The following is a 57671-nucleotide window of genomic DNA, read 5'->3' as shown; positions in this document are numbered from 1 at the left end:
ACAAGACGCCATTCAGCGACATCAGCTTGCCCAAGTGTTGGGGTTTGCCGATTGGGCGGCATTGTTAGCCAAACTTAATGAATACCGCCAAATGGTAAAAATACCTTTTGACGAGCTGGTCAGTGATCGTCAGCAGTCTGATGAACAATTGCAAGTGGATCATCAGCACAATTTATCTGAGCTTGAGCAAAAATTAAGCGCTGACAATAAAGACAAATTAAACCAGTTTTGGCAAAGTAAGCTCATCGCAGGGCTTAGTGAAGAAGCCAAGACTCGCTTAAATGCTGCCTATCCGATTCTAATCAATGGGTTGTTACATTCTGATTTAAGCGAAGATGCAATCAACGTGGCGCTACCTAGAATGTTGACACTGCTAGAGGCAGTAAGTCGTCGGTCAATTTATTTGGTCATGTTTGCCGAAAACCCAACGGCAGCCGCCAAATTGATTCCCATGTTGGCAGCAAGCCCTTGGATTGCGAGCGAATTGGTCAGTTATCCTGTTTTGCTGGATTCATTTATCCGTGAAAAATACCGTCATTTACCCGACAAGGCAGAACTTAGTGACATCTTGCGTCAGCAGTTGTTACGGGTAGAGCCTAATGATGAAGAAGGGCTACTCAACGCTTTTCGTTTTTTCAAAAAAACCCAAGTCTTGGCAGTGGCGGCAAGTGATGTGTTGGCGGATAGACCGTTAATGAAAGTCTCTGATTCACTCACCTTTATCGCTGAAGTGGTGCTTGAAAAAGCGTTGCAACGGGTATTTGGTGAATTGGTAAAAAAACATGGCTATCCTGTCAATGCCCAAGGCGAGCCTGTGAGTGAAGCGCATAATGGCTTTGCGATTATCGGTTATGGTAAGCTTGGCGGGCTTGAGATGAGTTATAGCTCAGATCTTGATCTTGTGTTTATTCATGACATTGATGAAGAAGCGATGACGCTCGGTGAAAAACCCATCAGCGGTATGAAGTTTGCCGCCCGCCTTGCACAAAAACTGATGAATTATTTGACCACCCAAACGCGCGATGGTCGTGTCTATGAGATTGACATGCGCCTGCGTCCTTCGGGTCAAGCGGGTATGATGGTGGTATCTACCCATGCGTTTGAACTTTACCAAATGCACAAAGCTTGGGCGTGGGAACACCAAGCGTTGGTTCGCGCTCGTGCCATTTGCGGCGATAGCCGGGTGATGACGCGATTTGACCAGATTCGTAAAGAAGTATTGTGTCTGCCGCGTGATAAAGATAGTGTCCGTATCGAAGTATCCACCATGCGGCATAAGATGCAAGACCATTTGGGCAGCAAACCGCACACCAAGCAGCAAGGCTTGTTTCATCTGAAACAAGATGCAGGCGGATTGGTTGATATTGAGTTTATTGCCCAGTTTGCTGTCTTGGCGTATGCCAATAGTTATCCTGCGTTGGCAGTTTGGAGTGACAATGTGCGTATCTTTGAAGCGCTTGCCAAAACGGGCATCATCGAGGCAGAAATATGCCAACAGCTAACGCATGCTTATCTTCGCATCCGCAGTATGACGCATCGCTTGGCTCTGGCAGAGCAGCCGATACTGGTAGATGAAGCCCAGTGGCATGATCTACGTAATTTTGTTGATGCGCAATGGCATCGTTTAATCGGGCAGCGTCCAGAATAGATGTAACCTCAATTTTTATTTCAAACAAAAACTTTTTATTTAAACAAAGCACTTTTAATTTCAAACAAAACACTAGGAGTAATCAATGGCAACAATTCCCAGCATGGCAGACCGTGATGGTTTTATCTGGATGGATGGCAATATGGTAGACTGGCGTGATGCCAAAATCCACGTATTAACCCATACACTCCACTACGGGATGGGCGTATTTGAGGGGGTTCGAGCCTATAAAACCCATGATGGACGCACGGCGATTTTTCGTCTAGAAGACCATACCCAGCGCCTGCTAAATTCAGCTAAAATTTTCCAGCTTGCTGTACCCTATTCGTATGAAGAAGTATTACAAGCACAAAAAGCCGTGGTACGTGAAAATAACCTTGAATCGGCATACCTTCGCCCATTGATTTGGGTCGGTTCTGAAAAATTGGGTATCGCTGCCAAAGATAATAGCATTCACACCATCGTTGCCGCTTGGGTTTGGGGCGCTTATCTGGGTGAAGAAGGCATGGCAAAAGGCATCCGGGTAAAAACCTCAAGTTTTACTCATCACCACCCAAACGTCACCATGTGTAAAGCCAAAGCCGTCAGCAACTACCCAGTATCTATCATGTCAAATCAAGAAGTTACCCGTCATGGCTATGATGAAGCGGTATTGATGGATACCCAAGGCTATGTTTGTCAAGGCTCAGGGGAAAACTTATTTTTGGTCAAAGATGGTGAACTGCATACTCCAGATTTGTCAGGGGGTGCATTGGATGGCATTACCCGTCGCACGGTGATACAGTTTGCACAGGACTTGGGCATCAAAGTGCATGAGCGTAGAATCACCCGTGATGAATTTTATATCGCGGACGAAATCTTTATGACAGGTACTGCTGCTGAGATTACCCCAATTCGTGAATATGATGACCATGTCATTGGTTGCGGTGCGCGTGGTGAAATCACCGAAAAACTGCAAAGTCTATTTTTTGATGTGGTGCAAGGCAAAAATGATAAATACGCGCACTGGCTCAGCTACGTGGATGAATAATCGGTAAAATTGTATATAAGTGAAAATAAGTAGATAAGTGAAAATAAAAGGATAGTTATGTTAAAATGACTATCCTTATTTTTTGAAAAATTATCGGTACTTTGGAAGTGACATGACAACATCGAGTGCAACCACCCCGCTTAAACAAATTATTTGTATCAAATGGGGCACCAAATATGGCGCAGATTACGTTAATAAACTCTATGGAATGGTAAGCCGTAATATCAACCCGCCGTTTCGCTTTGTCTGTTTTACCGACAATACCGATGGCATCCGTCCTGAAGTAGAATGTCAGGATTTGCCGCCCAGTGATATTGTGATGCCTACCAATACCCTTGGTAAATGGCCTAAGTCACGGCTTTGGAATGCACAGCTTGGCAATGTCACAGGAACGGTATTGTTTTTAGATCTTGATGTAGTCATAGTGGGTAGCCTTGACGACTTTTTTAGTTTTGGCGATGACGATCAGACGGTGTTATCTTATAACCCAAGTAACCCTTTAGAGAAGCTAGGTCAAACCTCGTGTTTTCGCTTTAAAGTCGGTAGTTTGGTTAGTTTGCTAGAAAAATTCCGTGCCGATCCACAAGGCGTGGCGGATAAATATCGCTTTGAGCAGCGTTTTGTCACTCGTAATGCCCCAGGCGGGGTTAAGCTTTTTCCCAAAGAGTGGGTGGTGCATTTTCGCCGCAAATGCCGGCAGCCATTTCCGCTAAATTATTTTATTCCGCCAAAACTGCCCCATGATGCACGCATTATTATTTTCCCTGGGGATTTGTATCCGCAAAATGCGATTGCAGGACAATACAATAAAAATTCTGCTGATAACGCTAAAGAACATTTAGGGCAATTATTCACCGCTGAAAAAATCAAAAAACCGATTTCGCATTTACGCCATTTTATTTTGCCGACTGATTGGGTGGCAACGCATTGGCGAGAATAGAGGATAAACTATGGCGAACTTAGACCAACCTATCAAAATCTTTATCGGCTGTGACCCTAATAACAGCGACCTTGAGCAGATGATGGTGCTAGATTATAGCTTGCACAAACATACCAGCGAGCCTGTCGAGATTATCTGGATGCAGTTAAGCCGTGACCCAAGCAGCGTATGGTATTCCAATCCGCAAACAGGCGAGGGCTGGCATACCGAAAAGTGGGCGACCCCGTTTTCGGGCTTTCGTTGGGCAATCCCTGAGTATTGTGGCTTTAGCGGACGGGCGATTTATATGGATGCCGATATGGTGGTGTTGGACGATATCGCTAAATTATGGCAGCACCCGATATCTGATGATGCGATTCTTGCGGCTAAAGGCGATGGTGATTTGATGCGACTGTGCACCTGCGTATGGGATTGCCAAAAAGCCAAGGATTATCTTGAGCCTGTCGCCCATCTACAAGCCGATCCTGAGAGCCATAGCAACATGATGGCAAAATTTAAAGCCAATCCGCAACTCATACAGCTCTACCAAGACAGCTTTAATTGTGTGGATGGCGAAGATTTAGCGATTGAGGATATTCGGATTTTGCATTATTCGGACATGGGAACGCAGTTTAGCCATAAATATTCCTTACCGCGCTTACAAGCCGAGGGCAAAACGCATTGGTTTGATGGGCAGATTTTGCCGCACCCTCGTCAAGATTTGGTTGAGCTTTTCGATACCTATTATCAAGAGGCAATACAAGCGGGCTATAGTATTGAAAACTATCGCACTACGCCGTTTGGCGAGTTTCCGAAAAAAAAGCATAAACGCTATAAGGGCAATGTCATTACTCGTACACCAAAGGTCTCAAGTTGGTTACAATCAATTTTTCAAAAATCTTAATTCTATATTTGGGTAAATAAGAGCGATATGACAATTTTAAGTTTAGCAGATGTAGAGCTTCACTCTTTTCATTGGGATAACTTTAACCCAGACATTCTCGCCAGTCACAAAAAGCTCATGGCATTTTATGGATTAAATGTACAGTACACTCAAGAAAATATTCCCCATGGTGAATGGCTTACCCGAGTGGTTAGTCAATCGACGAGAAAAGTTATCGGTATTATTGAGCCTGATGTGATACCCTTAACGCCTGATATAGTGTTACAAACTGCACAATATGTCTATGAGTATGATACCTTTGTGGGTTGTGCGCAAGTGTCGAACCACAAGCACCCAGCCAGCCACATATTTGCTTCACCCGCGTTCTTTTTTATCACGCCTCCTTGCTATGCGAAACTTGGAAAACCGTCATTTATGCCGACCCATCGAGCTGATGTGGCAGAAGAACTATCTTATAAAGCAGAAGAAATTGGCATTCGATATCGTACATTATACCCTACTTATTATGAAGCCTCACCCCCAAATGGCGTGTGGTTACTAGGTTCATATGGCTATTATGGGATTGGCACGGTATTTCATGACAGCGTGTATCATTTATTTCAAAGTCGAAATGCCAAAAATGTTGAATTATTTGTTAAACGGGTAGATGAAGTGATAAATCAAACTTTTAGTACCACAAATTTTCATTGTTCAACTAGCTTTAGTACTCCTGAGAAAATGGTAAAACCACCCAAAAAACGAGCATGGTATAAAAACTTTATCAGTAAGCTTAAAGGTAAATAGCTTGTCGGAAACGTAACTTATGCTAAAAAACTACGTCATTAATGTCGCCACCAACACTGAACGTCAAGCCCATATTCAGCAAGAGTTTGGCAAGAAAAACATACCTTTTACATTTTTTAAAGCAGTTACCCCGATTGATACGGACAGCGTTTATCAACAGTTAGGGTTGACAGCAGACACATCGCATTGTACCGCAGGTGAGATGGCGTGCTTATTAAGTCATGTCAGCTTATGGCAACGTTGTCTTGATGAAAACTTATATTATATAGGAATTTTTGAAGATGATATTATACTAGGTGAAAGTAGCCAAAAACTACTTACTCAAATTGACTGGCTAAAAAATCATCAGATGGATTTTGTAAAACTAGAAAAAACTAGTCGCAGAGCATATCTTGCTAAACCAAGTGAGTTTCTATATTCTAATACACATAGGGTGTATGAATTACGCTCTCGTCATATTAATGCCGCAGGATATATATTGTCAAAAGTTGGAGCCACACAATTATTGACATTTGTGCGAGGGTTATCACAGCTAGAAGCGATTGATATTTTATTATTTGATGTCAAAAAATATCCAAAAAACATTATTACCTATCAAATATTACCAGCTATTGTTATTCAAGCCAAAAAAATTGCTACCACTGCTAATCAAGCTTTGATATCTAGTGACTTAAGAAAAGAACGAGGAACTGAAATCAAGAAAGAAAAAACCAGTCTCTAACGTCTTAGTAATGAGATTCAACGTTGGGCAAAACCTTTATATATGACAAATATTACCTTTAGATAGATTACTTTATTGAATAATAGGTAATTAATACCAAAATAATCATTATGATTATACCAATTGCACGGTTTCTTTTACGAATAAGTTGCCGGCGCAGTTTCGGCTGTTCACGGCTGGCTTGGTATTGCTCAATATACACCTCACCGTCATAATCTTTATCAAAAATCTTAATGTAACCCGCATTGAGTGGTTCCACTTTGATTTTGCCTTTAAACTTTGCCATCGCACTGTCAAGACTATCTTGATCCACTTGTGTGCGTTTGCCGCCAACTTGCTCGGCAATCCATTGCTGAACAAGGGCGTGCGAGGCGTGCGTGTTGTTAAAATACAGCGTACTTGCCAAATAATCATGCGACATATTCGGCAAACCACGAGTGTAATAAAATGCCACATCGATGTCTTTTTCTGCCAATTCGTTAAAATAATTGAGCGGTTTTACCACGCCTGCATCAGCATCCAAATATAAAATGCCGTATTCAGGGAAATTTTGCAGACAGCGTAAAATAAAACCGGGCTTTAGTCGTGTATTTGCTTCCCAAAACCCTGCGTCCGCCACTTCCTCAAAATAATAATTGAGATGAAATTTATCCAACGTGCCTCTTAAGCGTAAGGCATGGTCGTGATAGTTGGGGGTAAAAAAACACACTACAATAAATTTATCGGGGCTGTTAAGCTGTTGGTAAGTCAATGACATAAAAAAACTCAGAAAATAGTGTTAATCAAAAAAGGGTAAATTTTTAAACAAATCTTTAGAAACTGACGAATGGTTATAAACCATTACGCCCTGCTGCTGATAAACCTTTGCCAATAAATCGAATGATGGCACAATACGGTTACAAATGGCAGGGGTAAGCTTACTGGGGGCAGAATTTTGTACATTTTCATAAAAACGGGGTTCGTGGGCGTTGATTAAATCAATCCCATACAAATGTATCTCGCTAAAGCGCAAATGATACGCCAATTGGGTCGCCACAAATGCCACCGTGCCTGCCTCGACAAAACCGTGACGGATATCCAAACTCACCCCAATCACAGTTTCGCCGTGTCCCTCAATCACAAACTCCGGATGGTTAGCAAAATCCATCAGCAGACGTTTATTATTTTTTCTAAAAAATTTCGCCAAAAAATGCTTTGAGGGTTGGCGAATCGGGCGTTCCACCGAATAAATCAGGCGTAAATGTTGAACGTATTTTTTAATCAAATTGCGGTCAGTATCTGCCAATTTTTCTAACACCGCTTGGGTGATATAAAGCGGACATTGCCCATGATAACGGTTTTGCAAAATTGCCAAATTATGGCGAATAAAACGGGGGTCGGTTATCACATAGGCAACGGGCTGTTGAAAATCGTATGTCTCCATCAATTCAATGCTGCCATTCACAAAGATACACGGTTGTTGGCTAATTTTATTTAAATTGGCTGAATGAATACTTGAGCCAGAGGCAAGAATATTTACCGATTTTTGTGGCGGTAGGGTGAGGTAAGTATTGTCAAATTCGCTATCGACAATAGCAATACTAATATTATTAGGTAGCTTGAATTGATTATTTGCCACGCGTTGCCCCCACGCACCAATCAGATTCATGATACTGTCGCATCAGAGCAAACGCCGTTTCACCCGCTTGCAAACGGTCAAAAACCGTTAGCAAAAAGTCGGCGGCAAATTTATCGACGTTAGCAAATTTTTCATACCGTTGTCGCATATTGTGCAAGGTGTCGTCCGTACCAAGTCGAAAATGACGCAATCCGTCATATAAGGCTAAATGTTTTTGCTGATAAGCCTGGACTTTATCGGGATTTGGTAAACTATTATCCGTTAGCAAATCCAGTTTTGTTTCATACACTTTTAAGGTATTGATTAAAGTTGGTATATTTAAAAAAATCGCTTGGCGAGTAGGATTGGGGCTAAAATCCACAAAGGTATCCGCTGAAGATACTAACCATCGCAAGGATAAGTTATGCCATAAAAAATCTTGTTCCGACTGCCAAAGCTGTTCAAACGCCTGAAAAACGTTTACGCTATCAAACTTTCGGCGTAACAATACAACCAATACCGCATGGTACAAGCACAGTAAAGGTTGCCCTAAAAATTCATGTTGTAAATTTGTAAAATGACTGTGCAAATCCTTAAACCGTTTCGGCTCACTCGCATTAACCGTAATCTCACTGTCAAAAATCTGCAAATCGGGCGTGATCAGCGTGTCTTTCATGGTCGCCAACGACAAATGCGTGAAATAGGCAAAAATCGGCTCTGCACCTAAGATTTTTTCACTTTTAAATAACAAAGTTGCTTTGCGTTTCCAGCCTGTGGGCTTTTTTATTGAGGAAACACTCATCGCCAATAATCCCTAATCCAGTTGGTTGGTAATACCTTACGATACCACTTACCGCTTTTACCCATGATGGCATCAGGCGGATTCACTTCACCATGAAAAATGACTATTTTAGCATTTTTGGGCAGAATAGGCGGTTTGACAAAACTTAAGGGAAATGGCTGCACACATTGGTATTTAAAGCTCACGCACCAAGACGCATCCCAATATTCAAGGTGATGATGCTCACGCAAATAATTGGATAGGTAAGCTTGCTCATGGCGTACTTGGCTACGAATCGTGTCAAAATTTTGCTCAAAATTTGATAACAAATTCGGATAAGTATGTTGTCCGACTTTAAAGCGATACACTGATGAATTACCCACCATACGCCACGGTTTTTTCCAATCACGGATAATCACCACACTGTCATCGTGCTGCGCTTGATACGTAAAAAAGCAATCAATATTATCGACAATCACAATATCAATATCCAAAAATAACGCCGTGCCTTTTAAATCATATAATTTAGGGCTAAAGGTGGTCAGTTTTTTCCAGCCACGTTCAGGAATATTACTGGGTAAATTGAGCTCAGGAATTGAGTAGCATTTGACGTTGGCATCTATCCCTGTGCTATCATCGGTCAAACATACCATTTGAAAGGGCAACGTCAAATGTCTGTTTACCATATTGTACAGGCGATTAACGTACTCAGCACCATATTTGGTGCCCCATTTCATACAAATAATGTAACGGTTTTCATCAGGCAGAGTAGGCGCTGAAGTGTAATTTGGTAAAGTCATAAGTCAATGATTATCATATTAAGTAAGTGAATTGATAATATCATGATTGCTAAGTTTTGGATAACGCTGGCGAACCGCTACTGCGATGGATGGCTCTGCATTATAAATAACCGGAAATCCTGGCACACGTTTAAAGCGCTTATAGCCCCACATATATTGACTGGGGAAACGGTCAATCATCCGCTCGATGGCGTGGTTCATCGCGGTTGTCGCTGTCACCATGTTTTTGTCATACAAGGCGGGGTCAGTTAACTCATCACAATAAATATCAAAGCCTTGTCCATCGTCACGGCGTACACAGGTCAAACCTACCAAGCTACATTTGGTTTTACTGGCTAATTTGCTAGCAAGGGTACTGGTCAATGTCGGAATACCAAAAAAAGGCACCACTTCACCGCCAGATGGGTCAGGGACATGGTCAGGCAATATGATACTAAAGCCGCCTGCTTTTAGGGTTTTAAAAATCGCTTTGACCCCAGTCGCATCGGTTGGTACCAAAGTTGCGTTTAGGCGCTGACGCCCTTGTAGCACAAACTGATTGGCTTGTTCACTTTTCACGGGTTTATACATGATGGTGGGTGCACCAAACTGGTTGAGCCACGCATTCATGATTTCCCATGTTCCCAAATGCGGTACAATTGCAAGCATGCCATTGGGATTTTGTAAGCCTTGCATCAAAACTTGTTGATGATGCACGGTATGAATTTGTTTGACCGACCATGCAGGTGGCATCGCCCAGCTTTTAGCCGATTCCACCATGTTTTTGCTTTGATTGGTAATATAGACTCTAGCAAGCTGGTCACGCTGGGTTTCGGTGAGTTCAGGATAGACAAGTCGTAAGTTAGTATCTACCGTTTTCATGATACTTTTGTCACGACGAAGTGAAATGATAAAGCTTGCGATATGTGCCAATAGATATAGCATCCACATTGGCACATATTTGAGGAGAGTAAAGGCATTCATCTAATTAAAGGTGTCAGCTTGATTAAGATTGTGGCGCTTTACTGTCTTTTTCGCGTATACGGATACCCAATTCACGCAGTTGTTTGCCATCCACAGGTGCAGGGGCTTCAGTAAGCGGACATTCAGCTGTTTTGGTTTTTGGGAAAGCGATGACGTCTCGAATCGATTGTGAGCCTGTCATTAGCATAATTAACCGGTCAAGACCGAATGCCAAACCACCGTGCGGGGGTGCACCGTATTTTAGCGCGTTAAGTAAGAATGAGAATTTCTCTTCGGCTTCAGCTTCAGAAATACCCAATGCTTCAAATACCGCTTTTTGCATCTCTAAGGTATTGATGCGCAGTGAACCACCACCGATTTCAGTACCATTTAATACCATGTCATAAGCGATAGACAGCGCGGTTTCTGGGTTGTTTTTCATCGCTTCAACCGTGCCTTTTGGCTTGGTGAAGGGGTGATGCACCGACGTCCATTTACCCCCCAGCCCATCACCACTGTCGGTTTCTTCAAACATCGGGAAATCCACGACCCAAAGCGGCGCCCATTCTTGGGTTAGCATATTTAGGTCTAGACCCAATTTGACACGCAGCGCACCCATGGCATCATTGACAACTTTGGCTTTATCCGCGCCAAAGAAGATGATATCACCGGTTTGCGCCTCGGTACGTTTAATCAGCTCGACTAATACCTCATCGGTCATGTTTTTGATAATCGGTGATTGTAGACCTGATTCTTTATCGACACCGTTGTTGATGTTGCTCGCATCGTTGACTTTGATATAAGCCAGACCTTTTGCGCCATAGATGCCGACAAATTTAGTATATTCGTCAATTTGTTTACGGGTAATTTCACTACCGTTTGGCACCCGAAGCGCCACCACACGACCTTTTGGGTCTTTAGCAGGGCCTGAAAATACTTTAAATTCCACAGACTGCATGATATCAGCCACGTCAATTAACTTCATAGGAATACGCAAGTCTGGTTTGTCAGACGCATAATCACGCATGGCTTCAGCGTAGGTCATACGCGGGAAGGTATCAAATTCAATGTTCATCATGGTTTTGAACAAGTCTTTGGTTAATCCTTCGGCAATGTTCATGATATCTTCATCACTTAAAAATGAGGTTTCGATATCGATTTGGGTAAATTCTGGCTGGCGGTCAGCACGTAAGTCTTCATCACGAAAACACTTAGCAATTTGATAATAACGGTCAAAACCCGCCACCATCAATAGCTGTTTAAATAGCTGAGGCGACTGTGGTAGGGCATAAAATTCACCGTTTGACACGCGGCTAGGCACCAAATAATCACGCGCGCCTTCTGGGGTGGCACGGGTCAAGATGGGGGTTTCTACATCCAAGAAACCTTGGTCATCTAGGTAACGGCGAATGGTCGAAGTAGCTTTGGCACGAAACTTCATACGCTCTTGCATCTCTGGACGGCGCATGTCTAAAAAGCGATATTTTAGGCGCAGTTCTTCAGAAACGTTGGTAAACTCATCATTGAGGGGAAATGGCGGTGTCTCAGAGGTGGCGATTGTTTCGATGTCTTTGGCCAATAACTCCACTTGACCGCTGGTCATGTTTTTGTTTTCAGTACCGGCATAACGCTGACGCACACGGCCGGTGATTTTGAGCACATATTCAGAACGCGCGCTATCTGCTGTAGCGAATGCTTCTGGGGTATCTGGGTCGATGACCACTTGCAGTAGGCCTTCACGGTCACGCATATCCAAGAAAATAACCCCACCGTGGTCACGGCGACGATGCACCCAACCGCAAATAGTGATGGTTTGGTCGTTTAAGTTTTCGGTGACAAGCCCGCAATAGTGTGTACGCATCATAATGAAGCAATCCCAATATTTTTCGTAATGTACGAAGTAGCAAAAATTTTTATAAACGAATATTATGCCTTGTTTACTCAAATTTCACAATATGAAACACGGTTTATCATGCATCTCCACTAGCCATGCCTGTCACAGACATTTCGCGAATATTGTGTGGATAAGCGATTGAAAACAGCAAAATAAACGCTATATAAAACCCATTGTGTCAATTTTTTCCTTAATTAGAGCCCTTAATTAGAGAGTTATTATGCTATTTCAAAACGCCAAACATCCGCTTGAAATGAAAGTCACCCATTTAAATAAAGTCAAAGCCCAGCGCAAACAACAATTACAATTGCAAATGGTGAATGATAAAGGGTTAACATCACTCATCAGCCGCGCATTGACAGACTTGACGAAAAAAGACAATCCCAAAAAAACCCCTTCAAAATTTGGTCTGTTCAAAAATAAACCCGCTAACAAAAATTGTTTTGTGCTGGATTTTCATGGCGATATAAAAGCCACTGAAGTACAGCAACTGCGTGAAGAAATCAGTACGCTATTGACGGTTGCGCAAGCTGAAGATGAAGTCATTGTGCGTCTTGAATCCTCAGGTGGCATGGTACACGCGTATGGTCTAGCGGCAGCGCAGTTGGCACGTATAAAAGAAGCAGGGCTACACTTAACGGTCTGTATTGATAAAGTCGCCGCCAGTGGTGGCTATATGATGGCGTGTGTGGCTGATAAAATTTTGGCGGCGCCATTTGCGGTGGTGGGCTCGATTGGTGTGGTGGCACAAGTGCCTAATTTTCATGATTTATTAGAAAAACATGACATCGATGTCGAAGTATTTACCGCAGGTAAATACAAACGCACGGTAACCGTGTTTGGTGAAAATACCGAAGAAGACAAACAAAAATTCCAGCAAGAACTGGAAGAAACGCACAAACTATTTAAAGACTTTGTGCGTAAATACCGTCCAAGTTTGGATGTTGAACAAGTGGCAACCGGTGAGCATTGGTACGGTGAAGATGCGATAACGCGCAATTTGGTCGATGCCCTGCAAACATCGGATAGTTATATTTTAGACAAGATGATAGATAGCGAATTGTATGCCATTCAATCTCGCCAAAAACCGACCATCGCGCAAAAGCTAGGCATCTCGCAAGCGGCACAAGCGGTGGTAGCGACAGCGATTGATAAACTACCAGATGCCTTGGCAAAGCTAGAAAGCGCTAAAATGCCGATGGTCAAAAAATAACCGTAAGATTAGATAATAAAAATCTGGGATAATAAAAACCTGTGATAAAAACCTGTGAGGCTTGGCAGGTTTTTAACTTTTTAATGGCGACACATTTGGGCGTATAACTATGAAACTATTTATGTTAAAAATCGGGGCGCGTCCCCAAGGACGACTCATTGAACAGCATGATGTGATGTTTGTGATTGCAAATAGCCTAAGTGAAACAATTGAGACTGTCAATCAGCACTGGCCGGCAGTCAAAAACAATTGGCACTTAGACGCATGGCGAGAAGTGAAGCGGGTGGGTAATTATCAAATTTTGTTGTCGACAGATAGCTTGTCAAAGGATGGATTGTCAAAAGATAACGCGCTGGCAGATAATATATTGACAGATGAAAGGGTAGATAACAAATTAGATAGTCAAGGCAAACAACTTTATTTTGTCAATTTAGGCGGTTATCTACCGGGTCAATTTGAAGAATTTCATTATAAAACACTTGTGATAGCCGAGACGCTAGGTAAAGCAACGGCGCAAGTTAAAAAAACGGCATTTTATCAAGATTATACATTTGATAATGTCGATACCGCCAAAAGCGGCGTGGCAACCAGTCATGTAGATGATAAGTATCAACTCGACTTGGATGATATTCACTGTGTGGCTGATTTACTGCCAAATGATGTGGCATTAACCATTCAGCCATTAACCGAGCCTGAAAAAAATCAGCTACCTGACGATGCGCTGCATATTGGTTATTTAAGTCTCAAGCAAATCAAAACCATGATTGACTAACCGGTGAAGCGTCTGATAGCGTATTTTGGCGCTGTCAATCATTGCCTTTCCTCGGCTTTGCCTTTATAGTAGGCTCATTTTCAACTCGCTTTTTTTAACCCCTTCTTTTTATCTACAAAAGCTTTGTATAACCAATGAAACAAGCCACCGCCCTTGATATCCTTAAAACTGGTAAAAATGTATTTTTAACAGGCTCAGCAGGGGCGGGCAAGACCTATACCATCAATCAGTATTTGCATTATCTGCGCGCAAGGGATGTGGCGGTCGCGGTGACGGCAAGCACAGGCATTGCTGCCACCCACATGAACGGCATGACCATTCACAGCTGGGCAGGCATCGGTATCAGTAATGAGTTAACTGCCAAAGACATCGCCCGAATCAAAAAACGCACGGTGGTTGCGGAGCGCATTGAGCGCACCAAAGTATTGGTGATTGATGAAATCTCGATGCTGCATCGACAGCAATTTGAGCTGATTAACCAAGTGCTACAAGCCATCAAAGAAAACACACTGCCGTTTGGTGGGATACAGCTATTGGTTGCCGGGGATTTTTTTCAGTTGCCACCGATTGGTGAGCCCCATGAGAGCAACCGTGATAAATTTGCCTTTATGGCGCAAGCTTGGCTGGATGCAGATTTTCAAATTTGCTATTTATCCGAGCAGCACCGTCAGAAAACTGACAAAACAGCGGTGGCAGGCAACACGTATTATGGCTTGGATTTGAATGCGATTTTAAATCAGATTCGTAGCCAGCAGTTTACCCCCCATATCATGCCTGCTTTGACTGCTACGGCTGAGCATGTGCTAGCCGACAACCGTACCCGACTGTTTACCCACAATGTCAACGTGCAAGCCATCAATGAGCAGGAACTTGGCAAACTTACCACAGCGGCGCATACTTTTCGCGCTTGGGGAGAAGGCGATGAAAAGCTGGTCGAGACGCTAAAAAAATCCGTACGCAATACCCCCGAACTCGTGCTCAAACTTGGCGCAAAAGTGATGTTTATCAAAAACAACACCGAGCTCAATGTGTCAAATGGTACCATGGGCAAGGTAGTTGATTTTGTTGCCACCACCCTAAATAAACAACCAAATAAACAAACAGACGATAGTCCATCAAAAAACAGCCCATCAGACAATCACCCATCTGAGCCGCTCGATGAACAAGCGCTGGCAGCAGATGCAAGTGCCTTGCTCGATGCCATCGAACAAGAACAACAAGCCGATATGGCAGACTTGCTGGATGAAGTCAATGGCGGTCAATCACAACAAACTCACCACACTGATGAGGATAGGGATGAGGATGATACCGCCGCGATAGACACAGCTGATGACAAACTGTCAGAGTTACTTTATCCCTTGGTTGAGCTCAATGACGGCCGCAAAGTCATCGCCGAATATGATTCATGGCGTATTGATGATGAAGACGGCGAAATACTGGCTGCCTATTATCACATCCCCTTGACGCTGGCGTGGGCGATTACCATTCACAAAAGCCAAGGCATGACGCTGGATGCGGCAGAAGTAGATTTGTCGAAAACCTTTGAAAAAGGGCAGGGCTATGTGGCTTTATCACGGTTAAAGCAGCTATCTGGACTACAATTACTGGGCGTCAATGAATTAAGCTTACAGCTTGATCCCTTAGCGCGTGGGGCTGATCAGAGATTTCAGGCGATCAGTGCAGAGCAAGAAGGTGAATTTTTGACACACAGTAAAAAACAGCTCAATGACCTTCATCGTGAATTTATCATTCAATGCCGGGGTACGCTGGATAAAGAAAAAATCGCCGCGTATGAAAATCGCGCCAAACAACAGCAAAAACTGATGGAAAAACGTCGCCATGCTGTACAGCAGCTGCAATCTTTGGCGGATGATGCGGCAGGCGTCATTACCCCCACGGTGCTTGAAACCAAAGCCCTGCTGGATGAAAGTTTGACCATCGCAGAAATTGCGCAAGCCCGTAATCTCGCCCAATCAACCGTGATGGGGCATATCGAGAAAATTGCTGAGCATTTCCCCCGCGCCAACATAGCGCATCTACGCCCTGAAGACGAATGGCTACAGCCGATTGACAAGGCGTATCAAAAAATAGCCAAACGCGATGACAAACGCGATAAAGATAACGATGGCAAAATCAAAATTCGCGCGATTGTCGAAGAATTAAGAAACGCCTATTCTTATAATGATGTCAAACTTGCCTTGTTGTTTTTAAAACCGCATGGCAATTGAGCACTTGTCTAGTAAGGAATATCCCTGATTGAATGCTTCCACCATCAAACCTTTTAACATTGCTATTAATGGCTTTGGTCGTATTGGGCGCAACGTGCTACGTGCTTATATCGAACGGTTTTGTCAAAATCCTTTACAATTACAGCCGTTAAATATCGTCGCCATCAATGATATTGCTGAGCCAGCAACCCTATTACATCTACTCAAATATGACAGTACCCACGGTCGATTATCGGCGGTCAGTGATATCCATATTGAATTAAAAACAGTAGATTTGGGGGAAAAACAACAGCATTTCTTGCTATTAAGCCAAGGAGAATTTCGGCAAAAAATTGCATTGATACAGCAGCCCATTGCCAGCAAATTACCTTGGCAAAAACTGGGTATCGACATGGTGCTTGAGAGCACGGGTCATTTTCGCAGCTATGAACAGGCGTCGCAGCATATTATCGCGGGCGCCAAGCAGGTGATGATTGGGGCTGCTCCGTTTGATCATGTAGATGCCAGTATCGTAGTGGGCGTCAATGACCATGAGCTTAGCCGTGATAAAAAGATTTTATCCAGCGTGTCGTGTACCACCCAAGCGCTCGTGCCTTTACTATATGTATTGCATCATGCCTATGGTATCGAATCAGCAATGATGACCGAAATCCATGCGGTGACCGCTGACCAAACTGTGCTTGACCAAGTCCACCGTGATTTGCGCCGTGCACGGGCTTCTGGGCATAACATTATCCCAACCACATCAAGTAGTATCGCTGCGGTCAATCGGGTGATGCCGCATATGGCAGGCAAGGTGAATGGGTATTCTATCCGCGTACCGACCATGGATGTCGCGGCAATTGATGTGACATTTACCTTTGACAAAGCCACGGATGTTCCCGCTATCAATCAGCTGTTACAACATGCCAGTGAACAAGATTTATCGGGTATCATGGATTACAGCGATGAGCCATTGGTGTCCAGTGACTTTATCCATGATGCGCATTCATTGGTGATTGATAGCTTACAGACCATGAGCGTGGGGCGGCAGTTTAAAGTGTTTGCTTGGTATGACAATGAATGGGGCTATGCCAATCGCATGCTTGATATTTGCCAAACCTTAGCGAGACTATAAAAAAATTATTAATTAAAAAAGGCGAAACCTAGTCAGTTTCGCCTTTTTTATGCCTAACAAAAATTAATGTCTAAAATGACGCATACCGGTAAACACCATCGCAATGCCATGTTCATCGGCTGCGGCGATGGTTTCGTCATCGCGCATGGAGCCACCGGGCTGGATAATCGCCTTAATCCCCACCGCTGCGGCATTGTCAATACCATCACGGAATGGGAAGAAGGCATCTGATGCCATCACCGCATCCACAGGCGATAGACCAGCGTGCTCAGCTTTAATCGCGGCAATACGGGCTGAGTTCACTCGGCTCATTTGACCTGCGCCCACCCCAATGGTACGCCCATCTTTAGCATACACAATCGCGTTGGATTTCACATATTTGGCGACTTGCCAAGTAAACAGCAAATCATCGAATTGTTGCTGAGTCGGCTGTACTTTTGTCACTACTTTTAAATCATCTAAAGTAACTAAGCCCAAATCTTGCGCTTGCACCAATAAACCCCCAGTGACGCGTTTGAAATCAAACTGGGCTTGGCGCTCACTTGGGTTTGGTAATTCACCGCAGACTAACACGCGCACATTTTTCTTGGCAGATGTGACATCGAGCACACCGTCGGCAACGCTTGGGGCGATGATGACTTCAACAAATTGCTGATCCACAATCGCTTTTGCTGTTTTGATATCTAATTCACGGTTAAAGGCGATAATACCGCCAAACGCAGATTCTGGGTCAGTGGCAAAGGCTTTTTGATAAGCATTGGTTAAGTCGGCATCCACGGCTACTCCACAAGGATTGGCGTGTTTAACAATGACACACGCAGGCATATCAAACGATTTCACGCATTCTAACGCTGCATCGGTATCTGCGATGTTATTGTAAGATAGTTCTTTACCTTGTAATTGCTTGGCAGTGGCAATACTGGCCTCTTTTTGACCATTTACCTGGGCTTTTTCGACATAAAAAGCGGCTTGTTGATGGGGGTTTTCACCATAGCGTAAGTCTTGCGTTTTATCCATTTGCACGTTAAAGGTACGCGGGAATTGGTCAGCCGATTCAAAGCTTTGCAGGCGATTGCCTAAAAAGTTGGCAATCATACCGTCATAATGTGCGGTATGCTCAAATGCTTTTACCGCTAAATCAAATCGGGTGGTATCACTGATACGACCGTTTGCTGTTAGTTCGCCCAAGATTGCTGCATAATCGTTGGGGCTTGTCACGATGCTGACATGGTCATGGTTTTTTGCCGCGGCACGCACCATGGTAGGTCCACCAATATCAATGTTTTCGATGGCGTCTTCTTTGGTGACATTCGGGTTAGCAACGGTTTGGGCAAATGGATATAAATTGACAACGACCATGTCAATGCGGTCGATGCCATGTTCTTGCATAATGGCATCATCAGTGCCGCGGCGACCTAAAATACCGCCATGAATTTTTGGATGCAGGGTTTTTACCCGACCATCCATCATCTCTGCAAAACCTGTGTATTCTGCGACCTCAGTCACTGCTAAGTCATGTTGTTTGAGTAGTTTGTAGGTGCCGCCCGTTGATAGCAGACGAAAACCGTGGGTGATTAGACCTTTGGCAAAATCCACAATACCCGATTTATCAGAAACAGAGAGCAATGCATAAGATTGATTCATAATTGACTCGACTCGTTGACAAAAAAACACTGGGGGCAGAAAAAACAAAAAGTCAGTTATGACGAACTGACTGATTGACTTTAATACCCCAACTCTATAAATCCCTAAATATGGGGATATCTTATCATAAAAAAGCGGGTATTTTTATCAATTATAATAATTGGTGGGTTTTGAGTTTTTTCCGCAATGTACCGCGGTTAAGTCCTAAAATCTCGGCGGTTTTGGTTTGATTGCCGCGGGTATGTTCAAGGACGACACTGATTAGCGGTTTTTCAAATTGTGACAACATAAGCTCATACAGCTGAGTCGGTTGTTGTTCTTTTAAATTATCGAAGTACTCTCGCACCACAAGCTCAATGTGATGAGCTAGGCTTGCGCTGGGTGAAGTTTGCGAGGAGGTATGGGTAGTGTATGGATTAGATGGGCTATCTGACATATTGGAATACTTGGCGCGATTTTGTAAAGCAACAGAATTGGGCATAACAGATTCTCAAACTAAATTTGCTGACAAATTTATTGAATGATTCGTTAGGTGATAGATTAAATAAAACTTAAATATCAAGACGAATAATAAAGTTATTAGTACTTATACTAAAACAATTATGAAAGCGATAGCAAGCTTAAGTTGTTTACAATATGTAAAATTGTGCGATAAATAGTGGGTACTATAGGCTTGGCACGTCAATATTGGAATGAAGCTAAAAAGAAGCTCAATTGAAATTAAGCTAAAACAATTTAATAAACTAGCTCAATATTAGCGGCTTGGACTTGGGTTTTTGGAAAATCAATCCGCAATTTGATGGGTTTTATTTGATGCGGCATCAAATAATTGTTACCGGCTTCCAAATAATGGCTAGGGGTGAGTAGGGTTTGCGCGAGTATGGTATTGCCACTGCGTAGTGAAACCTTAACACTCGGGTAGACAATATTATTATCCGTGGTATTGGTCAGAGTAAATACCAAGTCAGTTTTCCCCGCTTGTTTGGATGAATGGGCAAGCGCAAGCATCTGCACATCAATAAGCTCGGTATCAGCCAGAGGTAATTGACAGGCGGGTATTTTATGGCAAATAGTTGATAGCACGGGCGCGTTTGCTTTTGAAGTGATTAGGGTGTCGATGTTAAAAATAATATATTGCGCGGCTAACAAAAAGACTAATAGTAAGCTACCTAATCCCCAAATAATGCGCATATTAAAAATTTTTGCATTCGCCAATTGCTGCGAGGAAACTTGTTGCGACAAGCGTTCATCGATCTTTTGTTGATAGGCTAACAAATCTGCTTGTTGCTCACTACGAGTATCAATCGGAATTTGGTCAAAAATATCTGTGTTAAATACCCCATCCATGCTTCGCTTGGCGCCGGCTGTGTCGTCCGCTGCTTCGTTGTCATCCGCTTGTGCCATTAAACTTAGCAGCCAAGCCTGCTCATCGCCTAACGTCTCGTTATCTTGGGCGAGGTCTATCGCTTCAACGGCGTCCTCATCGCCAATCAATACCTTGGGATTGCTATTTTTGGCTATGGGTAGTTGGTCAAAATTGTCTATAATCTCTAAGTCATCTATGGTGCTGTTTGATTTAGCATAGGCTGATTTTGTATGAGATTGTGACAAGGGATAGGGTGAGATGGGTTTAACGGGTTCATCGACAATGAGATTGCCGGCTTCATCAATACCTGACTCATCGTCAAATAAAATCTCCTCAGATTTATCATCAATGAGCGCCGAGGACGTCTGATGGTTTGAACTTGAAAGTGGATTGTTGTTAGCAAATTTTTTTTGTTCTAGCTGTTCAGCGGCTGAGAAAATGGTTTTGCAATGGGAACAACGAACATACCCATGTCTAATGGCTAACTGTTCATCGTTGATTTTAAATGCATGTTGGCAGTTTGGGCATTTGGCATTGTACAAATTCATCGCAACATCACTTCCCTTTTAGCATTTTTAGTTTGCGTCTTTGATTTTTAATAATGTCGTGTGTTAAATCATTTAATGACGAATAAAAAATAAAGTCAACAAATTTTCTAGAATTTATATTCACTAGCCTGCTAGCTATGTTGTTAGGCTGTCACTAGGCTTCGACGGGGAAAAGAAAACCTTACCGCCTTGTAAGGCTTTTTATACGAATCGCGACTTGTTCTACGCGCGGCGAAAACCTGAAAGGCGATGCCAATGTTTATCTTCCTGCGCGCTAAAGGTAAATTCGCCATCCATCTCAAAATAAGGGTGATAGGCAGCTTTTACATCTTCTACTTGGTTTTCAATCAGACCTGCCAACACAATGCTACCTTGAGATTTCAATAATGTCGCAAAATAAGGGGCAAGGCTCATTAGCGGTTTGGCTAAAATATTTGCGGTAATCAAGTCCACGGGCAAAATAGCCTGCTCTTTACAATAGTCACTAAATTGCTCAGGTAAAAATGCTTGTAGTTTGTCAGCCACATGGTTGCGCTCGGCATTTTGATGGGTTGCTAAGACTGCTTGGGGGTCAATATCGACCGCATACACCTGTTTTGCGCCTAGTAAAAGCGCCGCAATGCCCAAAATACCTGAGCCGCACCCATAATCAATTACTACTTTATCTTGCAGGGGCTGTTCTGTCAGCCAATCAATACAAAGACGGGTCGTCGCATGGTAACCTGTGCCAAATGCCAAGCCTGGATCCATGATGATGTTAATCGCATTGGGGTTAGGGGGTGACATCCATTTGGGCACAATCCAAAGTCCATTGGCACATTCAATGGGATGGTAGTTCTTCATCCACTCACGTTCCCAATCTTTGTCATCCACTCGGCTGGTCCACACGCGCGTCGCCACCACATCATTGGCGATATCTTGACTCAAAGTCTCCAAATTACAATCACCATCAAATAGCCCAGTCACAATCACATCATCCCACAATGGCGATTCACCTGGCAATGGTTCAAATAGCGGTTGGTCACCCGCATCATCTAAACTGATACTGAGCGCATCGGCTTCTAGCATCAAGGTTTCCGCCAGTTCGGCTTGCGATTTTTCGCATTGAATATGTAATTGCTGCCAAGGCATAAAAAGTCCTTAAAAATAACAAATAAAATAATGAAAAAATAAAATAATGAAACAATAAAAGGCGAGCGCGCTGGCTTGGTAGTATAAACGCATTCAGCCAAAAATGCGATGTGACTCAAAAATGAAAACGCCCATGTTATTGCTTGGCGCACCCAAGCCAAAACACCTAAAGACAAGGGCAAATAAGAAGGTTTGCCTGTTATCGTCTCTAAAACATTTCTTTAACCGATTTTTCTAACCAAGACTGCGAGCGCGGCGCCGCATTGAGTGGTTGGTTAGTATGTGTCGGGTCGCCGCCATTATTGGGGTTATTAGGATTATTGGGGTTGGTCTGCGTATTCCGCGTATAGCCACCCTCATTTTGGTAGCGATTGGCTGCAGGTGGGTTATTGCCAATGGTATCTGCCTCGGTTTGTCTGCGCTCAATATTGTCATAGCGCTGTTGTTGGCTTTGTCCAAACTCACTCATTGCCTGTTGTTGCTGTGCCGCAAATCTTGCTTCTTGCTCACGTTGATAAATTTGCACCGCGCATTCACTACTATCTTGCGGTAGATTGTCAGTATCAACAGGTACATAGATGGCATTTGGACATTTTTCATTGGATAATTGTGATTTGCCGTTTTCCATCCATAGCCATTCGATATTGCCTGGCGCGATAAGATTAACCGGGGTAAGCTTTTGCTGCTTCATAAAATTCATCCACATCGGCAAAGCGCCATTACCGCCACTTAGGCCTGTGGGTTTGTTGTCATCTAAACCGACCCAAACAACGCTGACCACATTACCACTATAGCCTGCAAACCACGCATCGCGATAATCATTGGTAGTCCCTGTTTTACCTGCAAGATTGAGATTGTCACCGAGCGATAGCGCCGCTTTGGCGGTACCTTGCTTGATGACCTGCTGCATCGCATAATTGGTGAGATAGGCAGCCGTAGGGTTGATGACTTGCTGATTTTTTTGTTCCATGCCCTGAACCACTCGTCCTTGGTCATCAATAATCGTGCGAATGGTATGAATTTCATGACGCAAGCCACCTGTTGCCAGCACTTGATAAATCCCCAACATATCCATGGGCGATAGATTTACCGCGCCAAGCAAGGTAGATGGATAATTGGGCAATGGGCTGTTGATACCCATACGGTACAATTGATTTAAAAAATTGGGAATACCGACTTCCATGCCCACACGCACCGCGGCTTGGTTATAGGAATTGGCTAAAGCGCTGGTGAGTGGGACAATACCATGACTGCCGCCACCGTAATTGCTGGGTGTCCATGTCTTACCATCGGTCATTTTTAGCACAATTGGGCTGTCATCGACACTACTTGATAAATTGTAACGACCCTGCTCAAATGCGGTTAAGTAAATAATCGGTTTGAGTAAAGAGCCAACTTGGCGCTTGGCATCGACGGCGCGATTAAACCCAGTAAAATCACGGCTACTTCCCACCACAGCGAGCAGTTCACCGTTGTTGGGATTGGCGCTGACTAGGGCGGCTTGCAAATTAGTGAGCTGTTTGGGATTACTTTTTTTTAACTGATTGACGCTTTGAATGACCGCACTGGTAGCGGTTTTTTGAACGTTGGGATCAAAACTGGTAAATATTCTTAAGCCTTCGTTTTTGAGATCGTTGGCATCATAGGTACGGGTAAGTTCTCGCTTGACCACGTCTAAATAATCTGGAAAACGCGTTTTACCAATCACAGGATTGTAAGAAATGCTCAGTGGCTGCTGCACCGCTTCATCATATTGTTGTTGGCTGATTTTACCGGTTATCAGCATATTACTCAGCACCACGTTACGGCGTTTTAGGGCAGCATCGGGGTAGCGTAGCGGATTGTACTGGGTAGGACCTTTGGCAAGCCCTACGAGCATCGCCATTTGGTCGAGTCGAAGCTCTTTTAGCGGACGGTTAAAGTAAAACTGCGAGGCAAGCCCAAACCCGTTAATAGAGTGATTGCCATTTTGACCTAAGTTAATCTCATTCATATAGGCTTGCAAAATCTCACTTTTGGTGTAATGCATTTCCAGCAAAATCGCCATCACTGCTTCATTGGCTTTACGTTTGATAGTGCGGTCTGAGTTGAGATAGAAGTTTTTAACCAGTTGCTGGGTGATGGTGGAGCCGCCTTGGCGTGAACCGCCCATAAAATTGCTATAAATCGCACGTCCTATCCCGCGGATAGACACGCCGTGATGCTGATAAAAACTGCGGTCTTCGGTTGCCACCAGCGCATCAATTAATGGCTGCGGATAGTCATTGATGGTTAAAACGATGCGATCTTCATTGTTGTCTGGATAGATACCGCCAATAAAAATTGGCTCAACCCGCGCCACACCCGATGGATTAGGATGGGTGCTTTGTAATTTTTCAATTTGGTTATCTTTGAGCGTGACCTTAATAATTTGCGATGGCTCAGTATCGTTGGCGGCAAATTTAAATTCGCGGGTATGAATATAGTACTCGCCATTTTTTTTGGTATAAGTCCCGGCATTGTCATAGTTTTGGTCAGGGGCATAGGTGAGTAAATTTAACCAATTTTCCAATTCATCATCGCTAAGGGGATTACCCACCGTCAACGTTAACGGTTGCGAGTACACTTTTGCAGGGATATTCCAGCGTTTGCCCTCAAATTTTTGGGTGATGACATTATCTTGGCGCACCAAATATAACCCAAGCAAGACCAAGCCGCCCAATACTGCCACCACAAAGATGAAGCTTAGGATAAACATCCCTTGTTGGTTTGAGTGATGCTGGAATTTAGGCGGGTTTTGGCGATTTTTAGCGGCAGAGATAACGGTTGAATTCATACAAAAATGCGTCACGATCAAGGGTATAAAAAAGTGCTTTATCATGACCCAAAACACGCCAAAATACAATGTCAACATCGTGCTATTTTGCCACGTTTATACAGGATTTTTGAACTTTAATAGACGGTTTTGGAGTACAATAACAGTCATTTTTGGGTGAGTTAGGGTTTTTTGCCCTAGGGGATTTGATGATGCCAAACAATAGCCAATTTGGGGCAAAACAATCGGATATTGACCGGTCGGTTGTGACCGATGCGCCTATCCGTACGCATAATGAGGCGGATAGCAAATTTACTACCACATATCAAGATGTGGAGCTGGTGTTGCCAGAAGAAGGGCATTGTTTTCATTGTGGCGACCCGCTACCAAGCCCGCCATTTTTTACCCATGTATTGGGTGAAGATCGGGCGATGTGCTGTATGGGCTGTCAGCTTGCCTCGCAAAGTATCATCGAGGCGGGGCTTGAGCAATACTATCTTGACCGCAGTGAAATCAATCGTACCGCCAGTCTCCCTGATTCGTTATATCAGCTGCAAGCGTATGACCACGATGATATTAAATCGCAATTTATTTACCATCAGCAAGGGCACAGCGTTGCCGAGCTGTCAATCAGCAATTTGCGCTGTGCTGCCTGTAGTTGGCTGATTGAAACCCAGTTGTATCGCCTTGATGGCATGGATACTTGCCAAGTCAATCTCACCAATCAACGGATGCGCGTGGTGTGGGATGAAAAAAAACTGCCGATTAGCCAAATTTTGGCAAATGTGCAAGCCATTGGCTATGATGCCAAACCCTATCGGCAAGATACCCATGAGGCGATGCTCAAGCGAGATAATCGCCGTATGTTGTTTCAATTGGGTATTGCGGCATTGGGTGCTATGCAAGCGATGATGTTCGCAGTGGCGCTATATTTTGGGGAATATTCAGGTATCGGCGTCAACGATCGGCAATTTTTACGCTGGGTATCGCTGTTTGTTAGTATTCCTGTGTTTTTGATTGCAGGGTTGCCATTTTTTCAATCGGCATGGTCAGCGATTAAAGCCCGCCAAGTCAATATGGATGTGCCGATTAGTATCGCCATTGTCATTACCTTTTTGGCAAGTTTATATGCGACATTGACCAGCACAGGCGAGACTTATTATGACTCGGTTAGTATGCTGATATTTTTCTTATTGGCGGGCAAATTTGTCGAGCACAATGCCAGGCTAAAAGCTGCCAATTTAGCCAATGATTTGGTAGTCGTCGAGCCTGTGTTGGTGGCAAAGCTGGGTCATGAAGCGCCGTTAGTGCTAGAGAATATCGATGCCTCACAAGTGACGCTGTATGCCAGTCAATATAAAGACCTTTTTTATCAGTCACTTAGTGTAGACCCTGCCAACAGGGGTGATAATGAGCAAATGGTTTCGGCCCAGTCGCTAAAAGTTGGTGATATTGTCCGCATTGATGCCGGTAGCAGTATCATCAGTGATGGTGTTTTGCTGTCAGATAGTGCCACGGTGTCCGAAAGTTTATTGACCGGGGAGAGTGATTTAATCGTCAAACGCTTGGGTGATAGCATTGTGGGCGGTAGCCAAAATGACAGTCAGCCGTTTGTGATGCAAATCACCACATTACCCAATGACAGCCAAATGGGCGTGATTGATAGGCTAGTGAATCGCTCGCTCAGTGAAAAACCGCAAATCGCTTTAAAAGCAGACAAACTGGCACGCTGGTTTGTCGCGCGGGTACTGGTGATTGCCAGTATGGTGTTTTTGGCCTGGTATTTTATTGAGCCCAGTCATGCCATTTGGGCAACGGTTGCCGTATTGGTCGCTACGTGTCCCTGTGCCTTGTCATTGGCCACACCCATCGCATTAACCGTTTCTACCAATCGACTAGCAAGTCTGGGGTTTTTAGCGACCCGCGGGCATACCATTACCACACTCGCTGAAGTCACCCATGTGGCGTTTGATAAAACCGGTACATTGACGTACGGTCAACCCAATTTGATGGCGATTGAAACGCTGGATGTACCGTATGGTGTTAAACAAAATCCCTCAGTAGATTTTACTGAAGATGACGCCAAAAACGAAGACGAGATAAAAAACCATTTTTTAAGTATTGCAGCGAGCCTTGAAGTGGGTAGTCGTCACCCCATTGCTCATGCGTTATTGACAATGACTCGGCAAATGCATTTGCCCGCTACCAGCGATTTGGTACACATTCCGGGGGGCGGTCTGCAAGCTACGATTGATGGGCTAAGTTATCGTCTAGGTCATCATGGTTTTGCAGTGCAATCAGGATTAGACGATGGGTTACTGCCAAATTTGAGCAAACACCAAGCTAGCACCAGTGTGTCCTTATCGAGACAAGATAGCCTAAGCAAAAAATGGCAACCACTGGCGCATTTTTATTTTCATGATAAAGTCCGAGAAGGCGCCTTAGCTACCATTAAACATCTTAAAGACCAAGGCGCGCAGGTGTTGATGCTCACCGGTGATCCTAGTGCTCAGGCGTTTGAGGTAGCGCGCGAGCTTGGTATTGACACGGTTTATAAAGGTCTTACCCCGAATGATAAGGTACAACATTTAAAAGCCCTGCAGCAGCAAGGACACATCGTGCAAATGGTCGGGGATGGGGTAAATGATGCGCCGGTACTTGCCGCTGCCAATATCTCAACTGCGATGGCGGGTGCGGCAGATTTGGCGCAAGTCTCCAGTGACTCTTTGGTGCTCAATGGTCAAATCCAAGCCGTGGCAAAAGCGCGTGAGGTGGCTTTCAAGACCGATCGCATTATTGCCCAAAACTTCAAATGGGCGCTAGGGTATAACTTTATCGTACTGATACCCGCTGCGTTAGGCTATGTGCCGCCTTGGTTGGCTGCGATTGGTATGTCATTGAGCTCACTGTTTGTGGTGCTTAATGCGTTACGTCTCAAACGTGCTTAATGGCGCAATTTAACAAAGCTTTATGCTTTTGGCTTACTAAAATCATACGCCGTGACTATTTGCGCGTTTTTGGCAAAATCGATGAAATAGTAGAAGTATTTATCATTCTCATCAATCACCCGATCGCCATTGGTATCGGCTTGGGTTGAGAAGTAAAAACGCTTGCTCTCAGGCAGCCATTTATAATGTTTAAAATATTGATTATTGGGCGTGAGTTTCAATAAATTTTTGCCATTTAAATCGCTTAAATACAAGGTGAGCTGCTGATCAAGATTGGTTTTATTGTCATTATCATCAGCGATCTCTTTAACTTCATAGATAAAATAGCCTAAAAGTAAGGTATTGCCGACTTTGACTGCCAATGGGCTGGTTGCTTCTTTCGCAGCTTGCGGTTGGGTAGGTGCAGTTTGCGTCATGGCAGCTTTTTTCTGCGCTGTTTTGTCATCTGGGCTTAAATCTACCAAGGGCGTGTGCACCGCTCTTATCACAAAGTTATCTTGTGGAAACAGCCGGTGTACTTGCCCGGTTTTTAACTCTTCAAACACAATATTGTAAACACTGCTTTGAAAATCATAGGGTGCAACTTCTTGAAAGTAGCTGACAGGTGATTTTTTAGCATCACTGGCATCGCTGTCATATTTGCGATTGATGGGCACTGACGGAATAATCGGATGCAGTAGGCTTGGCACACCTGCCAAGTACAAAGGAAAATCCATGCGTTTTAACCCGACTGTGGCAGGTGGGATACTGGCTGGGGTTTGGGCAATGATGACTTCAGGTACGTTAGACGGTGAAGGGGCAGTGTCGCTGGCTTGGTTAGTTGTCTCGGGGGTGGGTTGGCAGGCGGTAAGTCCCAACCCTAGCCCCATAGCGCTCAAGGTACTCAAAGTGATATGTAATGGTCTAAAAAAATTCACATCACGCCATTGGTTCACAAAAGACATAAGAGTCTCCATTACAAAGATAATCAAATATACTACTAAAATGATAAGACATGTACAATCTTTGGTTATATCATCGCATTCAGCGCTATAATGGCATTGACTGTTTTTGCCTTGAGTGTTTTAAAAAGTAAATAAGAAAGGTAAGTAAATTTGAAATAACCCGACACGGGGCAAAAGGCGCGTGAGTAGCTATTTCATAAATTTAGGTTATAATAGTCAAAATTTAGTTAGACGCTTGAATTTTTTGCTTTTAAACTTTTAAGCATAGAGCGGCGAACTGGGCAGCACTATGTTTGCCGACCTATATTTACTATATTTATAGTGGTTTATGATTTATTTTCAAAAAGCGATATCTTACCGATTGCGAGTGCATGAATGTCGGAACAATTAAGTCTAAACTTAAATATCAAGCAGTCCGCGAGTATCAGTGACTTTAGTGGTCCAGGCTGGGTATCCATCATCGATGTGGTGCGCCAAATGCATGTAGGGCTATTGACGCAGCTATATCTATACGGCGAGCGCGATACAGGTAAAACCCATCTACTCAACGCTATCTGCGAATCCTTTCGTGATATCGACCAATCTGTTATTTATCTATCGCTGCGTGAGCTGATAAACGCCAACATGGATGCCATGGTGTTGTCATCGCTAGAGAATACCACAGTGATTGCGCTTGATGATATGGATGAAATTCAAGGTCATCCTGAGTGGCAAGAAGCAGTTTTTCATCTGATTAATTTATCGCAAGAATACGGTAATAAAATTATTTTTGCCAGTCGGTTGCCAGTAAAGTCGTTAAATTTTGAGCTGCGAGATTTGCTATCAAGGCTTGCGCGAGCCGCAACTTTTCAGTTGCCAACTGGCAGTGATAGGCTTGATAGACAGCTGATTTTGGAATCAGTATTACGCCGTCGTCATTGGCACTTTGACCCACGTATTATTGACTATTTGCTCAATGAAGGTCCACACCGCATCGGTGCGATGTTGGCAGTGTTAAACGAATTGCAGCCATTGTTTTCTAACATGGAACGCACCCCATTAAACAAAGTGAGCAAAGCCAAAATACAAGATGCGATGAATATCATTGATAATTTAACGCTCAATTTTGAATTGGCGGACTTTGATGAAATTGCAGAAAATGAGAATTTTTTAGATTTTTGACCGGGTTTGTCATAGGAATTGCGTGATAAATGGGTTAGAATCCATTAACAGTTTGATGTAAAACAACAGGATATCCTATGAATAAACAGTACTTATGGACGGCTGCCGCGTTGACTGCGGGCGTGTTAGCAACCACACAAACATTTGCCCAGGTCACCTTGAATGTTGCTGATAATACCGTGGTGACCGCCATTAATGGTCAAGAAGTCAAAAACGGCTTGCTTTCAAAACCGCAAAAAACCTACAAACTTGAGCCAGGCAAACATGTAATTACTGCCAAGTACAATCGGTTGTACGAGCTGCGCGGTGACAATCACGATGTGTTACGTTCAAGCAATATTAGCGTTCCAGTAGAGCTTGCCGACAATCAAACGTATGTGTTGGATATGCTAGGTCAACCAGAAGACTATAATGCCGCTAAAGAATATGTCAAACAACCCACACTAGCGGTGCTACAAGGTAAGCAAATCATTGCAAGTCAGCAAGCCACATCCAGCAGTAGTTCAAGCATTTTTAGTGGATTGGGTAATGCGTTAGGCGGTGTGTTTAGTGGTAGCTCAAAAGCGGTTGAAGCCAATCAACAAACCATCAATGCCTTAGGACAATCAGGGGGCGCGATTCCCGCAATCAATCAATCTGGCAATCAAGCTGTTGTGACCACGGTCAGTTCATCGGATAGTCTCGATCAATTTATGCAGTTATGGTTGAGAGCAACGCCAGCAGAGCGTGATAAAATCCGTCAGTGGGTGCAAAAATAATCACCCAATGCGCCACCATGCGCCAAAACAACGATGCCAAGTGCATCGTTTTTTATGGTCTTTTACCACTGTTTACTTTTACCATTAGTTGATAGATAAGACAGACTGTACTTCAAGTTTATCGAGGGCTGGCTGGTTGATTTGTAGTTGCTGGATGCGAATACCTTGTTGTTGGAACTGACTAAATATATTGGTGATTACGCTGGCCTGCGGGTGACTAAAAGCAACTTGGATAGTATTGCCATTCTCGACCACTTGCGCATTGACAATACCTGATTGGCTAAGTATTTGTTTGATAGCATCGGCTTGACTGACTTGTTGGGTTTGGTTGGGATTGATGTTGCCTGCTTGACTGCGTAGCCAAAATACATCTGCCATGGTGTCATCGTATTTTTTTTGTGCTTGGTTGGCTTTGCTATGCAGCGTCCAACCACCGACACCCACCACGAAAAAAAGCAAGAACATTGCCAATATCAGCAGCGCAATCTGATCACGACGTGATAAATTTTGAAAGGCATGACCCAGAGGCGTGGTTAGTTTTTGCAGGGATTGGCTCAGTGAGGCGTGCGGTTTCATAAATTCATCTCAGTCGTAGGTTTAGTCTGCCAATTCAATATCTATCATGGCAAGGGCACTGCCAGCAGAAGTTGGCGCCACTGCACTGGAAACCGCACTGGCAGTATTGGAAGACATTGCAGCGGGTATCGCGGCATCCACAGACCCTAGCTTGGCTTTTATCCCTTTGTTTACCATGTCATTGACGGCTTTGTTTAATGAATCGGCGCTTGATGATAAAAGCTGCAGTTGTAAGTGATTATTTTGAAAATTAAGCTGCTTGGCGGTCAGTTGGTACTGCTGCAATACAGGCTGTATTGACGATAATGTCTCAAGTACGCTTGGCGTGGCTGATTGCTGGGTGGTTAATTTGCCAGATAACTGTCGCTGCAGCGTAAGTTTGCTACTAAGCGGCTCATTGGGGAACCACTGGGCATATTGCTGAGCTAGCAAAGTTGCGGCTTGTTTTTGCGCTTGGTTGTAATAATACCAACGAAGTGCATCGACCACAAAGGCTGTCAGCAGGGCACAAACCGTGATTAGGGCGATGACTTTGGCATAAGGCGCAAGCGTCGTTTTACCTTTGATTGTCGCAAAGTTAAAAAAATGTCTGACCGGGTCTTTGATTGGGGTAGACAACAACTCAGATGATGCAATGGATAAATTAGGCATACTAGTTAATTGCTGGGCAACGGTTTCATCGTGAGAACCCGTTAAATATAGCGTTTCTAGCATGGGTAATTTGGTGAGTACCAGCGGTAAAAAACTAACTGCCATGCCGTGATAAGTATGCAGTTTTAATAGCTGGGTATCTGCATCTTGGTAGTAGACCGCGCTTGTAGTAGGCGTAGCCCTCGTCTCTGCATTCCTCATGTTTGTGCTCGTATTTATGCTAGTATCAACTCTAGTATCTATTCTGGTATCTATGGTCGGCAGCAATAAAAAATCTGGCAGTAAAGCGACTAGCTCAATACCCGCCAACGAGGCAGCATTGATCCATGAATGAATATCGGCAGCATGAAGCCCAAATAACGCGGGGAATTCGCTGTTGGTTGAGGTTGGCTGGATTTTGACTTGTAAATCTTCTACCGACCCAATGCTGATATCTTCAAATAAATAGCGCCTGCCGGTGTCGCCCAAAGTGTTGAGCTGGCTTGCTGAGAGGGTAGGCTGGATTGTTAATAAACTGACACTAGGAAAATAGAGACAGGCTTGCAGCTTGGCTGATTGGGTGGTTTGCAGATTGGCAAGGGTCGCAAGCGTTTGCCAATCGTCAGCCGTTTGCCAAGTCTGGGTGGTTTGTTGCCATAAACGTAAGGCAGCATGCTGAGTTGGCAACCAAATATGAATCACAGAAGTGTCCTACACAAAATTGACAAATTAAATCACCTAACAGGTGGGAACAAAGCGTTTTATCTCAGCGGCAAGACTCGGTGCCAATATACCCATATCATACACACGCGCTTCAGCCAGCGCAAAACTCTCTAGTGGTTCATCAGTGAGAATATGGGCGATTTTGGCAATGATATTCATATGACAAACCACCACCATGCAGTCGCCAACCAATTCGCCTAACGCATCCACAGCGATGTCTGCATCGTTATCAGGGGTGATGCCCTCATACGTGGTCACAGGCACATGGGGAAAAAATTGCTGGATTTGCGCAAGGGTTTGCTGGGCGCGGTTGTAAGGACTGACGATAAAATGATCGGGCTCAAAGTTTTCGGCAAGCCACTTTGCAGTCTGTGAAGCTTGGGCTTGACCCAGTGCTGATAAATTTCTTTCATGGTCTGGCAGGGTATACGCGCCTGCATCGCCATGACGAACTAAAATTAATTGCATATATTTACCTAAAAATATTTAAAGTTATGTTTGTCAGTTATGCGTTGGCTGCACTTGATGCGGCATGACAAATTCCACATCACTTCTAAATCCTGCTTCCATTAAGTTTAACGCAACCCCAAGCGGCGCTTTGTCTTCATAGATAATATCGTGCAAGGCATGAGTAATCGGCATATAAATACCCTCTTTCATGGCTTTTTCATTCACCTGCTGGATAGTATTAATGCCTTCCGCGGTTTGCCCCAGTTTTTTGATGGCTTGGTCAAGGCTCATGCCACGCCCTAGCATATTACCAATCTGGTAGTTACGGCTTAAGGTCGATGAGCAAGTTGCATACAAATCACCCACGCCCGACAACCCCAAAAAGGTCAGCGGATTAGCCCCGGCTTGGACGCCAAATCGGCTCATCTCAGCCAATGCGCGGGTTAAAATCATGGCTTTGGTGTTTTCTCCGATGTCATAGGCAGCCGCCATGCCCATGGCGATGGCATAAATATTTTTGAGCGCACCGCCAAGCTCCACGCCAATTAAATCATCACTGGCAAACACGCGAAAAAACGCACTGTGCAGTGCTGTCTGCACGGCAAGCCGTAGCGCTGCAGATTGGCTGGCAATCACGGTGGCAGACGGCATATTATTCATGATTTCTTTGGCGAGATTGGGACCGCTCATCACGCCAAAAGCCACATTGGGTAATTCATCCGCGATTACATCACTCATTAGCGCAAAGGTATCTTTTTCCATACCTTTGGTTAAAGACACGATGGCTTGAGCGCTAATAAAAGGCGCAATTTTTTGTAAGGTTTCGCGAAACGCTGAGCTCGGCACTGCCACAAAAATCAAATCTTTGCCTTTGACGGCTGCTTGCAAATCATGGGTAAATTGCAGGCGCTCATCTAGCTTATGGTCCGGCAAATATTTTTTGTTGATATGGGTTTTTTGCATCGCTTTGACGCTGCGCTTATCGCGTACCCAAAGCGTGACGTCGCAGCCATTTTTGGACGATAAATTTGCCATTGCCGTACCAAAACTACCACCGCCCAACACGGCAATTTTGAGGGGCGCAGGCTCGTTGGCGAGCTGATTGCCTAAGTCTGTCTCTAATACCGCTGGGGTGTCAGGTTTAGACTTTTTAACCGCTTTTTCAATGACGTCGGCAAACAGCTTGCTGGCTTTTTCACGATTGACATTCAGCTTTTCTAAATTTTCACTTAGATTGGTTGCTAACTGGGGTTTTTTCATTGAAAATCCTTGAATCCACTTGTCCTGCAAATACTGACAACAGGGCACCCTTTACATGAGCAAAATATAAAAAAGGCTAGTTTAGCCGTTAGTTTGTGCCATTATCATAAACAATAAATGGTGTGACGTCTATCTTAGAACGCGGCGGGATGGTCGACACGGCTGTGCCAACATAGACAAAAGCAATGACTTGGTTATCAGCGGTTACATTAAACAGTTGTTTGATTGCAGGCGCATTGGCAAGTGGACCGGTGCGCCATACGGTGGCAAACCCTTGTGCCGACAAGGCAAGCAGGAGATTTTGCACCGTACAACTACTTGCCGCTACTTGTTCCCAATGGGGGACTTTATCATGAGGTTTAAAATCGGTCACACACGCGATAATCATCGGCGCACGCAGCGGCATATTTTCGGCTTTGGTGAGGGTTTTCTCGTCGGTTTCACCTTGTGCTATCGCCGCATTTTTTAACGCCGTGCCTAAGGTGTTGAGCGCTTGGTTTTCAAGTACGATAAAACGGTACGGGTTTAAATCCTTGTGATCGGGGGCGGATAGCGCCACTTCAATCGCTTGTTCGACTTGCTCGCGATTGGGGGCAGGGGCGACAAGATTGCCGATTGAACGGCGCGATTTGATAAAGTCTAAAATTTCTGAATTTGTCATTGTTATTCCTTAAAGAGGTTATTGATTAGCGTTGCCATATTATCCGCTGAAGCTGATTGCAGTTGTGTTAAACCGTCAATCACCCCTTGCTGATTATCCAAAGTTTTATTTTGGCTAAGTTTAAATTTGGCTTCAAAATTATGAACGGTCAATTTAACCCCCACAATCGCGCGGCACATGGCATTGATATAATCACTTGGCGCATCACTTAAAGACCAAGGCTCATGACTGGGGTTAGTTTGTTTAAGCTCATGTTCAAAAAAATCCGTCATCGTCGCGACAATCTGCTTGATTTGAGTTGCGTCTGTGATTAGCTGCGGTGTCACCGAAAAAATTACCGATTGATAATTCCACGTCGGCACTTCTTTATGGGTCATCGCCTTGGTAGGATACCAATTTGGGCTGATATAATGACCTTGGTTGGTGAAAACAACTTTCCAGTTTTTAGCGTCAGTTTTTACAATTGGATTTACTTTTGCCACATGACCCATCAAATAGCCAAGCGGATTTTGTTCATCTACTTGCCAAAGTAACGGAACAGGGCAGATTTCAATCGAATCGCCGTTTAATGCCATTATATTTGCTAATGGCGACCCAGCAATAAAATCTTTAACTGCTTCAAAATCGGTTTGGGAAAAATCTTTGGGAATATACATCGTTAAAGCCACTCACCTGCATAACAATTAAGGCTTTGGATTATTTAAATGGTCATATCTTCTTTTTTTATCTCGTCCAAACGATGCTCCGCTTTGAGATATTCTTCTGATTGCATTTCTAACAGCCGTGAGCGCGTGCGCTCAATTTCAAACGCCAATTTTTGCCCATCATACAGTTGTAAAATCGGCTGTTCTGCGCGTACCAAAAGCTTGACGCGGCGATCATAAAACTCATCGACGAGGTAAATAAAGCGCCTTGTCGGGTCAGCGATAATATCGTTGAGTATGGGCACATCATCCACCAGCACCGTGCTAAACTCGTTGGCGATTTCAATAAAGTCGCTGGCTGAGCGCGGCTGCATACATAACGCCCGAAAATCAATGTACAAGGTGTTTTCGGTGCGACCTTTGATGGCGATATCACGACCATTGATATGAATGGGGTCTTGGATAATGTGTTGATTGTTGCTTAACGCGGTAAAGCGGTTGGCAAGCCAGTGGATGTTTTCTTTGGTCAATGGCGACACGTAAAGTTCGGCTTGCTGCAATACGCGCAGACGGTAGTCGATGCCACTGTCAATGTTCATAACCGTACAGTTTTTTTCAACTTCGGCAATGGCAGGTAAAAAACGGTCACGGTGAATACCATTTTTATACAAGCCATTTGGTGCGATATTTGATGTGGCAACCAAGGTGATGCCTTTTTTAAATAGCATGGTAAACAAATCACCCAAAATCATCGCATCGGAGACATTGGAGACAAAAAATTCATCAAAACAAATCACATCCGCTTCATTATGGATGATATCGGCGACTTTTTGTAGCGGGTCTTGTTGACCTTGTAGCTTGTTGAGCTCGGCGTGTACCCGTTTCATAAAGTGATGAAAGTGTTGGCGCATTTTGTTGTCGGCGGGCACTGACTCAAAAAACATATCCATCATCCAAGTCTTACCACGACCCACGCCGCCCCACATATACAGCCCTTTGGGCGGCTCAGTACGTCTTAAAAAGCTAAATAGCCCACGTTGTTTGGCGCGGTTGTCCATGATTTGTTCATAGACATTGTCCAAATAAGTCATCGCAGCGCGCTGCTGTGCATCTTCGCTAAAGTCACCAGATTTTAGCGCAAGCTCATAGCGTTGTAGGGGTCGTAAATTTGAGTTGGGCATGTTATCTCTCAGCGTAAATTAAAAAGTTGTCAAAATTCCATTTCAACGTGCTTTGACGTAGGGGTATTAAATAAATAGATGCGATTAAATAGACGGCATTAAGGTGCCAAATAGCTCATGATGTCAAATACACCAAAAATCCGAATCAAAAACACAAATCAGGAACTAGGATAAAATAAAAACTGCGTTATTTGCTACTTAACGCTTCAAGCAGCTGTTTTAATTCCCCTAATTTACCATGAAAAAAGTGCCCTGTATCGTCAATGATGTGCGTTTGAATACCAAAGTTTTCCCCAAATTGTTGTAGCGAGCTTGGCGCAATCACTTCATCATTCGCGCCATAAATCATAAAGGTTTGTGCGGTGGGCAATAGCAAATCTGAGGTGTCGTTTTTTTCAATAGAAGGGGCAATCAAGGCCAAATCAGTGAGGTCAAAATCATCGACTCCCAAAAATGCGCCTTGTTCATTGACAAGCTGGGCAAGCTTAGCGGCGATAAATCCACCGAACGAAAATCCGCCAATCCATAGCTTGCGCGCCTCGGTTTGGCTATGAATCCATTGCAGCACGGTTAACGCGTCTTCGATTTCACCTGTCACATTGCCATACTCGCCCGTTGACTGACCCACGCCGCGAAAATTAAAGCGTACCACATGCATGTTTTGGTCGCGGGCAAAACGATACATGGTGGTCACCACTTTATTCATCATCGTGCCTTCTTGCAATGGGTTTGGGTGACAAAGAATGGCAACACGCTCAACCGACGCGGCGTTTGGGTTGGCAACGCCCGTTGAGTCAGCTTGCCAAAGCGCGTCAACTTCAAGCTTACCGCAAGGGGCATCTATTAATTGCGAATGGGTTAATTGTGAATGGGCAGGTGAGCGCATAATCATCCTAATCTAAGCAAAAAACTTTAAAAAAACCACCCATCATGCTAACCAATTTCACCCAAAATAGCTAGTTTGAAAATCAACAAACTAGCCAATTGTTGCGCGGATTTTATGATTTGTAAGACCACTTGCGATGGCTCACTTTTTACCACACACTAATACAAGTCATCAACCAAATTCTATTATTGAAATGGTGAATTTGCCTGTATTGTTGATAATTGATGAGAAACTTAACACCGCTATTGAAAAGGGACAGCCTGCAGATCATGAAATCATCTCTCAAACCGTCTTTATTAAACATCACCCCATTAAAAATTACAACTATCGCGCTATTAGCAGCAGTGAGCTTATCTGCTTGTCAAAGCACACCCACTAATTTACCCGTGCTACAGCGCGCGAACAACACCCTAGAAACCACTGGGTTAGGCAAAAGCAAAAATATCGCCAAATTAAACGCGTTACATATCGCAACCGAGCAGTGCCGCGGAAAATCGCCCATCGTGTTGACCGATAGCTACCAGTATAATGGCGTATTGGATGAAAACATGGGACGCGCGGCTGACCAAGCCATAGGTATGATTGGCAGTGTGTTTGGTAGCAAAAAAACCCTTGCCCGCGATGATGATTACGAATATACCATGACGTTTAGATGCCCCTAATTGTCAAAGTCAAATCATCTATCAATAAAAAAAGGTTAGGAGTGTTCCTAACCTTTATTGTTTTGGTATCACTGACGATTTAACAAATGCTGATTGAGCTGTGCAATCACCGCTTTATCCCCTAACTGATTGATACTGTCACGAATTTTTGGAATGGGCTCGGCAGCAATCGGCTGACTATCAAATAGCTTTAACAACCGCAGTTGTAATGCTGGCTCACCTTGCTCAATGACAATATCTACGAGGGTAGGCACATCAAAGGGCAAATCCGAAGTTGACTGTGCCATTGCCACCGCATGATAAGCGCCATGTGGGTCTTGGTCGGTTATGATACGGGTATTTACCGCTCTGTAAGCTTTTTCTGAGGTACCGCCTAAGACATTGATTTTGTGTAAACAGTTAAGCGCAGAATTGTTTTGTAATTGTGCAATCGCAATGATGTCTTCAGCCTGCTCCTGCAAATAGGCGCGTTTTTGTGCCAGTGCTTCTAATTGCTGCTCAGTGAGTGGCTCATCGCTTTCGGCTTTTTTTAAATTGGCATTAAATTGAATTTCTGACATGGCTATCCCCTTATTTATATGGTTATTAGATAAGGGTTTTTTTTATAAAATCAAATCCACCGGTTAAACGAGCGCATTTTAATGACAATCAAGCTATTTAATCATAATCCAATTATAATGAATCAAAATAACAAAAGGGCGTGCTATGTTAGTGTTAACAGTCAATGCTGACCACATCAGTGTAAGGTTGCAAGATAACCTATGGGACATTGGGCTTACGCTAAAAGTAATTGCAGAGACATTGCACGCATTGCCACCCACTGAATTGGCATGGGAAACGGCGATTATGCGCATAGAAGATGCTATTTCACCGCTAAAACCCAGCTTGCCCAAAGATGAATTATTAAAGGTGATAGGGGCAGAGGATTTACGCTTACTCGCGTTTGAGCAAGATAACAATGGCGACTATATTCGCGCTGAGATGCTAGAAAAAGCTTTTGCAGTGCTAGCGGGCTATCGCTCACTGCGAGATTTGCCAGCTATGCCCAATGACCTAGCGTTTTATGCCAAGGTATTGCTACTACGAGAATGGGTGCACCATTTGGATTTTGATAAGCTTTATTTGGGTTAATTGTCATCAATAAAACAATCGCCAATAAAAAACGTCAATAAAAAAATCGCCAGTACACAACCAGCGATTTTTTTAAAAAGGTAAGTTAAGGCTATGTTGAACGCTTACTAACCGGTATTTCTTAAGCCTTGGGCAATACCATTGATAGTTAAATGAACCAAGTTAAGCACTGCGGTATAAGACGCTTCATTGTCGCTAGTCGCTTCAGTGGTGGTTTCAGTGGTAGACCTTTCATCAGCAGTCGCTTCGCGAAGTTGTTTTAGTAATGCCACTTGCAACCAGTTCAACGCATTCAAATACGGCAAGCGTAGCGCAAGTGAGCGTGCCAATGTACGGTTGTCATCCAGTAGCGTCTCTTTATTGGTGAGTGTCAACAAGGCTTTAAGGCTGCGATGATATTCTGCAGTAATAAGTGCAAAAATAGCGTTGGCTTCAGTGGTATTGTTGGCAAGCTCAACATAGGCTTGGGCGATTTCGATATCGGTTTTCGCCATCACCTGTGCCATATTTGATAACATGGCTTGCATAAAGGCGCTGTGTTGGGCGTTGTGTTGCAGTTTTGCTAAGTTTTCTGGGTTATCTGCAATCAGTTTTTCGACTGCGGTGCCAAAGCCATACCACGCTGGCAGCATCAAGCGATTTTGCATCCAAGAAAATACCCAAGGAATCGCGCGCAAATCTTGAATACGTGCCAAAGACTTGCGGCTAGCAGGACGTGAGCCAATATTTAAACTGGCAATTTCTTTGACCAAACTTGTCTGCAAGAAATAGTCAATAAAATACGGCTGAGTGATAAGCGCGCGATAGCAATTAAAGGCTTCATGCGATAATTGATTCATTAGGTCGCTATCAGGGCTTTCGCTATGGCTTGGCAATAGGCTCGCTTTTAGCGTTGCAGCAATCAGCGTCTCAAGGTTGCGTTCCGCGTTGCCCGCATCGGCATATTTTGCGGTAATAACTTCCCCTTGCTCGGTAATACGGATTTGACCATCCACTGAGCCTTCTGGTTGTGCCAAAATCGCTTCAAATGACGGACCACCACCACGACCCACGCTACCGCCACGACCGTGGAATAGACGCAGTTGAATGGCATATTTTTCTGCCATTTCGACCAGCTGAATTTCAGCTTGGTATAGCGACCATTGACTGGTGACATAACCACCATCTTTGTTACTGTCTGAATAACCGAGCATAATCTCTTGTAGATTGTCACGACTGGCTAGCACCGATTTGTACCAAGGTTTATCCAATAACTCACTCATGATGCGGGTACTGTTTTGCAGCGCTTCAATGGTTTCAAACAAAGGTACGATGTTGATACGGCTCATGGGTACGCCATCTTTGACCAATAATAGCCCTGATTCTTTCAATAACAATGCCAATGCCAACAAATCACTCACTTGTTCCGCATTGGAGATAATGCTTTGGGTAATCGCTTTGTCACCAAAGCGATTTTTGATATCGGCTGCGGCTTGAAAAATCTCTAGCTCACGCTGGGTTTGTGGCTCATAAGTGATATAGGGGTTGTATAAAGGGCGCGCAGTTGCCAATTCACGCAGAAGCACACGTTGACGTGCGGATTCAGACAAAGAAAGATAATCTTCTAAATCGGCATGTTTGAACAAATCATGGACCGTTTCGGCATGAATCCCTGAAAACTGGCGCAAGTCCAATGGCATCAAATAAAAACCAAATACTTCCACGGCGCGGATGATATCGGTGAGTCGTTCGTTAGCCAGTAACTCACTGCCATTGTCGACCAATGACTGATAAACGACATACAAATCATCTAAAAACTCGTCACAATCAGCGTAGGGCTCACTAAGCCCAAAGCGACAACCGTAACACAAATCAAACGTATGCGAGGTAGCGACTAAACGTGACGAGATAAACCCGATGGCGCGGCGATAAGGCTCTTCTTCTCTGGAGATATTATCTTCTTTGGATTGCTCGGACAATGCCAGCACCGCATCACTCACTTTGACATGGCGGATAGACAGCGGCAACTCTTGGTATAGCTTGCCCAGTTGGTCACGATAAAAGTAAAACACCGTTGCCGCTTGGCGTTTGAACGCATAGCGAAGGGTATCGGCTGACACGAATGGATTGCCGTCACGGTCGCCACCAATCCAACCACCGATATTAAGTAAGTTTGGCATGTCAGTATCGGGGAAACGCTCTTTTAACTGATAATCTAATTTGCGATACAAACTTGGCAGGGCTTCAAAAAAACTTAAATCAAAATAGGCAATGCCATTGTCGATTTCATCTTTGACAGTAATTTTAAAATGGCGGGTTTCATTGGTTTGCCACTGCGACAATAACGTGGCTTCTAGTTGCTGCTCAATACGATGACGTTGGTAGCCAATCGCGGTGTGGTATTGCTCAAGTAAGGCACGGATTTGACGGCGCAGTGATAAAATAGTTTGACGCTGCACCTCGGTCGGATGCGCGGTCAATACCGCGCTGATAAAGGTATCATCAAGCTGTGCTTGCAACTCATCGCTGTCAATCCCTTGGGCTTTTAATTCATCAATCACATGGGCAAAACTACTTTTTGACGCAGATTCGTCTTGTTCGTGGGCAAGGCGGCGGCGCTCATGGTGCATGTCTTCGGCGATGTTAAACACTTGCGCAAATAAGCCACAAGCCCGAATGAGATTCTTGCGCTGTTGATGGTTGAGCGTTGGCAAAATGGCTTGAATAGTCTGCTGGGGGTCTTCGCCATTTAACAGTTTATTAATGGTTTGTTTGACCGGTTCTGAGGTTTGCTGCTCAACGACTGTTATCAGTACGCGGCTAAGTAACTGGGTGTCCGCTAGCAAAGGAGAGTCTTTATCATTGTCGATAAGCTCAACAAGTGCCGTATTTGACGGATGCGAGTTTAACGCGTCTAGGCCTAAAACGTGAGGTGGTGAAAGGCTTTTTTCATTTTCAGCTGGGCTGGCGTTGGTCTGGCTCATGACTTTTCCCTTATTTGCTTTAGTCTAAAAAGTGTAACAGGACAATTATGTTAGCACAAACTATTATCACCATAAGAAATACTCATCGTTAAAAATTCGAAATATAAACAGCGTTAAAATTATTTTGGCAAGGCTTGACGTTAGCGAGTCTATTTGCTATATTCAAAACGATACAAAACGTATCATTTGAATTTATGAAGTGGATTCAAGGAATGAATTCAAGCAATGAAATGTTTTGCCAAACTCTAAAAACCAAACCTACAAGCGACTTTCACCATCCGTTAAGATTCTAGCTAAGGACAGCCAATGAATTTCTCTGACTTATACAACCAATCCATCAATGATAAACAAGCCTTCTGGGGCGAGCAAGCCAAACGAATCTATTGGCATCAACAACCTACCCAAATTCTAGACGATAGTAAGCTGCCCTTTGCCAAATGGTTTGTCGGTGGGGAAACCAATTTGTGTTACAACATGGTCGATCGCCATCTTGAAAACCGGGCAGAGCAAGATGCTTTTGTATGGGTCTCTACCGAAATCAATGCTGAAATGATTGATAATTACCCCAATATTCAGAAAGCTTTTAAGGCACTGGGCAACCCTGTTGAACTGTATACCGACTATGCCAAACGCCGTTTAACTTACAACGATTTATACAAAGAAGTAAACTATTTTGCCGATGTGCTAAAACGTCATGGCATCGATAAAGGCGACCGTGTTGTCATCTATATGCCGATGATTTTGGAAGCGGCGTATGCCATGCTCGCTTGTGTGCGTATCGGGGCGATTCACTCGGTGGTATTTGGCGGATTTGCCTCGCATAATCTCGCTGTACGCATGGATGATGCCGAAGCCAAAATGGTGATTACAGTCGATGCAGGGCTGCGCGGCGGCAAGCTCATTAATTATAAAAACTTGGTCAATAAAGCGGTCGAAGAAGCCAAAGTCAAAACCCGTGTGCTGGTGATTGACCGTGGCATTATGCCATATACAGCTGAGCCACAAGACATCGACTATGCCACCGAGCGGGCGATAAGTGCCGACAACAATGCCAAAGTCGATTGTGTTTGGCTAGAGTCCAATGCGCCATCGTATCTATTATATACCTCGGGCACGACAGGCACACCCAAAGGCGTACAGCGTGATACAGGCGGTCATGCGGTAGCCCTTGCCACTGCGATGGATTTTGTCTATAACGGTAAGGCTGGAGAGACGTTTTGGGCGATTTCGGATATCGGTTGGGCAGTGGGTCACTCGTTTAGCATCTATGCCCCGTTACTGACAGGCATGACCAGTATCATATATGAAGGCTTGCCAACCACGCCAAACCCGGGGATTTGGTGGCGAATTGTCGAAGCCAATAAAGTCAATATTTTGTTAACCGCACCGACAGGCGTGCGGATGCTACGTAAACAAGACGAAATGTGGATGAGCCGTCACGATATCTCAAGCCTAAAATCATTCTTCTTGGCAGGTGAGCCACTCGATGAGCCAACTGCCCAGTGGCTAACAGGTCACATGGGCGTGCCAATCATTGACCACTATTGGCAAACTGAGTCGGGCTGGCCCATCCTAAGCCATGCCCCAAAATTTGCAGGCAATCCCGACCACAAACCACACAAACAAGGCACACCCGGCTATCCGATGTTTGGATTTGACGCCAAAGTCATCAATGAAACCACAGGCGAACCCTGCCAAGCCAATGAAAAAGGCATGCTGGTGTTAACCGCACCTTTACCACCCGGGTGTTTGGCCACTGTTTGGCGAAATGACGAGCGTTTTATCAATGGCTATTTTTCATTATTTGATGGCAAACAATACGCAACATCAGACTATGCGGTAATGGATGAATACGGCTACTACTATATTTTAGGGCGAACCGATGATGTCATCAATGTGGCAGGTCACCGTTTGGGTACCAAGGAAATCGAGGAGACCATCGGTCATCACCCCGAAGTCGCCGAATCAGCGGTTGTTGGCATCCATGACGAGCTTAAAGGTGAACTACCCATTGCCTTTTGTATTCTAAAAAATCATGACTTAGTAGCAGAAACCGAAAACCGTTTCCGCATTGAGCAGCAAATCGTGGGTGAAGTCGCAAGACAGTTGGGCGCCCTTGCTAAACCTGCGGCTATTTATTTTCCCAAAGCTTTACCCAAAACCCGTTCAGGCAAAATCTTACGCCGCTCTATCAAGGCACTGGCGGAAGGCAAAGAAACAGGCGACATGAGTACCCTTGATGACCCAACCGCGATTGAGGCGGTCAGACAAGCGATGGCGGATTATTAATGGCAATCAATAAGTTGTCAGTTAATAAATGGTTAGTGCTTAAAAATCAGGGGTGATGATGGTCATGGAGAATTACGCCTTACTGGCTTTTAGGCACGCGCCCACGCCGATAGTGGTATTAAGCTATCGGTGTATCAAAGCACTCAACGATGCCTTTGCCAATTTGTTCGGTTATGCGCACGATGAGCTACTCAATCAATCGATGCAAAAATTGTTTCCCAGTGTCGAAGATTTTGAAAAAATTGGCAAAGAAGCATTAACAGGTTTGGGATTACAGGCCAATAGGCATTACTGCGATGAGCGCTTTATGCGTCACAAAACAGGTAAGATATTTTGGGCAACCACCCACGGACGCACCTTAACCCCAGATGACCCCTTCAAACTGGCGATTTGGCATTTTGAAAAAAAACCGCAAGTATTGTCCGAATCCCAGCTCACCGCACGTGAAGCCCAAATCGCGCAGTATGTGGTCAATGGCTATACCTGTAAAGAGATTGGTAAGTTACTTGGTTTATCCCCCAGAACCATTGAAGTGCATAAAGCCAACTTAATGAAAAAACTGGGTGCTCGCAGCAAAGGTGAGCTAGTCTCAAAAATTATTGTCATTAACCCTATGGCAACCGCCCAGCAAAACCACTCTAGCAAAACTACTCCAGAAAAAATACTTAAGTAATTAAGTATTATTGACACTACCCCCCAACTCATTCACACTGTTTTGCAACGCGTTTAACGCTATCTAACGCTATACACCCAACACGGTAAAAACAAGGATTGTTACGATGACTACCCAAACTGTAAAACAACTCATCAACGGCGAATTTGTCGAATCAACCACTAGTGAGTGGATTGACCTGAGCAACCCAGCTACCCAACAAGTGATTGCCAAAGTACCCCAAACTACCCCCGATGAAATCAACCAAGCCGTCGCGGCGGCTGCAGAAGCGTTCAAAACTTGGCGCAAAACCCCAATCAACACCCGCTCGCGCATCTTCTTAAAATACCAACAACTGATTCGTGACAACATGGACGAGCTTGCCGCCATGCTCACCGAAGAACAAGGCAAAACCCTAGCCGATGCCAAAGGCGATGTGTTCCGTGGTCTTGAAGTCGTCGAACACGCCTCAGGCATTGGCAACCTGCAACAAGGCGCATTTATCGAAAACGTGGCAACTGGCGTGGATATGTATAATATTCAGCAACCACTTGGCGTGTGTGCGGGTATCACCCCGTTTAACTTCCCCGCCATGATTCCACTTTGGATGTTCCCAATGGCAATCGCCACCGGTAACACCTTCGTATTAAAACCATCAGAACAAAACCCGATGGTCACCATGCGCTTGGTAGAGCTGGCGCTCGAAGCGGGAATCCCAAAAGGCGTACTCAATGTGGTGCATGGCGGCAAAGACACCGTTGATGCCATTTGTGACCACCCAGATATCAAAGCCATCTCATTTGTGGGTTCTACTGCCGTCGGCACACACGTCTATAACCGAGCCAGTCAAGCAGGTAAACGCGTGCAATGTATGATGGGGGCTAAAAACCACGCAGTAATCCTACCCGATGCCAATAAAGAACAATGCCTAAACCAACTAGCCGGTGCAGCATTTGGTGCCGCAGGTCAGCGCTGTATGGCATTGTCGGTAGTTATTTTGGTCGGGGAAGCCAAAAACTGGGTGGGTGACATCGTGGAGCGTGCCAAAAAATTGGTGGTGGCAGCCGGTAAAGATGACAAAGACTTAGGACCTGTTATTTCAAAAGCGGCCAAAGCGCGTGTTGAGCGCTTAATCCAAGCAGGCGCGGATGAAGGCGCACAAGTCCTGCTCGATGGTCGTGGTATCAAGGTGGAAGGCTTTGAAAACGGTAACTTTGTCGGACCGACTATTTTAGATAACGTCACCACTGACATGACTTGCTACAAAGAAGAAATCTTTGGACCAGTGCTTGACATCATGTACGCCGATAGCCTAGATGAGGCCATTGCCATCATCAATGCCAATCCAAATGGTAATGGCACGGCTATCTTTACCCAATCAGGTGCGGCAGCGCATAAATTCCAACAAGATATTGATGTGGGTCAAGTCGGTATTAATTTACCCATTCCTGTGCCACTACCGATGTTTTCATTCACCGGTTCTCGCGCCAGTAAACTGGGTGACTTAGGACCGTATGGCAAACAAGCTGTACAGTTTTATACCCAAACCAAAACCGTCACCGCCCGTTGGTTTGATGATGAAGCCAGTAAAGGGGTGAACACTACCATTTCATTAAAATAAATAGACGCTAACAATTAATATTTCGTGATTAAGACTCATTGAATTGGGCTATCAGGTTAAAAACGTTATAGCCAATATAGCCAAGCGTCGCGATTTTGCATTAAGTTAAAGCAACGCTTGGCAACGACTGATGGCATGGATGTAATTTAGCCATAAAAAGGAATTTACCATGAATTTTTCCCTTACCGAAGATCAACAAGCCTTTGCCGATTTGGCTGCCCAATTTGCCGCCAAATCGCTTGCCCCCAACGCTGCCGAATGGGATGCCACAGGCTATTTTCCCAAAGAGGTGTTCAAAGCCGCAGGTGAACTGGGCTTTATGGGGCTTTACACCAACCCTGATTTTGGCGGACTGGGCTTGCCGCGCCTTGATGCGGCAATTATCTTTGAAAAACTGGCGTATGGCGATACGTCAACCGCCGCATTCATGACCATTCACAACATGGTCGCTTGGATGATTGGCGAGTTTGCCAAACCTGAGGTTGCCGAAAAATACTTGTCTGAATTATTAGCGGGCGAAAAATTGGGTAGCTACTGTTTGACAGAGCCCAATGCTGGCTCAGATGCGGGTTCATTAAAAACCAAAGCGGTCAAACAAGGCGACTATTACCACATTACTGGGCAAAAAATGTTTATCTCTGGGGCAGGGGCGACCGATGTGCTTGTGGTGATGGCGCGCACCTCGGACAATGGGGCAAAAGGCGTGTCTGCCTTTATCGTCGATGCCAACAGCGATGGCATCAGCTATGGCAAAAATGAACATAAAATGGGTTGGAAAAACCAACCGACCGCGGCAGTGCATTTTACCGATGTCAAAGTCCCTGCCGAAAATCTACTGGGTGAAGAAGGACAGGGCTTTACCTTTGCCATGAAAGGCTTGGATGGTGGGCGTATCAATATCGCCACTTGCGCGGTGGGTACGGCTCAAGCTGCCCTTGACCGTGCCGTGCAGTATGTACAGGAGCGTAGCCAGTTTGGTAAAACCCTCGACCAATTCCAAAATGTGCAGTTTAAACTTGCCGATATGCTCACCCATTTGGTATCGGCTCGGCAGATGGTGCGATTGGCGGCGTATCATTTGGATAGCAAATCGCCTGATGCCACGGCGTATTGTGCGATGGCAAAACGCTTTGCCACGGATTTGAGTTTTGATATCGCCAACCAAGCGCTACAGCTACACGGGGGCTACGGTTATCTACAAGAATATCCCCTAGAGCGTCATGTGCGCGATTTGCGCGTGCATCAAATCCTAGAAGGCACCAATGAAGTGATGCGGATGATTGTGTCTCGCAAAATGATGGAAGATGGGGCGTTGGCAAGATTGCAATGAATTTAAAGGCATTCTAAAAGGAATTTACCATGTCAAATTACACCAATTTAAAATTAACAATCGACAATCACGTTGCGGTTTTGACGCTCAATAATCCGCCTGCCCACACTTGGACAAAGGACAGCTTAGCCAGTTTAAAGCAGCTCATTAGCGACTTAAATGCCAACAAACAAGTCACCGCTTTGGTGGTGCATGGCGATGGCGAAAAGTTTTTTTCCGCAGGGGCGGATTTAAACAGTTTTGCCAGTGGTGACAAAGGTCAAGCCGCGGAGATGGCGATGGCATTTGGAGAAGCGTTTGAAGCGTTATCGGATTTCCGTGGCGTGTCGATTGCCTGTATCAACGGCTATGCGATGGGTGGTGGTCTTGAGTGTGCATTGGCGTGCGATATCCGCATTGCCGAGAGCCATGCCCAAATGGCACTCCCTGAGCTATCTGTTGGCTTATTGCCATGTGCAGGCGGCACGCAAAACTTGCCGTGGCTGGTGGGTGAAGGCTGGGCAAAACGTATGATTTTATGCGGTGAGCGTATTAAGTCAGATAAGGCGCTGCAAATTGGTTTGGTGGAAGAAGTCGTGGAAAGTGGCAAAGGGTTACAAACGGCTTTAGAACTGGCTCAAAAAGTGGCGAAGCAATCCCCCGATGCGATTGCGTCGAGTAAAACCTTGATTATGTCGGCACGTTATCAACCACCAAGTTTTAACTGGATAAAGGAACGTGAGTTATTTATCAAGTTATTTGATGGCGACAACCAAAAAGAAGGCGTCAATGCGTTCCTTGAAAAACGCAGTCCAGAGTGGAAATAATCGTAAGGTGATTATATGGTGAAAGTTGTTTTTCGTGAAGCCCAACCCCTTGATTTTGACAAAGTCGCAAAATTGGTGACGGATGCCGATGAATTATATGTGATTTCACCAAAAAGTCATTTTCCGTGGACGGCTGAGCAGGTAGCAAACATTGCCCAAACCCGTGAGTTTAATACCGTTGCCATTGATAAAGATAGCCAAATAATCATTGGCTATGCCAATATGTACAATGTAACAGATAAGACCGCCTATATTGGCAATGTCATCGTGCATGATGAGTGCCGTAATCAGCAAATTGGCGAGCAGTTGATGCAGTATATGATGGCGATTTGCCAAGACAAGCAAGTAACGCCACACGTATCGGTGTTTAACCACAATACAGGGGCATTACGTTTTTACCATCGGCTTGGATTTGTGCCTTTTGCGATGCAAGAGCGAGAATTTCACCAAAATAAGATTATGCTGATTCATTGCCAATATTTAGAAAATAGTAAAGGAGAAACAATGCAAAACATAGAAAGCCCTGTCTTATTTGACACCATCGCCACCCACTGTGGTCACCACATCGGCACGATGACATTGAATGACCCGAAAGCCCTAAACGCCCTAAGCGTCGATATGTGCAAACTGATGGCAAATCAGCTCGCCAAATGGGCAACCGATGACAACATCGTCGCCATTTTGCTCAAAGGCAGTGGCGACAAGGCGTTCTGTGCAGGGGGCAATATCCGCAAACTGTACGACAGCATGATCGACACTCCGCCCCAAGTGCCTATGCAGCAGCCCAATCCGTACGGGGTTGAATTCTTCGAAAACGAATATAGCCTATACCGGCAAATGCACTTTTACCCAAAACCGATTATCTTGTGGGGTAACGGTATTGTCATGGGCGGTGGTATGGGCTTGATGGCGATGTGTAGCCATCGTATCGTCACCGAAACCACCCGTTTTGCCATGCCAGAGATTACCATCGGCTTATACCCCGATGCCACAGGTTCGTGGTTTTTGGCGCGTATGCCTGCCAAAATTGGGCTGTTTTTGGGCTTGACAGGGGCGAACTGTAACGCCAACGATGCGATTTTCTCTAGCCTTGCCGAGTATGCCGTGGCAAGTAGCGAATACCACAAAGTGATTGACGCGCTAAAACAAGCCAATTGGCAAGCTGACTACAGTTTACATGATATCGCAAGCCATGCCTTAGCCAAAATTCATCATACCGAGCATTTAGCAGTCAGTCATTTGATGATGCATTTTAATACTATCCAAGCGCTAGTAAACAAAGGCTCAGTGCATGATATAGATGCAGCGTTGCGCGATGACAACTTTACCAAAGTCAACGGCGAAGCGGATAAATGGCTCACCAAAGCGGTCGAGACTTATCAGCACGGGTGCCCTGTTAGTGCGGCATTAACGGTTGAGATGTTTAAACATGCCAGCAAATTATCGCTTGAGCAAGTGCTATATATGGAGATGAATGCGTCGCTACATTGTGTTAATTACCCCGATTTTCGTGAGGGTGTACGCGCTTTACTGATTGATAAAGACAAATCGCCACAATGGCGTAAAACCCTTGATGAATGCGATGCCCGCTATATCCAGTCACATCTTGCGTCAGCTTTTCCCAACAGCGAACATCCATTTGAGGCTTGGTTGGGTAGCGATTCACTCTCAGCAAAATTAGCCAAACTTGATATCTAAAGTTTACAAACACCACAACATACAAGGATTGTATATGTCAAATAATCAACAAACAGCCATTAAAAAAATTGCCTTTATCGGACTTGGTAACATGGGCAAACCGATGGCAGAAAATCTCATCAAAAATGGCTTTGCGCTAAACGTATTTGACCTAAACACCGCCGTGCTAGACGACCTTGCCAAACAAGGGGCAAACGTGGCGACTTCACCTGTGGACGCAAGCAAAGAGGTGGATATGGTCATCACCATGTTACCTGCAGGTCAACATGTCAAAGAGGTGTATCTGGGTAAAGACGGTAATCAAGGCTTACTCGATGTGATGGGTAAAGATACCTTGCTGGTCGATAGTAGCACCATTGCAGCGAGTGATGCACGTGAAGTTGCCCAAGTCGCGGCAGATAAAGGCATTCAGTTCATGGATGCGCCCGTATCAGGCGGTACCGCAGGGGCAGCAGCAGGGACACTCAGTTTTATCGTGGGCGGGCAAGCTGAGCAATTTGAGCAGGTCAAACCCGTTTTAGAGGCGATGGGAAAAAATATCTTTCACGCTGGGGAGGTCGGTGCAGGTCAAGTCGCCAAAATCTGTAATAACATGCTGCTTGGCGTGATTATGACAGGGACAGCCGAAGCCATGAATTTGGGCGCCAAAAATGGATTAGACCCAAAAGTATTAGCCAGTATTTTGTCAGCCAGCACCGGTCGTAACTGGGCGCTGGAAGTGTGTAATCCGCATCCCGATGTTGGTGACGCCATGCCATCAAGCCGTGGTTATACCGGTGGATTTATGAGTAAACTCATGCTCAAAGACATGAACCTTGCCAAACAAACGGCCAATGATACCCAGGTGGTGACGCCAATGGCAGACCAAGCCACGGCGCTTTACACCAAACATAGCGAGCAACATGGGGATAAGGATTTCTCAAGCATTATGGTGCATTATGATGCGAACGTCTTGCAATAAGTTTTGGCATTTAGCAAAAAGCTAGGATTTTTTTTCTGGCTTTTTTCTGCTCGTTAATTCAAAAGTTAACCCAAAAATAGGGTAGAATTAGCGTCAATCCCAATTTATCGCATTAGTGTTATTATGTCTAAGCCAACAGCACGCCCCAAAAAACCGAAAATTGTCTTTTTTGATATTGATGACACGTTGTACATCAAGCAGCAAGAAAGGGTGCCGCAATCCGCGATTGAGGCACTTAAAAAATTAAAGCAGCAAGGCATTATGGTCGCTATCGCCACCGGTCGGGGTCGTGCGGTATTTCCCAAAGCTGTGTATGAGCTCATTGAAACCGTGGGTATCGATGTGCTGGTCACCATCAACGGTCAATGCAGTCACCACCAAGGTGAATTGTTAGCGCATTATCCGATGACCACTACGCAAATTAAACTGATTACCGATTATCTTGAATCAAACAATTTATCCTATGCCTACATGACCGATACGGAAATTATCGCGTTAGCGGAAGATGATGCGCTGTCAGAAGCTTTGAATTCGCTTAAAATAGCTTACCGTACTGCCCGTCATGATGACATTGATTTGTCGATACCTATTTATCAAGTCGTGGCATTTCATCCTGACAACACGCAGGTAAATTTTGAATTTCCCTCGACTTTAAAAATTATGCGCTGGCATAAAAACGGTATCGATATTCTAGATGCGACAGGCTCGAAGGCACGCGGCATTGCGCAGGCGCTCAATAAACTGGGGCTGGATTTTGAAGATGCCATGGCATTCGGCGATGGGGTGAATGATATCGAAATGCTACAGACAGTCGGCTTTGGCGTGGCGATGGGGAATGCTCATGCCGATGTGAAAGCGGCGGCTGACTATGTATGTCCAGCTGCGTGGGAAGATGGTATCTACCAAGGCTTACAGCATTTGGGTTTGTTGCCACATTGATGAGGCAGCAATTGATTAAGCCCCGCTATGTTATATAAAATATATCAATAAAATCGCTTTGAGCGTTTTAACTTTGCCTTGTCAAAACTGTCAAGGATAATATTTAAATTTCCCCAAAAAACGCATCACGAATATCATCCGCAGCTTTTTGCATATCAGGTACAAACCCAATCAAATCCTCGAGGGATTTGCGTGTTTTGGGTGCGGTTGTGTACAGTGAGCCGATGTAACGACCTTGGGTGTCATTGATTGCCACAGCAATTGAGACCGCTTGGGCAATATATTCTTCATCAGAAATTGCATAGCGCTGCTGGGCTACCTGTTCAAGACTTTGATTGAGTACATCCCTATCGGTAATTGTGGCAGGGGTGATAGCGGTTAACGATAAATTTTTTAGTAGCGTGACCCTATCATCTTTTGTGAGCGTACTTAGGTAGATTTTACCAGCCGCCGTACACCAAATGGGTGCTTGCGAATCAGTGGGCATATACACTTGTAAGGCAGAAGGACAAGGTACGCGGTCGGTATATACCATGTTGACGTAATAGGGTACCGCCATGCCACAGGTTTCACCGATTTTATCCACCAGTCTTTGCAAAATCGCAAATCGCTGAATCGCCACTTGCTGGCTTTGCCACAGATGAATCGCCATATGCCGCGTACGCGACGCAGGCACAATAGTACCATTGATATCGACCCGCACAAAGCCTTCTTCTTGCAGCTGCTGTATCAGTCGGTGCATGGTTGGTTTTGGAATATCCAAAATCTCAGACAAATCCAGCGGGGATAAAGGACGCTGTGCCGCAGACACGGCTTCGATGATTTTTAAAACACGGGTAATAGAAGAAACTCGAGCCATTATATTGTCTTTTTAAGTCTAGGGTCAGCACGTCGCCAGAAAAAATTGAAAAAAATATTTTGCAAAGTTAGCAGTGATTAAAGTGCAAGGTTTTTTGATTATACCAAAATTTTTTTAAACTTCACCTGCTATTTGCGGGTTCATCATGCATAACCTCAGTGTTGCAGAGCCAATTTGCTTTCAAATTGAGCTTGCGGGCAATATCCGCTAATATAGTCGGCATTTAACGCTTAACCAAGCCACATTTATCTATTTGGGGAACACACATGCCGCGTTTTGTCAGTTTTAATATCAATGGATTGCGGGCGCGCCCACACCAGCTTGAAGCCATTCGCGATATCATCGCGCCCGATGTCATCGGGCTACAAGAAACCAAAGTACATGATGATGCATTTCCGCTACAGAGCGTGCAGCAATTGGGCTATCATGTCGAGTTTTTTGGGCAAAAATCTCATTATGGCGTGGCGTTATTATCACGACAGCAACCTATTTTTGTACAAAAAGGCTTTCCAACCGATAGCGACGATGCGCAGCGACGATTTATCCATGCGCGCTATGATTTTAATGGCAAATATATTGATGTGCTTAATGGCTATTTTCCGCAAGGTGAAAATCGCAAGCATGAAACCAAATTTCCGATGAAGCGTAAATTCTATGCCGATTTAACCCACTATATCTTGCAGCTTAAAGCAGAAAATCGCAGTATGATTTTGATGGGGGATATGAATATTGCGCCGCTTGATTTTGATATTGGCATTAGCGAGGATAGTGTCAAACGTTGGCTAAAAAATGGCACGTGCTCGTTTTTACCAGAGGAGCGAGAGTGGTACCAAGCCCTGCTTGCGACAGATTTGCATGATACTTATCGGGCGTTATATGCCGATGGTCAAGCGCTGAGCTGGTTTGATTATCGCAGCAAGGGATTTGACGATGAGCCAAAGCGTGGGCTGCGGATTGACCATATTTTGATGACGCCTGATTTGGCGGATAAGCTCAACGGTGCAGGCGTCAGCTATGATTTGCGTGCCATGGAAAAACCCAGCGACCATGCCCCGATTTGGGCAGATTTTTTGGATTAATCAATTAAACAACAGTAAGGAGCGCTCTCATGCCAGTTGGCAATGTCGAACTTGTAAAATTAAACCCAGTGAAAGGGATAAAAATTGGCATCACCGAAGCCCACGTGCGCTATGCAGGGCGCAAAGACTTAACGGTTTTTGACATCATAGCGGGCGCAAATACCGCGGTTGTCACCACACAAAACCAATTTTGTGCCGCGCCTGTGCAGTTGCTGCGAGAATTTATCGCCAAAGACAGTCCCCGTTATTTGATTGTCAACACAGGCAACGCCAACGCTGCCACGGGTGAAGACGGTAAACAGCGTGCCAAAACAACGTGTGTGGCCTTGGCAGAAAAAACCGGTGTCGAAGCCGAGCAAGTATTGCCTTACTCCACCGGGGTGATTGGGGAAACCTTGCCGGCGGATAAAATCATCGCGGGGTTAGACAGCGCCTTAGCCAATTTAAGCGACGATAATTGGCTTGGCGCCGCCCACAGCATCATGACTACCGATACCACACCAAAAGGACATAGCGAACAAGTCACGATTGATGGCGTCACCTATACCGTGACAGGTATCTCAAAAGGAGCGGGCATGATTCGCCCCAATATGGCGACTATGCTTGGCTTTGTGGCAACCGATGCCAACATTGAAAAATCATTGCTACAAAATATCTTGACCGACACGGTGAATCAGTCATTTAACCGCATCACAGTGGATGGCGATACCTCGACCAATGACTGCTGTACGTTGATTGCCACAGGACAAGTTGGGGATGTGATTGACAGCGAAAATCACCCGCATTATCAAGCAATTTATGAGGCGATTAACAATGTAATGATTCGAATCGCTCAATTGATTGTACGTGATGGTGAAGGGGCAACCAAATTTATCACGGTCAAAGTGACAGGCGGTGAAACCGCTGAAGAATGTGCCAAAATCGCGTATGAAGTGGCGCATTCACCGCTGGTAAAAACCGCATTTTTTGCTAGCGACCCAAATTGGGGGCGTATTTTGGCAGCGGTAGGCAAAGCGGGCGTACTGCTTGACCAGTCAAAAGTGGCGGTATCACTCGATGATGTGCGTATCTGCGAGCGCGGCGGCTTGGCACATGACTATACCGAGGCGCGTGGTAGTGAGGTAATGAAGCGTCCTGAAATTACCATTCATATTGAATTGGGTCGTGGGCAGGCAAGTGATACCGTCTATACCTGTGATTTATCATACGAGTATGTCAAAATCAATGCTGATTATCGTTCTTAAAGTCAATCTTAAAGTCAATTAAAGGTAACGAATGAAAAAACTAACCACCCTGCTTTTTGTGCTGACCACCGCTGTTATCTTACAAGGGTGTGTGCATAAAATTGTCACTGTCCCTGTCAAAGTTGCCTATAAGACCACCAAAGGGGTGGTCAAAGGCACGGTAGCCGTCGCTAAAGCGGTGATACCAGGCGGCTAATACCAAGCGATAGTGACGACAAAAAAGACTAAACACAGGCTGTCTAGTCATTTATTTATGTCGCACTCGTTCATTGATGGCAATCATGTATGGCAATCATGCGTAGCGTCTTTGCCGTAACATTTCATACAGACAAAGTGACCCTGCTATCGCCACGTTTAGGCTTTCTTGACCATTGGGCTGGGGTAGGGCAATCGGGTTGGATTGACTAAGTAACCTCTCATCCACGCCTTGTCCTTCATGCCCCATAATCAAGGCTAGCGGTTGTCTCAAATCGGTCTGATAAATAATATGATCGGTATGTGAGCTTGTGGCAAACATCGGCACTTTGACCTTCATCAATACCTCATCTACGCTGATGCCTTCAAAAATCGTTAAACTAAAATTTGCCCCCATGCCCGCTCGCAAGGTTTTGGGCGACCACGCCGATGCTGTGCCCATCGTACAGACAATGGTTTTAATTCCCACGGCTGAGGCGGTGCGTAACAGTGTGCCTAGATTGCCATTATCCTGCACGCCATTGATGATTAAGCAATCGCTGGTGATGGGCTGATTAAAGTCTAAATGCGGCATGTCAATCATCGCCATGATGGGCAGGCTCTCACCCAGCGAGCGAATCTCTTTATACAGATTATCGCTAATCGTTAACGTTTTTACCTGGTTAAGCCGACCGAGCAGGGCGTTGATTTCGTCATTGTGCAAACCGCTTTCACTGACAATGACGGTGTCAGGCGTGAGACCAGCATTTAGATACGCTTCAAGCAGGTGCGTGCCTTCAATCACAGTTTTGCCCAGTTTTTTACGCTGGCGCGACGCAGTGAGAAGGGCATGAGCAGTTTTGATGGTTGGGTTGTCTTTTGAAGTGATAAGCATTATTTGACTTCTTCATGCAGCTTTTTAACATACTCCACTTCGTTTTTTGCCCCCAGTACCACAGGCACCCGTTGGTGGATACTGGTCGGCTCGATATCCAAAATACGATTGATAGCATCGGTACTCATACCACCCGCTTGCTCAATCAGCAAGCTCATCGGATTGGCTTCATACATCAGACGCAGTTTACCCGGTTTATCAGGGTGTTTGGTGTCAAACGGATAGCTAAAAATCCCCCCACGGCACAAAATACGGTGAATATCGCCCACCATCGCCGCCACCCAGCGCATATTAAAGTCTTTACCGCGCACGCCAGTTTTACCTGCCGTAAACTCATCAATGTAACGCTGCATCGGTGGCAACCAATAGCGATAGTTGGAGGCATTAATCGCATACTCTTTGGTGTCTGCGCTAATTTGCACTTGGTCTTTGATTTGCACAAACGCTTTGGTGTCTGGGTCAAGACTGAACATGGCGACACCCTTACCAAGTGTGATTGACATCACAGTTGAGGTGCCATACAAAATATAACCCGATGCCAACTGCTCAGTCCCTTTTTGCAAAAAGTCCTCATCCGTCGCAGGGTGACCTTGGTTGTTGTAGGGTAAAATCGAGAAAATTGTACCGACTGCCATATTAATATCGATATTGGATGAGCCATCAAGCGGGTCAAACAGTACCAACACATCGCCATCTTGATTGGCAGGGGTGGCG

Annotated in this window: 51 protein-coding genes (2 of these 51 running past the window's edge); 26 read left to right on the top strand and 25 right to left on the bottom strand. The window is 44.7% G+C overall.

Features of this window, described 5'->3' with window-relative positions; genetic code table 11:
- The 6 genes from glnE to RT084_RS02590 form a co-directional block, all read left to right on the top strand.
- A protein-coding gene (gene glnE / locus RT084_RS02615) for a bifunctional [glutamate--ammonia ligase]-adenylyl-L-tyrosine phosphorylase/[glutamate--ammonia-ligase] adenylyltransferase (RefSeq protein WP_313097532.1) crosses the window boundary here: on the top strand, positions 1–1648 show its 3' portion. It extends 1175 nt beyond the left edge of the window; only the last 1648 of its 2823 coding nucleotides appear in the window; the start codon falls outside the window, past its left edge; its stop codon occupies positions 1646–1648.
- An 85-nt stretch (positions 1649–1733) separates the two neighbouring features.
- Complete coding sequence (locus RT084_RS02610; protein ID WP_007116868.1) at positions 1734–2678, top strand: branched-chain amino acid transaminase; 945 nt, start codon at positions 1734–1736, stop codon at positions 2676–2678.
- 112 nt (positions 2679–2790) lie between these two features.
- Positions 2791–3618, top strand: a complete 828-nt coding sequence (locus RT084_RS02605) for a glycosyl transferase (RefSeq protein WP_219331116.1) — start codon at positions 2791–2793, stop codon at positions 3616–3618.
- A 10-nt stretch (positions 3619–3628) separates the two neighbouring features.
- On the top strand, positions 3629–4501 hold the full coding sequence (locus tag RT084_RS02600; protein WP_313097529.1) for a glycosyltransferase: 873 nt from the start codon (positions 3629–3631) through the stop codon (positions 4499–4501).
- Between the two features lie 27 nt (positions 4502–4528).
- Positions 4529–5284 (top strand): hypothetical protein, encoded by a 756-nt coding sequence (locus tag RT084_RS02595; RefSeq protein WP_312113702.1) that lies wholly within the window; start codon positions 4529–4531, stop codon positions 5282–5284.
- A gap of 19 nt (positions 5285–5303) precedes the next feature.
- Positions 5304–6005 carry a glycosyltransferase family 25 protein gene (locus tag RT084_RS02590; protein ID WP_313097528.1) on the top strand — a complete coding sequence of 234 codons (702 nt, stop codon included), beginning with the start codon at positions 5304–5306 and terminating at the stop codon, positions 6003–6005.
- Between the two features lie 67 nt (positions 6006–6072).
- Here the strand turns inward: RT084_RS02590 and RT084_RS02585 are convergent, their stop codons facing one another.
- From RT084_RS02585 to aspS, 6 genes are read right to left on the bottom strand one after another with little or no spacing between them, the layout of a single operon-like run.
- On the bottom strand, positions 6073–6762 hold the full coding sequence (locus tag RT084_RS02585) for a hypothetical protein (RefSeq protein WP_312113698.1): 690 nt from the start codon (positions 6760–6762) through the stop codon (positions 6073–6075).
- A 21-nt stretch (positions 6763–6783) separates the two neighbouring features.
- On the bottom strand, positions 6784–7653 hold the full coding sequence (locus RT084_RS02580; protein WP_313097526.1) for a hypothetical protein: 870 nt from the start codon (positions 7651–7653) through the stop codon (positions 6784–6786).
- Positions 7613–8404: a hypothetical protein gene (locus RT084_RS02575; RefSeq protein WP_227716741.1), complete on the bottom strand. Its 792-nt coding sequence runs from the start codon at positions 8402–8404 to the stop codon at positions 7613–7615. The genes RT084_RS02580 and RT084_RS02575 overlap by 41 nt, the downstream gene beginning before the upstream one ends.
- On the bottom strand, positions 8401–9183 hold the full coding sequence (locus RT084_RS02570; protein WP_409418396.1) for a glycosyltransferase: 783 nt from the start codon (positions 9181–9183) through the stop codon (positions 8401–8403). The genes RT084_RS02575 and RT084_RS02570 overlap by 4 nt, the downstream gene beginning before the upstream one ends.
- An 18-nt stretch (positions 9184–9201) precedes the next feature.
- Complete coding sequence (locus RT084_RS02565) at positions 9202–10146, bottom strand: lysophospholipid acyltransferase family protein (RefSeq protein ID WP_313097523.1); 945 nt, start codon at positions 10144–10146, stop codon at positions 9202–9204.
- A gap of 22 nt (positions 10147–10168) precedes the next feature.
- A complete protein-coding gene (aspS, locus tag RT084_RS02560; protein WP_313097522.1) occupies positions 10169–11989 on the bottom strand; it encodes an aspartate--tRNA ligase in 1821 nt (606 codons plus the stop codon).
- Between the two features lie 250 nt (positions 11990–12239).
- Here aspS and sohB point away from each other — a divergent pair, with 250 nt between their 5' ends.
- The 4 genes from sohB to RT084_RS02540 all read left to right on the top strand — a co-directional run bounded on the left by sohB (position 12240) and on the right by RT084_RS02540 (position 17349).
- Positions 12240–13232 carry a protease SohB gene (gene sohB, locus RT084_RS02555; RefSeq protein WP_313097520.1) on the top strand — a complete coding sequence of 331 codons (993 nt, stop codon included), beginning with the start codon at positions 12240–12242 and terminating at the stop codon, positions 13230–13232.
- 109 nt (positions 13233–13341) lie between these two features.
- Positions 13342–14004 (top strand): DUF1543 domain-containing protein, encoded by a 663-nt coding sequence (locus RT084_RS02550; RefSeq protein WP_313097519.1) that lies wholly within the window; start codon positions 13342–13344, stop codon positions 14002–14004.
- A gap of 134 nt (positions 14005–14138) precedes the next feature.
- Positions 14139–16232 (top strand): AAA family ATPase, encoded by a 2094-nt coding sequence (locus RT084_RS02545; protein ID WP_313097516.1) that lies wholly within the window; start codon positions 14139–14141, stop codon positions 16230–16232.
- A 28-nt stretch (positions 16233–16260) separates the two neighbouring features.
- Positions 16261–17349 (top strand): type I glyceraldehyde-3-phosphate dehydrogenase, encoded by a 1089-nt coding sequence (locus tag RT084_RS02540; protein WP_313097514.1) that lies wholly within the window; start codon positions 16261–16263, stop codon positions 17347–17349.
- Between the two features lie 63 nt (positions 17350–17412).
- Here the strand turns inward: RT084_RS02540 and purH are convergent, their stop codons facing one another.
- The 5 genes from purH to mrcB form a co-directional block, all read right to left on the bottom strand.
- Positions 17413–18993 carry a bifunctional phosphoribosylaminoimidazolecarboxamide formyltransferase/IMP cyclohydrolase gene (gene purH, locus RT084_RS02535; protein ID WP_312383337.1) on the bottom strand — a complete coding sequence of 527 codons (1581 nt, stop codon included), beginning with the start codon at positions 18991–18993 and terminating at the stop codon, positions 17413–17415.
- 151 nt (positions 18994–19144) lie between these two features.
- Positions 19145–19474 carry a helix-turn-helix domain-containing protein gene (locus tag RT084_RS02530; RefSeq protein ID WP_227713353.1) on the bottom strand — a complete coding sequence of 110 codons (330 nt, stop codon included), beginning with the start codon at positions 19472–19474 and terminating at the stop codon, positions 19145–19147.
- A 254-nt stretch (positions 19475–19728) separates the two neighbouring features.
- Complete coding sequence (locus tag RT084_RS02525; protein ID WP_312383340.1) at positions 19729–20907, bottom strand: DUF3426 domain-containing protein; 1179 nt, start codon at positions 20905–20907, stop codon at positions 19729–19731.
- 222 nt (positions 20908–21129) lie between these two features.
- On the bottom strand, positions 21130–22038 hold the full coding sequence (gene prmA, locus RT084_RS02520) for a 50S ribosomal protein L11 methyltransferase (RefSeq protein WP_312383342.1): 909 nt from the start codon (positions 22036–22038) through the stop codon (positions 21130–21132).
- A 208-nt stretch (positions 22039–22246) separates the two neighbouring features.
- Positions 22247–24853, bottom strand: a complete 2607-nt coding sequence (mrcB, locus tag RT084_RS02515; protein WP_313097510.1) for a penicillin-binding protein 1B — start codon at positions 24851–24853, stop codon at positions 22247–22249.
- 188 nt (positions 24854–25041) lie between these two features.
- On the opposite strand from mrcB, the gene RT084_RS02510 reads away from it, so the two are divergent.
- Positions 25042–27780: a heavy metal translocating P-type ATPase gene (locus RT084_RS02510; RefSeq protein ID WP_313097509.1), complete on the top strand. Its 2739-nt coding sequence runs from the start codon at positions 25042–25044 to the stop codon at positions 27778–27780.
- Positions 27781–27800: 20 nt separating this feature from the next.
- On the opposite strand, the gene RT084_RS02505 is transcribed toward RT084_RS02510, so the two are convergent.
- Entirely contained in the window at positions 27801–28724 is a 924-nt protein-coding gene (locus tag RT084_RS02505; RefSeq protein ID WP_312383348.1) for a hypothetical protein, read from the bottom strand.
- A 375-nt stretch (positions 28725–29099) separates the two neighbouring features.
- On the opposite strand from RT084_RS02505, the gene RT084_RS02500 reads away from it, so the two are divergent.
- Both RT084_RS02500 and RT084_RS02495 read left to right on the top strand, forming a co-directional pair.
- Positions 29100–29885: a DnaA ATPase domain-containing protein gene (locus tag RT084_RS02500; protein ID WP_224053752.1), complete on the top strand. Its 786-nt coding sequence runs from the start codon at positions 29100–29102 to the stop codon at positions 29883–29885.
- A 77-nt stretch (positions 29886–29962) separates the two neighbouring features.
- Positions 29963–30643: a DUF2057 family protein gene (locus tag RT084_RS02495; protein WP_312383350.1), complete on the top strand. Its 681-nt coding sequence runs from the start codon at positions 29963–29965 to the stop codon at positions 30641–30643.
- Between the two features lie 84 nt (positions 30644–30727).
- Here RT084_RS02495 and gspM read toward each other — a convergent pair whose 3' ends face one another.
- The 8 genes from gspM to RT084_RS02455 form a co-directional block, all read right to left on the bottom strand.
- On the bottom strand, positions 30728–31219 hold the full coding sequence (gene gspM, locus RT084_RS02490) for a type II secretion system protein GspM (RefSeq protein WP_312383351.1): 492 nt from the start codon (positions 31217–31219) through the stop codon (positions 30728–30730).
- A 21-nt stretch (positions 31220–31240) separates the two neighbouring features.
- Complete coding sequence (gene gspL / locus RT084_RS02485) at positions 31241–32551, bottom strand: type II secretion system protein GspL (protein ID WP_312383353.1); 1311 nt, start codon at positions 32549–32551, stop codon at positions 31241–31243.
- Between the two features lie 36 nt (positions 32552–32587).
- Positions 32588–33040: a phosphohistidine phosphatase SixA gene (sixA, locus tag RT084_RS02480; protein ID WP_203171763.1), complete on the bottom strand. Its 453-nt coding sequence runs from the start codon at positions 33038–33040 to the stop codon at positions 32588–32590.
- Positions 33041–33073: 33 nt separating this feature from the next.
- Positions 33074–34282 (bottom strand): NAD(P)H-dependent glycerol-3-phosphate dehydrogenase, encoded by a 1209-nt coding sequence (locus tag RT084_RS02475; RefSeq protein WP_312383355.1) that lies wholly within the window; start codon positions 34280–34282, stop codon positions 33074–33076.
- An 88-nt stretch (positions 34283–34370) separates the two neighbouring features.
- Positions 34371–34943, bottom strand: a complete 573-nt coding sequence (locus tag RT084_RS02470) for a nitroreductase family protein (RefSeq protein ID WP_312383357.1) — start codon at positions 34941–34943, stop codon at positions 34371–34373.
- Between the two features lie 2 nt (positions 34944–34945).
- Entirely contained in the window at positions 34946–35599 is a 654-nt protein-coding gene (locus RT084_RS02465; protein WP_312383359.1) for an FMN-binding negative transcriptional regulator, read from the bottom strand.
- 44 nt (positions 35600–35643) lie between these two features.
- Positions 35644–36768: a cell division protein ZapE gene (zapE, locus tag RT084_RS02460; protein ID WP_203171767.1), complete on the bottom strand. Its 1125-nt coding sequence runs from the start codon at positions 36766–36768 to the stop codon at positions 35644–35646.
- Between the two features lie 187 nt (positions 36769–36955).
- Complete coding sequence (locus tag RT084_RS02455; protein ID WP_203171768.1) at positions 36956–37654, bottom strand: alpha/beta hydrolase; 699 nt, start codon at positions 37652–37654, stop codon at positions 36956–36958.
- Between the two features lie 269 nt (positions 37655–37923).
- Between RT084_RS02455 and RT084_RS02450 the strand changes: the two genes are divergently transcribed.
- Positions 37924–38316, top strand: coding sequence for a hypothetical protein (locus RT084_RS02450; protein ID WP_099833839.1), 393 nt, complete (start codon positions 37924–37926; stop codon positions 38314–38316).
- 68 nt (positions 38317–38384) lie between these two features.
- Here RT084_RS02450 and RT084_RS02445 read toward each other — a convergent pair whose 3' ends face one another.
- Complete coding sequence (locus RT084_RS02445) at positions 38385–38876, bottom strand: hypothetical protein (protein WP_312383363.1); 492 nt, start codon at positions 38874–38876, stop codon at positions 38385–38387.
- Between the two features lie 145 nt (positions 38877–39021).
- Between RT084_RS02445 and RT084_RS02440 the strand changes: the two genes are divergently transcribed.
- Positions 39022–39447, top strand: coding sequence for a hypothetical protein (locus tag RT084_RS02440; protein WP_312383364.1), 426 nt, complete (start codon positions 39022–39024; stop codon positions 39445–39447).
- Between the two features lie 107 nt (positions 39448–39554).
- On the opposite strand, the gene ppc is transcribed toward RT084_RS02440, so the two are convergent.
- A complete protein-coding gene (gene ppc / locus RT084_RS02435) occupies positions 39555–42410 on the bottom strand; it encodes a phosphoenolpyruvate carboxylase (RefSeq protein WP_312383366.1) in 2856 nt (951 codons plus the stop codon).
- Between the two features lie 306 nt (positions 42411–42716).
- Here ppc and RT084_RS02430 point away from each other — a divergent pair, with 306 nt between their 5' ends.
- The 8 genes from RT084_RS02430 to RT084_RS02395 all read left to right on the top strand — a co-directional run bounded on the left by RT084_RS02430 (position 42717) and on the right by RT084_RS02395 (position 52706).
- The gene (locus RT084_RS02430; protein ID WP_312383368.1) at positions 42717–44699 is read left to right on the top strand and encodes a propionate--CoA ligase; all 1983 of its coding nucleotides are present in this window, start codon (positions 42717–42719) and stop codon (positions 44697–44699) included.
- Positions 44700–44763: 64 nt separating this feature from the next.
- Positions 44764–45372, top strand: coding sequence for a LuxR C-terminal-related transcriptional regulator (locus RT084_RS02425; protein ID WP_312383370.1), 609 nt, complete (start codon positions 44764–44766; stop codon positions 45370–45372).
- A 106-nt stretch (positions 45373–45478) separates the two neighbouring features.
- Entirely contained in the window at positions 45479–46972 is a 1494-nt protein-coding gene (locus tag RT084_RS02420) for a CoA-acylating methylmalonate-semialdehyde dehydrogenase (RefSeq protein WP_203171773.1), read from the top strand.
- A 169-nt stretch (positions 46973–47141) separates the two neighbouring features.
- Entirely contained in the window at positions 47142–48302 is a 1161-nt protein-coding gene (locus RT084_RS02415; RefSeq protein ID WP_312383371.1) for an acyl-CoA dehydrogenase family protein, read from the top strand.
- A gap of 29 nt (positions 48303–48331) precedes the next feature.
- Positions 48332–49108: an enoyl-CoA hydratase gene (locus RT084_RS02410; protein WP_312383373.1), complete on the top strand. Its 777-nt coding sequence runs from the start codon at positions 48332–48334 to the stop codon at positions 49106–49108.
- Positions 49109–49123: 15 nt separating this feature from the next.
- Positions 49124–50806, top strand: coding sequence for a 3-hydroxyisobutyryl-CoA hydrolase (locus RT084_RS02405; protein ID WP_313097496.1), 1683 nt, complete (start codon positions 49124–49126; stop codon positions 50804–50806).
- A 34-nt stretch (positions 50807–50840) separates the two neighbouring features.
- Entirely contained in the window at positions 50841–51767 is a 927-nt protein-coding gene (mmsB, locus tag RT084_RS02400; protein ID WP_313097494.1) for a 3-hydroxyisobutyrate dehydrogenase, read from the top strand.
- 123 nt (positions 51768–51890) lie between these two features.
- A complete protein-coding gene (locus RT084_RS02395) occupies positions 51891–52706 on the top strand; it encodes a Cof-type HAD-IIB family hydrolase (RefSeq protein ID WP_313097492.1) in 816 nt (271 codons plus the stop codon).
- A gap of 103 nt (positions 52707–52809) precedes the next feature.
- Here RT084_RS02395 and RT084_RS02390 read toward each other — a convergent pair whose 3' ends face one another.
- Entirely contained in the window at positions 52810–53565 is a 756-nt protein-coding gene (locus RT084_RS02390) for an IclR family transcriptional regulator (protein WP_312533411.1), read from the bottom strand.
- A gap of 266 nt (positions 53566–53831) precedes the next feature.
- Between RT084_RS02390 and xthA the strand changes: the two genes are divergently transcribed.
- From xthA to RT084_RS02375, 3 genes are read left to right on the top strand one after another with little or no spacing between them, the layout of a single operon-like run.
- The gene (xthA, locus tag RT084_RS02385) at positions 53832–54644 is read left to right on the top strand and encodes an exodeoxyribonuclease III (protein WP_313097488.1); all 813 of its coding nucleotides are present in this window, start codon (positions 53832–53834) and stop codon (positions 54642–54644) included.
- 29 nt (positions 54645–54673) lie between these two features.
- Positions 54674–55888, top strand: coding sequence for a bifunctional glutamate N-acetyltransferase/amino-acid acetyltransferase ArgJ (argJ, locus tag RT084_RS02380; protein WP_312383381.1), 1215 nt, complete (start codon positions 54674–54676; stop codon positions 55886–55888).
- A gap of 31 nt (positions 55889–55919) precedes the next feature.
- A complete protein-coding gene (locus RT084_RS02375) occupies positions 55920–56084 on the top strand; it encodes an NF038104 family lipoprotein (RefSeq protein ID WP_172823558.1) in 165 nt (54 codons plus the stop codon).
- Between the two features lie 96 nt (positions 56085–56180).
- On the opposite strand, the gene RT084_RS02370 is transcribed toward RT084_RS02375, so the two are convergent.
- Both RT084_RS02370 and RT084_RS02365 read right to left on the bottom strand, forming a co-directional pair.
- Positions 56181–56957 (bottom strand): TrmH family RNA methyltransferase, encoded by a 777-nt coding sequence (locus tag RT084_RS02370; RefSeq protein WP_313097485.1) that lies wholly within the window; start codon positions 56955–56957, stop codon positions 56181–56183.
- Positions 56957–57671, bottom strand: the 3' portion of a protein-coding gene (locus RT084_RS02365; RefSeq protein WP_313097484.1) for a class 1 fructose-bisphosphatase. 263 nt of this gene lie beyond the right edge of the window; only the last 715 of its 978 coding nucleotides appear in the window; its start codon lies off the right edge, out of view — the gene reads right to left on this strand; it ends in the stop codon at positions 56957–56959. Before RT084_RS02365 ends, RT084_RS02370 begins: the two co-directional genes overlap by 1 nt.

This window comes from Moraxella sp. CTOTU48717 (assembly GCF_032057165.1).
Classification (GTDB): domain Bacteria; phylum Pseudomonadota; class Gammaproteobacteria; order Pseudomonadales; family Moraxellaceae; genus Faucicola; species Faucicola tetraodonis.
This window is presented reverse-complemented; position numbering and strand designations above follow the sequence as displayed.

Coding starts and splice junctions, on each gene's coding strand:
- RT084_RS02610 (WP_007116868.1), top strand. CDS start 1,734: ATGGCAACAATTCCCAGCATGGCAGACCGTGATGGTTTTATCTGGATG.
- RT084_RS02605 (WP_219331116.1), top strand. CDS start 2,791: ATGACAACATCGAGTGCAACCACCCCGCTTAAACAAATTATTTGTATC.
- RT084_RS02600 (WP_313097529.1), top strand. CDS start 3,629: ATGGCGAACTTAGACCAACCTATCAAAATCTTTATCGGCTGTGACCCT.
- RT084_RS02595 (WP_312113702.1), top strand. CDS start 4,529: ATGACAATTTTAAGTTTAGCAGATGTAGAGCTTCACTCTTTTCATTGG.
- RT084_RS02590 (WP_313097528.1), top strand. CDS start 5,304: ATGCTAAAAAACTACGTCATTAATGTCGCCACCAACACTGAACGTCAA.
- RT084_RS02585 (WP_312113698.1), bottom strand. CDS start 6,762: ATGTCATTGACTTACCAACAGCTTAACAGCCCCGATAAATTTATTGTA.
- RT084_RS02580 (WP_313097526.1), bottom strand. CDS start 7,653: ATGAATCTGATTGGTGCGTGGGGGCAACGCGTGGCAAATAATCAATTC.
- RT084_RS02575 (WP_227716741.1), bottom strand. CDS start 8,404: ATGAGTGTTTCCTCAATAAAAAAGCCCACAGGCTGGAAACGCAAAGCA.
- RT084_RS02570 (WP_409418396.1), bottom strand. CDS start 9,183: ATGACTTTACCAAATTACACTTCAGCGCCTACTCTGCCTGATGAAAAC.
- RT084_RS02565 (WP_313097523.1), bottom strand. CDS start 10,146: ATGAATGCCTTTACTCTCCTCAAATATGTGCCAATGTGGATGCTATAT.
- aspS (WP_313097522.1), bottom strand. CDS start 11,989: ATGATGCGTACACACTATTGCGGGCTTGTCACCGAAAACTTAAACGAC.
- sohB (WP_313097520.1), top strand. CDS start 12,240: ATGCTATTTCAAAACGCCAAACATCCGCTTGAAATGAAAGTCACCCAT.
- RT084_RS02550 (WP_313097519.1), top strand. CDS start 13,342: ATGAAACTATTTATGTTAAAAATCGGGGCGCGTCCCCAAGGACGACTC.
- RT084_RS02545 (WP_313097516.1), top strand. CDS start 14,139: ATGAAACAAGCCACCGCCCTTGATATCCTTAAAACTGGTAAAAATGTA.
- purH (WP_312383337.1), bottom strand. CDS start 18,993: ATGAATCAATCTTATGCATTGCTCTCTGTTTCTGATAAATCGGGTATT.
- RT084_RS02530 (WP_227713353.1), bottom strand. CDS start 19,474: ATGCCCAATTCTGTTGCTTTACAAAATCGCGCCAAGTATTCCAATATG.
- RT084_RS02525 (WP_312383340.1), bottom strand. CDS start 20,907: ATGAATTTGTACAATGCCAAATGCCCAAACTGCCAACATGCATTTAAA.
- prmA (WP_312383342.1), bottom strand. CDS start 22,038: ATGCCTTGGCAGCAATTACATATTCAATGCGAAAAATCGCAAGCCGAA.
- mrcB (WP_313097510.1), bottom strand. CDS start 24,853: ATGAATTCAACCGTTATCTCTGCCGCTAAAAATCGCCAAAACCCGCCT.
- RT084_RS02510 (WP_313097509.1), top strand. CDS start 25,042: ATGATGCCAAACAATAGCCAATTTGGGGCAAAACAATCGGATATTGAC.
- RT084_RS02505 (WP_312383348.1), bottom strand. CDS start 28,724: ATGTCTTTTGTGAACCAATGGCGTGATGTGAATTTTTTTAGACCATTA.
- RT084_RS02500 (WP_224053752.1), top strand. CDS start 29,100: ATGTCGGAACAATTAAGTCTAAACTTAAATATCAAGCAGTCCGCGAGT.
- RT084_RS02495 (WP_312383350.1), top strand. CDS start 29,963: ATGAATAAACAGTACTTATGGACGGCTGCCGCGTTGACTGCGGGCGTG.
- gspM (WP_312383351.1), bottom strand. CDS start 31,219: ATGAAACCGCACGCCTCACTGAGCCAATCCCTGCAAAAACTAACCACG.
- sixA (WP_203171763.1), bottom strand. CDS start 33,040: ATGCAATTAATTTTAGTTCGTCATGGCGATGCAGGCGCGTATACCCTG.
- RT084_RS02475 (WP_312383355.1), bottom strand. CDS start 34,282: ATGAAAAAACCCCAGTTAGCAACCAATCTAAGTGAAAATTTAGAAAAG.
- RT084_RS02470 (WP_312383357.1), bottom strand. CDS start 34,943: ATGACAAATTCAGAAATTTTAGACTTTATCAAATCGCGCCGTTCAATC.
- RT084_RS02465 (WP_312383359.1), bottom strand. CDS start 35,599: ATGTATATTCCCAAAGATTTTTCCCAAACCGATTTTGAAGCAGTTAAA.
- zapE (WP_203171767.1), bottom strand. CDS start 36,768: ATGCCCAACTCAAATTTACGACCCCTACAACGCTATGAGCTTGCGCTA.
- RT084_RS02455 (WP_203171768.1), bottom strand. CDS start 37,654: ATGCGCTCACCTGCCCATTCACAATTAACCCATTCGCAATTAATAGAT.
- RT084_RS02450 (WP_099833839.1), top strand. CDS start 37,924: ATGAAATCATCTCTCAAACCGTCTTTATTAAACATCACCCCATTAAAA.
- RT084_RS02445 (WP_312383363.1), bottom strand. CDS start 38,876: ATGTCAGAAATTCAATTTAATGCCAATTTAAAAAAAGCCGAAAGCGAT.
- RT084_RS02440 (WP_312383364.1), top strand. CDS start 39,022: ATGTTAGTGTTAACAGTCAATGCTGACCACATCAGTGTAAGGTTGCAA.
- ppc (WP_312383366.1), bottom strand. CDS start 42,410: ATGAGCCAGACCAACGCCAGCCCAGCTGAAAATGAAAAAAGCCTTTCA.
- RT084_RS02430 (WP_312383368.1), top strand. CDS start 42,717: ATGAATTTCTCTGACTTATACAACCAATCCATCAATGATAAACAAGCC.
- RT084_RS02425 (WP_312383370.1), top strand. CDS start 44,764: ATGGAGAATTACGCCTTACTGGCTTTTAGGCACGCGCCCACGCCGATA.
- RT084_RS02420 (WP_203171773.1), top strand. CDS start 45,479: ATGACTACCCAAACTGTAAAACAACTCATCAACGGCGAATTTGTCGAA.
- RT084_RS02415 (WP_312383371.1), top strand. CDS start 47,142: ATGAATTTTTCCCTTACCGAAGATCAACAAGCCTTTGCCGATTTGGCT.
- RT084_RS02410 (WP_312383373.1), top strand. CDS start 48,332: ATGTCAAATTACACCAATTTAAAATTAACAATCGACAATCACGTTGCG.
- RT084_RS02405 (WP_313097496.1), top strand. CDS start 49,124: ATGGTGAAAGTTGTTTTTCGTGAAGCCCAACCCCTTGATTTTGACAAA.
- mmsB (WP_313097494.1), top strand. CDS start 50,841: ATGTCAAATAATCAACAAACAGCCATTAAAAAAATTGCCTTTATCGGA.
- RT084_RS02395 (WP_313097492.1), top strand. CDS start 51,891: ATGTCTAAGCCAACAGCACGCCCCAAAAAACCGAAAATTGTCTTTTTT.
- RT084_RS02390 (WP_312533411.1), bottom strand. CDS start 53,565: ATGGCTCGAGTTTCTTCTATTACCCGTGTTTTAAAAATCATCGAAGCC.
- xthA (WP_313097488.1), top strand. CDS start 53,832: ATGCCGCGTTTTGTCAGTTTTAATATCAATGGATTGCGGGCGCGCCCA.
- argJ (WP_312383381.1), top strand. CDS start 54,674: ATGCCAGTTGGCAATGTCGAACTTGTAAAATTAAACCCAGTGAAAGGG.
- RT084_RS02375 (WP_172823558.1), top strand. CDS start 55,920: ATGAAAAAACTAACCACCCTGCTTTTTGTGCTGACCACCGCTGTTATC.
- RT084_RS02370 (WP_313097485.1), bottom strand. CDS start 56,957: ATGCTTATCACTTCAAAAGACAACCCAACCATCAAAACTGCTCATGCC.